The organism is Noviherbaspirillum sp. (assembly GCF_035627455.1).
In the GTDB taxonomy this organism is placed as follows: domain Bacteria; phylum Pseudomonadota; class Gammaproteobacteria; order Burkholderiales; family Burkholderiaceae_D; genus Noviherbaspirillum.
This window is the reverse complement of record NZ_DASPLS010000054.1, coordinates 1-45628: the sequence shown is the minus strand read 5'-3', so window position 1 is coordinate 45628 and position 45628 is coordinate 1. Positions and strand designations below refer to the sequence as shown.

The 45628-nt window shown below is 65.8% G+C and carries 43 protein-coding genes and 2 riboswitches; of the genes, 28 read left to right on the top strand and 15 right to left on the bottom strand.

Annotated features, from left to right (window positions below):
* The 3 genes from VEC01_RS09710 to VEC01_RS09700 form a co-directional block, all read left to right on the top strand.
* On the top strand, positions 1-1713 hold a 1713-nt coding region (locus VEC01_RS09710), incomplete at its 5' end, for a methyl-accepting chemotaxis protein (RefSeq protein WP_324900610.1).
* A 160-nt stretch (positions 1714-1873) separates the two neighbouring features.
* Positions 1874-2800: a histone deacetylase family protein gene (locus tag VEC01_RS09705; RefSeq protein ID WP_324900609.1), complete on the top strand. Its 927-nt coding sequence runs from the start codon at positions 1874-1876 to the stop codon at positions 2798-2800.
* A 114-nt stretch (positions 2801-2914) separates the two neighbouring features.
* Positions 2915-5596, top strand: a complete 2682-nt coding sequence (locus VEC01_RS09700; protein WP_324900608.1) for a bifunctional acetate--CoA ligase family protein/GNAT family N-acetyltransferase — start codon at positions 2915-2917, stop codon at positions 5594-5596.
* 207 nt (positions 5597-5803) lie between these two features.
* Here VEC01_RS09700 and VEC01_RS09695 read toward each other — a convergent pair whose 3' ends face one another.
* Positions 5804-6544: a helix-turn-helix domain-containing protein gene (locus VEC01_RS09695; RefSeq protein WP_324900607.1), complete on the bottom strand. Its 741-nt coding sequence runs from the start codon at positions 6542-6544 to the stop codon at positions 5804-5806.
* A 523-nt stretch (positions 6545-7067) separates the two neighbouring features.
* On the opposite strand from VEC01_RS09695, the gene VEC01_RS09690 reads away from it, so the two are divergent.
* The gene (locus tag VEC01_RS09690) at positions 7068-7568 is read left to right on the top strand and encodes a hypothetical protein (RefSeq protein WP_324900606.1); all 501 of its coding nucleotides are present in this window, start codon (positions 7068-7070) and stop codon (positions 7566-7568) included.
* Between the two features lie 415 nt (positions 7569-7983).
* Positions 7984-8454, top strand: coding sequence for a hypothetical protein (locus VEC01_RS09685; RefSeq protein WP_324900605.1), 471 nt, complete (start codon positions 7984-7986; stop codon positions 8452-8454).
* A gap of 260 nt (positions 8455-8714) precedes the next feature.
* Here VEC01_RS09685 and VEC01_RS09680 read toward each other — a convergent pair whose 3' ends face one another.
* Positions 8715-8921 (bottom strand): hypothetical protein, encoded by a 207-nt coding sequence (locus VEC01_RS09680; RefSeq protein ID WP_324900604.1) that lies wholly within the window; start codon positions 8919-8921, stop codon positions 8715-8717.
* Between the two features lie 253 nt (positions 8922-9174).
* Between VEC01_RS09680 and VEC01_RS09675 the strand changes: the two genes are divergently transcribed.
* The 4 genes from VEC01_RS09675 (at position 9175) to VEC01_RS09660 (ending at position 13512) form a co-directional block, all read left to right on the top strand.
* Positions 9175-10857, top strand: a complete 1683-nt coding sequence (locus VEC01_RS09675) for a carbamoyltransferase family protein (protein WP_324900603.1) — start codon at positions 9175-9177, stop codon at positions 10855-10857.
* A 141-nt stretch (positions 10858-10998) separates the two neighbouring features.
* On the top strand, positions 10999-12357 hold the full coding sequence (locus tag VEC01_RS09670; RefSeq protein ID WP_324900602.1) for a N,N-dimethylformamidase beta subunit family domain-containing protein: 1359 nt from the start codon (positions 10999-11001) through the stop codon (positions 12355-12357).
* Between the two features lie 301 nt (positions 12358-12658).
* Entirely contained in the window at positions 12659-12985 is a 327-nt protein-coding gene (locus VEC01_RS09665; protein ID WP_324900601.1) for a hypothetical protein, read from the top strand.
* A 176-nt stretch (positions 12986-13161) separates the two neighbouring features.
* Positions 13162-13512, top strand: a complete 351-nt coding sequence (locus tag VEC01_RS09660) for a carboxymuconolactone decarboxylase family protein (RefSeq protein WP_324900600.1) — start codon at positions 13162-13164, stop codon at positions 13510-13512.
* A 7-nt stretch (positions 13513-13519) separates the two neighbouring features.
* Here the strand turns inward: VEC01_RS09660 and VEC01_RS09655 are convergent, their stop codons facing one another.
* A complete protein-coding gene (locus VEC01_RS09655; RefSeq protein WP_324900599.1) occupies positions 13520-14344 on the bottom strand; it encodes a nucleotidyltransferase in 825 nt (274 codons plus the stop codon).
* Positions 14345-14451: 107 nt separating this feature from the next.
* Between VEC01_RS09655 and VEC01_RS09650 the strand changes: the two genes are divergently transcribed.
* The 7 genes from VEC01_RS09650 to VEC01_RS09620 all read left to right on the top strand — a co-directional run bounded on the left by VEC01_RS09650 (position 14452) and on the right by VEC01_RS09620 (position 22676).
* Positions 14452-15204, top strand: a complete 753-nt coding sequence (locus tag VEC01_RS09650; protein ID WP_324900598.1) for a metallophosphoesterase family protein — start codon at positions 14452-14454, stop codon at positions 15202-15204.
* A gap of 113 nt (positions 15205-15317) precedes the next feature.
* On the top strand, positions 15318-17321 hold the full coding sequence (locus tag VEC01_RS09645; protein ID WP_324900597.1) for a hypothetical protein: 2004 nt from the start codon (positions 15318-15320) through the stop codon (positions 17319-17321).
* A 182-nt stretch (positions 17322-17503) separates the two neighbouring features.
* Complete coding sequence (locus tag VEC01_RS09640; RefSeq protein ID WP_324900596.1) at positions 17504-19183, top strand: choline dehydrogenase; 1680 nt, start codon at positions 17504-17506, stop codon at positions 19181-19183.
* A gap of 192 nt (positions 19184-19375) precedes the next feature.
* Positions 19376-19540, top strand: coding sequence for a hypothetical protein (locus VEC01_RS09635; protein ID WP_324900595.1), 165 nt, complete (start codon positions 19376-19378; stop codon positions 19538-19540).
* A 201-nt stretch (positions 19541-19741) separates the two neighbouring features.
* Positions 19742-20401, top strand: coding sequence for a response regulator transcription factor (locus VEC01_RS09630; RefSeq protein ID WP_324900594.1), 660 nt, complete (start codon positions 19742-19744; stop codon positions 20399-20401).
* Complete coding sequence (locus VEC01_RS09625) at positions 20401-21777, top strand: ATP-binding protein (protein ID WP_324900593.1); 1377 nt, start codon at positions 20401-20403, stop codon at positions 21775-21777. The genes VEC01_RS09630 and VEC01_RS09625 overlap by 1 nt, the downstream gene beginning before the upstream one ends.
* Before the next feature lie 254 nt (positions 21778-22031).
* Positions 22032-22676 carry an MBL fold metallo-hydrolase gene (locus tag VEC01_RS09620; RefSeq protein ID WP_324900592.1) on the top strand — a complete coding sequence of 215 codons (645 nt, stop codon included), beginning with the start codon at positions 22032-22034 and terminating at the stop codon, positions 22674-22676.
* Positions 22677-22715: 39 nt separating this feature from the next.
* On the opposite strand, the gene VEC01_RS09615 is transcribed toward VEC01_RS09620, so the two are convergent.
* Entirely contained in the window at positions 22716-22922 is a 207-nt protein-coding gene (locus VEC01_RS09615) for a hypothetical protein (RefSeq protein WP_324900591.1), read from the bottom strand.
* 271 nt (positions 22923-23193) lie between these two features.
* Positions 23194-23279, top strand: a riboswitch (cyclic di-GMP riboswitch).
* Between the two features lie 53 nt (positions 23280-23332).
* Here VEC01_RS09615 and VEC01_RS09610 point away from each other — a divergent pair.
* On the top strand, positions 23333-23641 hold the full coding sequence (locus tag VEC01_RS09610; RefSeq protein WP_324900590.1) for a hypothetical protein: 309 nt from the start codon (positions 23333-23335) through the stop codon (positions 23639-23641).
* A 12-nt stretch (positions 23642-23653) separates the two neighbouring features.
* Here the strand turns inward: VEC01_RS09610 and VEC01_RS09605 are convergent, their stop codons facing one another.
* A complete protein-coding gene (locus VEC01_RS09605) occupies positions 23654-24475 on the bottom strand; it encodes a thioesterase family protein (protein WP_324900589.1) in 822 nt (273 codons plus the stop codon).
* Between the two features lie 160 nt (positions 24476-24635).
* Positions 24636-24725, top strand: a riboswitch (cyclic di-GMP riboswitch).
* Between the two features lie 142 nt (positions 24726-24867).
* Here VEC01_RS09605 and VEC01_RS09600 point away from each other — a divergent pair.
* Positions 24868-25092, top strand: a complete 225-nt coding sequence (locus tag VEC01_RS09600) for a hypothetical protein (protein ID WP_324900588.1) — start codon at positions 24868-24870, stop codon at positions 25090-25092.
* A 26-nt stretch (positions 25093-25118) separates the two neighbouring features.
* Here VEC01_RS09600 and VEC01_RS09595 read toward each other — a convergent pair whose 3' ends face one another.
* The 3 genes from VEC01_RS09595 to VEC01_RS09585 form a co-directional block, all read right to left on the bottom strand.
* Positions 25119-25568: a hypothetical protein gene (locus VEC01_RS09595; RefSeq protein ID WP_324900587.1), complete on the bottom strand. Its 450-nt coding sequence runs from the start codon at positions 25566-25568 to the stop codon at positions 25119-25121.
* A gap of 103 nt (positions 25569-25671) precedes the next feature.
* Positions 25672-26055: a hypothetical protein gene (locus VEC01_RS09590; protein ID WP_324900586.1), complete on the bottom strand. Its 384-nt coding sequence runs from the start codon at positions 26053-26055 to the stop codon at positions 25672-25674.
* A 9-nt stretch (positions 26056-26064) separates the two neighbouring features.
* Positions 26065-26262 carry a hypothetical protein gene (locus tag VEC01_RS09585; RefSeq protein ID WP_324900585.1) on the bottom strand — a complete coding sequence of 66 codons (198 nt, stop codon included), beginning with the start codon at positions 26260-26262 and terminating at the stop codon, positions 26065-26067.
* A gap of 265 nt (positions 26263-26527) precedes the next feature.
* On the opposite strand from VEC01_RS09585, the gene VEC01_RS09580 reads away from it, so the two are divergent.
* Entirely contained in the window at positions 26528-27658 is a 1131-nt protein-coding gene (locus VEC01_RS09580; RefSeq protein WP_324900584.1) for a class I SAM-dependent methyltransferase, read from the top strand.
* A gap of 20 nt (positions 27659-27678) precedes the next feature.
* Here VEC01_RS09580 and VEC01_RS09575 read toward each other — a convergent pair whose 3' ends face one another.
* Positions 27679-29304 carry a diguanylate cyclase gene (locus tag VEC01_RS09575; RefSeq protein WP_324900583.1) on the bottom strand — a complete coding sequence of 542 codons (1626 nt, stop codon included), beginning with the start codon at positions 29302-29304 and terminating at the stop codon, positions 27679-27681.
* A gap of 138 nt (positions 29305-29442) precedes the next feature.
* Between VEC01_RS09575 and VEC01_RS09570 the strand changes: the two genes are divergently transcribed.
* Entirely contained in the window at positions 29443-29835 is a 393-nt protein-coding gene (locus VEC01_RS09570) for an aminoacyl-tRNA synthetase (protein WP_324900582.1), read from the top strand.
* A gap of 16 nt (positions 29836-29851) precedes the next feature.
* On the opposite strand, the gene mdoH is transcribed toward VEC01_RS09570, so the two are convergent.
* The gene (gene mdoH / locus VEC01_RS09565; RefSeq protein WP_324900581.1) at positions 29852-32398 is read right to left on the bottom strand and encodes a glucans biosynthesis glucosyltransferase MdoH; all 2547 of its coding nucleotides are present in this window, start codon (positions 32396-32398) and stop codon (positions 29852-29854) included.
* Positions 32371-33900 carry a glucan biosynthesis protein G gene (locus VEC01_RS09560; protein WP_414691436.1) on the bottom strand — a complete coding sequence of 510 codons (1530 nt, stop codon included), beginning with the start codon at positions 33898-33900 and terminating at the stop codon, positions 32371-32373. Before VEC01_RS09560 ends, mdoH begins: the two co-directional genes overlap by 28 nt.
* Before the next feature lie 235 nt (positions 33901-34135).
* On the opposite strand from VEC01_RS09560, the gene VEC01_RS09555 reads away from it, so the two are divergent.
* The 5 genes from VEC01_RS09555 to VEC01_RS09535 all read left to right on the top strand — a co-directional run bounded on the left by VEC01_RS09555 (position 34136) and on the right by VEC01_RS09535 (position 37618).
* Entirely contained in the window at positions 34136-35215 is a 1080-nt protein-coding gene (locus tag VEC01_RS09555; RefSeq protein WP_324900580.1) for a HAMP domain-containing sensor histidine kinase, read from the top strand.
* A 113-nt stretch (positions 35216-35328) separates the two neighbouring features.
* Positions 35329-35730, top strand: coding sequence for a DUF3391 domain-containing protein (locus VEC01_RS09550; RefSeq protein WP_324900579.1), 402 nt, complete (start codon positions 35329-35331; stop codon positions 35728-35730).
* A gap of 84 nt (positions 35731-35814) precedes the next feature.
* Positions 35815-36966, top strand: coding sequence for a radical SAM/SPASM domain-containing protein (locus tag VEC01_RS09545; protein ID WP_324900578.1), 1152 nt, complete (start codon positions 35815-35817; stop codon positions 36964-36966).
* Between the two features lie 130 nt (positions 36967-37096).
* Positions 37097-37300 carry a hypothetical protein gene (locus VEC01_RS09540; protein ID WP_324900577.1) on the top strand — a complete coding sequence of 68 codons (204 nt, stop codon included), beginning with the start codon at positions 37097-37099 and terminating at the stop codon, positions 37298-37300.
* A gap of 117 nt (positions 37301-37417) precedes the next feature.
* Positions 37418-37618 (top strand): hypothetical protein, encoded by a 201-nt coding sequence (locus tag VEC01_RS09535; RefSeq protein ID WP_324900576.1) that lies wholly within the window; start codon positions 37418-37420, stop codon positions 37616-37618.
* Here VEC01_RS09535 and VEC01_RS09530 read toward each other — a convergent pair whose 3' ends face one another.
* Both VEC01_RS09530 and VEC01_RS09525 read right to left on the bottom strand, forming a co-directional pair.
* Entirely contained in the window at positions 37619-38428 is an 810-nt protein-coding gene (locus VEC01_RS09530; RefSeq protein ID WP_324900575.1) for an alpha/beta hydrolase family protein, read from the bottom strand.
* Positions 38415-39542, bottom strand: a complete 1128-nt coding sequence (locus VEC01_RS09525) for a DUF3182 family protein (protein ID WP_324900574.1) — start codon at positions 39540-39542, stop codon at positions 38415-38417. The genes VEC01_RS09530 and VEC01_RS09525 overlap by 14 nt, the downstream gene beginning before the upstream one ends.
* Positions 39543-39763: 221 nt before the next feature.
* On the opposite strand from VEC01_RS09525, the gene VEC01_RS09520 reads away from it, so the two are divergent.
* Positions 39764-42112, top strand: coding sequence for a response regulator (locus tag VEC01_RS09520; RefSeq protein WP_324900573.1), 2349 nt, complete (start codon positions 39764-39766; stop codon positions 42110-42112).
* 224 nt (positions 42113-42336) lie between these two features.
* Here VEC01_RS09520 and VEC01_RS09515 read toward each other — a convergent pair whose 3' ends face one another.
* Positions 42337-43023 carry a Crp/Fnr family transcriptional regulator gene (locus VEC01_RS09515; protein WP_324900572.1) on the bottom strand — a complete coding sequence of 229 codons (687 nt, stop codon included), beginning with the start codon at positions 43021-43023 and terminating at the stop codon, positions 42337-42339.
* Positions 43024-43164: 141 nt separating this feature from the next.
* Here VEC01_RS09515 and rarD point away from each other — a divergent pair, with 141 nt between their 5' ends.
* The gene (rarD, locus tag VEC01_RS09510) at positions 43165-44049 is read left to right on the top strand and encodes an EamA family transporter RarD (protein ID WP_324900571.1); all 885 of its coding nucleotides are present in this window, start codon (positions 43165-43167) and stop codon (positions 44047-44049) included.
* A 118-nt stretch (positions 44050-44167) separates the two neighbouring features.
* Here rarD and VEC01_RS09505 read toward each other — a convergent pair whose 3' ends face one another.
* Positions 44168-44776 carry an OmpW/AlkL family protein gene (locus tag VEC01_RS09505; RefSeq protein WP_324900570.1) on the bottom strand — a complete coding sequence of 203 codons (609 nt, stop codon included), beginning with the start codon at positions 44774-44776 and terminating at the stop codon, positions 44168-44170.
* A 242-nt stretch (positions 44777-45018) separates the two neighbouring features.
* Here VEC01_RS09505 and VEC01_RS09500 point away from each other — a divergent pair.
* Positions 45019-45628, top strand: a 610-nt coding sequence (locus VEC01_RS09500) for an ATP-binding cassette domain-containing protein (RefSeq protein WP_324900569.1), incomplete at its 3' end; no start/stop codon positions are given.

Here is a 45628-nt window from a genome sequence, read left to right as displayed (position 1 = left end):
GGCAGGAATTTCGACAACCGTTCGAAGGAAAAGAAGAACATGATGAAAGCGTTTGCCCAACTCCGCGTCGGATCCCGCCTGGCCATCGGCATGGCGGTGATCCTGGTCCTCTCCTTTCTCGCCACGGGCATGGCGCTCTGGCGGCTGCATGAAGTGGCCACCGAAGTGCGCACCATGATGCAGGAACCGCTGACCAAGGAGCGATACGTCGCCGACTGGTATCGCATGATCTACACCGGCATCCGCCGCACCGCCGCGATCGCCAGAAGCAGCGATCCCTCGCTGGGCAGCTTCTTCGCCGAGGAAGCGGCTGCGTCCACCAAGTTCACCACCGAAATGCAGAAGAAGGTGGAGGGCTTGCTTTCCACGGACCAGGAAAAACGGCTGTTTGCCGACATCGGCGACAAGCGCAAGGCGTATCTGGAAGCGCGCGACGGCGTGGTCAAGCTCAAAGCCGACGGCAAGCTCGAGGAAGCCAATCGCCAGCTCGATGCCGCGTTCATGCCGGCCGCGACTGCCTACCAGGCGCTGGTGGAGCAGCTGCTCGAGGACCAGCGCAAGAGCATCGACCGGATGGCAGCCGAGATCGAAGCGTCCTATGCGGCCGCCAAGCTCACCCTGATCGGCCTGAGCCTGGCCTCCCTGCTGGCCGGCATCGCTGCCGCCTTCCTGCTGGCGCGCAGCATCCTTGGCCAGCTCGGCGGCGAGCCGACCGATGCGGCTGGCGTCGCCAATGCGATCGCCTCCGGCGAGCTCGCGGTGCCGGTGCCGGTGGCGCCGGGCGACGAGACCAGCCTGATGCATGCGATGCTGCTCATGCGCGACAAGCTGGCCGACATCGTCGGCCACGTGCGCCACGGCACGGAAACCATCGCCACGGCATCGGCGCAGATCGCCGCCGGCACGCTCGACCTGTCCTCGCGCACCGAGCAGCAGGCCGCGTCGCTGGAAGAAACCGCGTCCTCGATGGAAGAACTGACCTCCACCGTCAAGCAGAACGCCGACCATGCGCGCGACGCGAACCGGCTGGCTGACTCTGCTTCGCAGGTCGCGCAGCGCGGCGGCGAGGTGGTGGCGCAGGTGGTGCACACGATGGAGTCGATCCATGCTTCGGCGCGCAAGATGTCCGACATAATCGGCGTGATCGACGGCATCGCGTTCCAGACCAACATCCTCGCGCTGAACGCCGCGGTAGAGGCGGCGCGCGCCGGCGAGCAGGGCCGAGGCTTTGCGGTGGTGGCCTCCGAGGTGCGCAACCTCGCGCAGCGCAGCGCGTCCGCAGCCAAGGAGATCAAGGCGCTGATCGACGATTCCGTGGACCGGGTCGAAGCCGGCAGCTCGCTGGTGGAGCAGGCCGGCGCGACGATGGAGGAAATCGTGGCCAGCGTCGGCAAGGTGACTGCGATCATGACGGAGATCACCTCGGCCAGCCAGGAACAGAGCACCGGCATCGAACAGGTCAACGTCGCGATCGCGCAGATGGACCAGGTCACGCAGCAGAATGCGGCGCTGGTCGAGGAAACCGCATCGGCATCCGAGGCGCTCAAGGAACAGGCGTCGGAACTGGCCAGGATGGTCACCGCGTTCCATCTCGCCGGCACCCCGTCAGACGCGCCTGCGCAGGCGGCCAAGGTGATCACGATGACGCCGCCGGTGCCCACCCGTCCGGGCCGCCCCACCCTCGGCGGCAGGAATGTGAAAAGGCTTGCATAATTGATCTGGAGCAAGGAAATGGTTGCAAAATTGCATCACCGTGCGGGAAAGGCAGGCGGCCGACCGTAACTTCTTGCGTATTCGGCAATCCTGCTCAGTAAGCGCATGCGCGGGCAGCGTCGCCTGCGGTGCGATGTCACGAGAGAGATGTCGAATACGCATGCTACCTGCCTACATATCCCATCCCGACTGCATGAAGCACGAGATGGGCGCGCTGCACCCCGAATGCCCGGAACGCATCGCCGCGATCCGCGACCATCTGCTGATGAAAGGGCTGCTGGAGTTCATGCAGCTGTACGACGCGCCGGTCGCGACCGAGGAGCAGCTCGGCCGCGCGCATGCGCTGCGCCACGTCCGTGAAGTGGCGGACAAGTCGCCGCCGTCCGGCTATTCCCAGATCGATCCCGACACCTGGATGAATCCGCATTCCTACCAGGCGGCGCTGCGGTCGGCGGGAGCGGCGGTGCTGGCGACCGATCTCGTGCTCAGCGGCGAGGCGCCGGTGGCGTTCTGCAACGTGCGTCCGCCCGGGCATCACGCCGAGCATGCGGCCAGCGGCGGCTTCTGCTTCTTCAACAACGTCGCCGTCGGCATCCGCCATGCGCTCGACGTGCACGGGCTGGAGCGGGTCGCGCTGGTGGATTTCGATGTCCATCATGGCAATGGCAGCGAAGACATTCTTTGCAACGATGCGCGCGTGCTGATGTGCTCGACCTACGAGCTGAATCTCTATCCGTTCTGCGGCGATGAACCGCGCGGGCTGAACATGGTCAACATTGGGCTGGCGCCGCGTTCCGGCGGCGACGCATTCCGGGAAGCGGTGGACTGGGGGTGGATTCCGGCGCTGGACGCGTTCCGGCCGCAGATGATCTTCATATCGGCCGGATTCGACGCGCACCGCGAGGATGACATGGGCAACCTCGGGCTGGTCGAAGCGGATTATGAATGGGTGACCCGGCGGGTGATGGAGGTCGCGCAGCGCCATGCGCAGGGAAGGGTGGTCTCCTGCCTCGAGGGCGGCTATGTGCTGTCGCCGCTTGCGCGCAGCGTCGCCGCCCATGTGAAGGTGCTGATCGGCGCGGATTGACATACAGGCAGTACAGGCGGCATATGCAGCAAGACGGCAGGCGTCATCCTCGCGACAGACGGGGAGGCGCCCGGCGAAGCAGCAAAAATAACTTTTTGACGATTAGACACAAGCATGGACAGGCATTACCTCACCCCTCTTTTCTCGCCAGGTTCGATCGTGGTGTTCGCCGGCGACCCGGACCTGCCGGGCAGCCAGAATGCGCACGGCCGCCAGATCGTGGAGCAGCTGCGCAACGGCGGCTACGCCGGACCGGTCACCTTCCTCGACATCGGCATGAGCGGCACGCTCTCCGAGCTGGCGCAGTCGAAGTCCGACCTCGCGATCATCGCGCTGCCGCATGAACAGCTGACCGCGGCGCTGGAAGTCGCGGTGCGCATCCAGAGCAAGACTGCACTGATTCTGTCTTCCGGCGTCGATGCGAAGCTGGCTGCCCAGCTGCATGCGATCGCCAAGCAGCACGGCATCCACCTGCTCGGGCCAAATTGCATGGGATTCCAGCGGCCGAAGCTGTCGCTCAACGCCAGCGCGCTCGGACCGATCGCGCAGCCAGGCTCGCTCGCGCTGGTGTCGCAGTCCGGCGCGCTGTCGTCCTCCATCCTCGACTGGGCGGTGAAGAACGGCGTCGGCTTCTCCGCCGTGGTGTCGCTGGGCGCCAACACCGCCGTCGACATCGCGCAGGTGCTCGACTTCCTCGCCGAAGACCGCAGCACGCAAAGCATCGTGGTCTACCTCGAAGGCATCCGCAACGCGCGCCGCTTCATGAGCGCGCTGCGCGCCGCCGCCAACGCCAAGCCGGTGTTCGTGCTCAAGGCGGGACGCAAGCCGGCCGGTTCCACCGCCGCCCTCACGCACTCCGGCGCGATCGTCGGCAGCGACGACGTGTTCGACGCCGCACTGCAGCGCGCCGGCGCGGTGCGGGTACGCAGCTTCGTGCAGTTGTTCACCGCGGCCAAGGGCCTTTCGGCACGCAATCTCCCGGTCGGGAAAAGACTGGCGGTGATCACCAACGGCGGCGGTCCCGGCGTGCTCGCGGCAGACTGGGCCAATGACCTCGGACTGGAGCTGGCCACGCTGGCGCCGGAAGCCGCCGCCGCGCTTGCGCCCCAGCTGTCGCCGCTGGCCACCATGCATTCGCTGATCGACCTCGCCGAGGAAGCCGACGCCTCGCACTACCGCGCCGCGGTCAAGGCCTGCGCCTCCAGCGGCGGCATCGACGGCATCCTGGTGATCCTGTCGCCCAAACCGGAGCTCGACACCGCCGCCGTCGCGCAGGCGCTGGCAGACCTGTATCCCGACCTCGGCAAGCCGCTGTTGACCTGCTGGATGGGCGACGAGCGCGCCGCGCTCGCGCGCCAGGTATTGTCGCGCGCCGCGATCCCGACCTACCGCACGCCGGAAGCGGCGGTGGACGCGTTCCACAACATCGCCTCCTTCCACCAGAACCAGCAGCTGCTGCACCAGACGCCGCCGCCGCTGTCGGCGCTGGCCAAGCCGGATATCGAAGGCGCCCGCATCCTGGTCGAAAGCGTGTTGACCGAGCGCCGCAAGGTGCTGACCGAGATGGAATCCAAGGCGCTGCTGTCGGCCTTCCACATCCCGGTGACCAAGACCATCCTCGCGCGCTCGGCCAGCGAAGCGATCCTGGTGGCCAACCAGCTCGGCTACCCGGTCGCGCTGAAGATCGATTCGCCCGACATTCCGCACAAGTCCGACGTGCACGGCGTCGCGCTGAACCTGCAGAACGCCGCGGCGGTGCGCGACACCTGGCAGGACATGATGGCCACCGTCGGGCGCCTGCGGCCGGATGCGCGCATCAACGGCGTGACGATCCAGAACATGTCGGGCAAGCCGCTCGGCAGGGAGCTGTATATCGGCGTCACCACCGACGAGCCGTTCGGCCCGGTGATTTCCTTCGGCGCCGGCGGCACCATGATCGAGCTGATCGCCGACCGCGCGATCGAACTGCCGCCGCTCAACCAGTTTCTCGCGCAACGCCTGATCGACCGTGCGCGCTGCGCCGAGACCCTTAACGCCTGGCGCGGCGCGCCGGCGGCGCACCGCGAATCGCTGGAGCAGATCCTGCTGCGGGTATCGGAAATGGTGTGCGCGCTGCCGCAGCTGCGCGAGATGGACATCAATCCCGTCATCGTCGACGCCAGCGGCTCGCTGGTGGTCGATGCCCGCATCGTGATCGATCAGGCGCCGCACGGCGCGGACAACTTCCCGCACCTGGCGATCCTGCCATATCCCGCCGAGCGCGAACAGGAGTGGCCGATGCGCGGCGGCGGCTGCTACCGCGTGCGTCCGATCCACCCGGACGATGCGCAGATGCTGCAGGATTTCGTGCGCCGCATGTCGCCAGAGAGCCGTTACTTCCGCTTCGTGTCGACCATGCGCGAGCTGTCGGTGAAGATGCTCGCCAAGTTCACGCTGATCGACTACGACCGCGAGATGGCGCTGGTGGCGATCCACCGCGATCGCAAGCCCGACGGGAATGGCGGCTTCACCGAGACCGAGCGCATCATCGCCGTATCGCGCTACGTGACCAATCCGGACATGAACACCTGCGAATTCTCGCTGGCGGTCGCCGACGAGTTCAACGGCCAGGGCCTGGGTTCGCGCATGATGAACTCCATCATGGATGTGGCGCGCAGCAAGGGTTTGTCGCAGATCGAGGGGCTGGTGCTGACCAATAATGCGCCGATGCTCAAGCTGATGCGCACGCTGGAGTTCGACGTCAGGAAGTACGACGAGGATCCGGATTTCCGGCTGTGCGTGCGGTCGCTGCAGTAGCGGCGGTACGGTTTACGCACATCGGTAACGCTGGAGTTCAGGTAAATGGGTAACAGCGTGGTGCTTGGCGGGGCGATGCTTTTCCGTTCTCTCTCCGGTGCTTCAACGCTGTAGGCGCTCCGTGGATGCTGGCCGGGGCCAGTCCCGGCAAGGCTCTACGGAGAGCCGAAAGAATTGAATCACCGGAGAGAGAACGTAATAACCTCCCTACGGAGCTCCACGCAACCCCACCCGCGCCCGCACCACCTTCACCACACTATCCGCAAACGCATCCACCGAAATATCCGCCGTCCGATACTTCCACCGCTTCAGGTGCCAGTCCTGCACCAGCGCCATGCAATGCGCCGCGAGCAGGTGCGCGTCGTCCAGCGCCAGCGCCCCGGTGTCCTTCAGCAGCAGGGCCAGATGCGCCTGCACCCGCAGTTCGGCATCCTTGGCGATATTGCGCTGCTCCTGGTCGAGCGCGCGCGATTCGAGGAACACGAAATAGAACCAGGGCTGCAGCAGCTCAGAAAAATAGATATAGCCGCGCAGGCAGCCCTCCAGCTGGTCGAGCGGATCAGGAATGTGGGAAAACCACTGGTGCGAGATCTCGCTGATGTGGCGGATGACGTCCTCGATCATCGCCGCCAGCTGATCCTTGCTTTCGATGTAGCCGTACAGCCCGCCCATCGACAGGCCGGTTTCCCGGCACAGGTCGCGCAGCGTCATTGCGCGAAAGCCGATGGTATTGGCCAGGCGGAACGTCGCGACGAAGATCTTTTCCAGGTTGTCGAGCGCGGTGTGCTTGCGCTTGACCCCGATCTTGCCGATGTTCCTTTCATACACGAATTCCCAGATGTTCCTGTCGTCCAGCGGTGTCAGCTTGCGAAAGGCGGCGAAGCCGAAGCTGACCGGCAGCGGCTGGAATTCGGCAAAGGTGAAACCCGGAAATCTCGGCTCGTCCATGTAACTCGCGGTTAATAGGAAACCGGGATGACTCTACCAGAGCGGCGCAAAGCGCGTATTGAGCAGCCGAAAAAGTCCGGCCTGCCGCAAGCGCGGAATTCGGGCGAGGGACGAGCGGGATGTACGGCGACGCATCTGCCTGCCCGCGATCACGCGGGAGCAATCGGTACGAGTGCCGCAGCAGACGGCGACGATGCAACGCGATCCGACGTTCACCTCTCCCTGGGCGTCGAATCCCGCTGCAGAACACGGTTGAAACGTCGCAGTGACGCAAGTGTGCGCCACTGCGCGCATGGCGGCACGGGCTGCATCGGCAGCCCGGCCATTGCCGCCGCTCGGTTCTTATCGGCCGCTGCCGCCGCCACCCGAGCCACCGCCTGAACCGCCGCCGGGGCCGCCCGAGCCACTACCGGATCCGGAACCACCGGAGCCGGAGCCACCGGAGCCTGAACCACCGGAGCCGGAGCCACCGGAGCCGGAGCCACCGGAGCCGGAACCGCCCGAGCCGCTGGTCGAGTCAGTCATGCCGGAGCTGCCCGAGCCGCTTCCGGTCGAGCCCCCTGCGGAAGAGCCACCTCCGGTCGAGCCACCTCCGGTCGAGCCGCCTGCGGAAGAGCCACCTGCGGAAGAGCCACCGCCGGAAGAGCCACCGCCGGAAGAGTCGCTAGCGGAAGAGCCGCCTCCGGACGATCCGCTTCCTTTCGAGCCGCTTGCGGATGAGCCGCTGGTGTCCGAACGCGAGGACTTCTTTTTCGACTTGCTCGTGTCGGTCGAGCTGTCGGAACTGCCGGACGTATCCGATGCGCTGGTCGAGCCGCCGGAAGAACCGCCGGAAGAACTGGTACCGCCGCCCGAAGAGCTGCCGCCAGAAGAGCTGCCGCCGGAAGAGCTGCCACCGGAAGAGCTGCCACCGGAAGTGGTGCCGGATCCGCTCTGGGCGAATGCGACACCGCTGCCGAGTGCCGAGACGAGAACTGCGATCAAGAGTTTTTTCATGACTGCCTCCATCTTTAATGCTGAATGATGAACTTGGCCGGAATGCAGGCAAGACACGCACCCCGGGACGCCCAGGCTTTCGCTGGAAGATGGTTAGAAATGCACGCCTGCGGAAGTTCGGCGGTAAGTTGTATCGAGTTGTGACGGTAGTCTTTACGTCGTGTGCACGATGGGTTTCCTAACGAAGACATTGCCGTTACGACGTACGCTCTTGGCGCCTCTCCATCGCTAAGCTCTCACGCGATGCTGTGCGAAATCCTTTGCGCTCCGCAATAAGGGGCAGAGGAATCTCCGTGTGGCGCAGGCAGGAAATGCATGCAAGTCTGCGCTGGATCAGAAAGCTACGGGTGAGGATTTCCAGGGTCGCATTGCGATTTGTGATGTGCTCGTCATACTGAAACGACGTCTAACCGTCTGAACTCATCTTCATGCAGGAGTAGCCAATGAAATCACTTCCTCTCGTCATCGCGACGCTCGCGATTCCGTCTTCGGTCGCGTTTGCACAAACGCCGCCGGCAACAACCCCAAGCGCGAGCGCGGTGCCCTATATTCCGCTGTTCGGCAATAACGCCAACACCGGCACCGGCACCGGCACCAGCGGCACAGCCGGCGCCAGCACATGGTTCATCGATGTCACCAACAGGCTGGTCGTGCTGTGCACGCAGCCGGCGAACGGCACGGGCGGAGCGGCGGCAGGCACCCAGAACTTTACGTGCACCGCGCAACCGATACCCACGGCGGCAACCCCCGGTGCAGCACCAGGTGCAACGCCGGGTGCGGCAACCGGTGCAACACCCGGCGCGACCGCCGGGGCCACGCCGGGCGCGACGACACCCACCCCGACGCCGCCTGCCGGAACGGATGCGGCTGGCACCGGCGCTACCGGTGCGCCGGGCGCGATGCCAGCGTCGTAAAGCGAGAGGTTTGATGCGCTCTTCCTTGCGGCTGATTCGTACGACGCGGGAAATCATTCCGATTGGTTAGGCGTCCGAGATATTCCCGCGGCGTACGATGGTCTGTAGGAAGAGCGACGTCAGATGCGTCAGGGAGGAGTGCCGGCCGGGCCATCCGGGCCGGCGAGATGGGACGGGAAAACCGTCCGCGCAGTCAGTGATGGTGGCGAGGCCGCGCACGCAAGGTGCGCGGCACTACGCTTTTCGTGCAAGGCGGCGATTCAGTGCGCGCCCTTGGCCTTGCCTTCCGTGGTCGTGGCGCCGGCCTGCTTGTCGAGCCGTTGCTGCAGGCTTGATGCCATCTTGTTCAGGACACGCAAGCGCGAGTGGCTGGTGTAATCGTCCTTCAAGCGCACGCGGGTCGCTTCTTCCAGCGCCGAGATTTCTGCGCGGACCTTGCTCAACCGCCATTCATAAAACCACTTCATTGCATCCACCCCTTGTTAACGAAAAATATGCAAAAGATTGCATTGCCGATAGACCGGCCAGACAGGAATTTGTTCCCGTAAGGAAATGTAAGTTCTCAGTCTGCAAGCCAATTCCTTGATTTCAGTGGCAAGACATTCTTCAAGCCATCGAACTTATTGCCGAACGTGCTTCTCAAATTTTTCATACCGGCCGGTGCCTGACCAGACAGGCAGCGCGCCATGCTGCATCCATAACAAGGACAAGGAGAAGACGATGGGCAAGGCACCGAGGATACTTGGCGTGAACCGGACGCAGGACGCAAGCATCTGCCTGATGGAAGGATCGCGCATGGTATTCGCGATTCAGAAGGAAAGGCTGACACGGTACAAGCACCACTGGGGCAAGGTCGACGATTTCCGCAAGGTCTACGTGCCGCAGCTGCCGGCGCTCGACGGCGCGATCGATGTGCTGGTCGAGTGCTATTCCTCCGACAGCGAGATCGGCAACCTTGCCGCCTACGAACAGGAGCTGGCCGAAACGATACGGCTGGCGCCGGACTGCCGCCGCGTGCGCATCTCGCACCATCTCGCACATGTCTATAGCGTGTTCCATCCGTCGCCGTTCGAGGAGGCGGCGGTGATGATCATCGACGGCCAGGGCAGCCCGGTGGCCGAGCTGACCGAAAGCTGGGACGGCGCCGCGCAGGTACCGGGGCACTGGCGCGAAGTGTCGTCCTTCTACCGCGCCGACCGCGGCCGCATCGACTGCATCGGCAAGCAGGTCTGGGACCGCGACGAGCAGCGCCTGGTCGGCCTGGGCATGTTCTACTTCCTGCTGACGCAGGCGATCTTTCCCGGCGAGGGCAATGAAGGCAAGGTGATGGGCATGGCGCCGCACGGCGATCCGGATGCGCTCGGCCTGCCGCGGCTGGAGGTCGACGGCGCGCAGGTGACGATCCCGGCGCGCTGGTTAGAGATCCTGCGCGAGCGCGGCCGCTTCCGCTATGCCGCCGGCGACACCGCGCGCTTTGCCGACGTCGCCAATCTCGCCGCCGCCGGCCAGCGCGCCTTCGAGGAAGCGGTGCTGGAGGTGGCGCACTGGCTGCACCGCCAGACAGGCGCGGAAAACCTGTGCTTCGCCGGCGGCACCGGCCTCAACTGCTCCACCAACGACCGGCTGCTGCGCGAGACGCCGTTTAAGCGCGTGTTCATTCCGCCGGCGCCAAGCGATGCCGGCACCTCGATCGGATGCGCGGTGTACGGATTGACCGAACTGGCTGGCCTGCGCTGCGACTGGCGCTGGGAACGCGATTACCTCGGCCCGCCGCCGCGCCAGGATGACATCGAAGCGGCCCTGCGCGGCGCCGAGGACCTGGTCGTCGAGCGCATCGACAGCGCGGAAGACATGTGCGAGCGCATGGTCGACCTGCTGGCCGCCACCAAGGTGGTCGCGCTCTACCAGGGCGGCAGCGAATTCGGCCCGCGCGCGCTCGGCCACCGCAGCATCCTCGGCGATCCGCGCCACGGCCATGTGCGCGACTGGATCAACGCGCGCGTCAAGGAGCGCGAATGGTTCCGCCCGCTCGCGCCGATCGTGCTGCTCGAGCGCGCGCAGGAGTTCTTCGACATCCGCCGTCCATCGCCCTTCATGCAGTTCGCCGCGCCGGTGCACCCGCAGGCGGCGCAGATCATCCCGGCGGTCACGCATGTCGACTGCACCGCGCGGCTGCAGACGGTAGGCGAGAACGACGATCCTTTCCTGCGCATGCTGCTCAAGGCGTTCGAAGCGCGCACCGGCGTGCCGGTGCTGCTCAATACCTCGTACAACCGCAAGGAAGAGCCGATCGTCGAAACGCCGGCGCAGGCGCTCGAGTCGTTCCGGAAAACGCCGATGCACGCGCTCGCAATGCCGCCGTTCCTGATCCGCAAGCGGGTCGAACCGGACGCGGTGACGTAGCATGCGGATTGCGGCTGCCGTGTTCGTGTGCGCTGCTCTCTCCCCGCGTCTGCCGCACGGGACGGGGCCGACAACCGGTTTGCCCGGGCCGCCGGCGCGGGCGCCGTATCCGCACGACCTCACGCCCCCCGGAGCGTTCGCATGATCCAGGGCTATCCTGCCCGCGCCAGCGTCGCCCCCGGGGAGCGCCTGACCCTGCACATCGCCACCGATGCGGCGCGCTTCCGGGTGGTGTTCTACCGCTGGCACGGCGGCATGCAGCCGATGCACGAGTCGCGCTGGCTGACGGGGCGCCAGGCAGCGCCAAAGGGCGCGGCCGAGGACTGGGAATGGCCGGCCTATGAATTCGCCATCCCGCCCGACTGGCCTTCGTCGGTCTACATCGCCCATCTCGAAGAGCCGGGCGCCGCCGCGCCTTCGGTGGCAATGACCAGCGCGGCCGCACTGTTCGTGGTGCGCGGCGCCGGCCGCAGCAGGCTGCTCTACAAGATCCCGCTTGCGACCTACCACGCGTACAACTTCACCGGCGGCGGCTGCTTCTACGTCAACCAGCCGCGGTCGGAGACGCCGCCCGGCACCCGGGTATCGCTGCGCCGGCCCGGCGGCGGCATCGGCGGCGAAACCTGGGGCGCGCTGGACCATTACGACTCGAGTTCGCCGCGCCAGACCTTCGCGCACTGGGATGCGCGTTTCATCGGCTGGCTCGCACAGAACGGCTACGACGCCGAGTTCTGCACCGACATCGACCTGCATGAGGATCCGGACCTGTGCAGCCGCTACCGGCTGATGCTCAGCGTCGGCCACGACGAATACTGGAGCGAGGCGGTGCGCGACTGCGTCGAAGCCTTCGTGCGGCGCGGGGGCAACGTCGCCTTCTTTGGCGCCAACCTCTGCTGGTGGCGCATCCATATCGTCGACAACGGAGGCGCAATGGTCTGCCACCAGGGCAGTCCGCGCGGCGCCTTCGATCACTGGTGGCCGCCCACCGGCGCCAATCGGCCGGAGGATGCGCTGACCGGCGCCAGCTACCGGCATGGCGGCGGCTGGTGGGACGGGCCGCGCGAGACCGGCGGCTTCATCGTGCAGGCGCCGGAGCACTGGGTATTCGCCGGCACCGGCCTGACGCGCGGCGCATCCTTCGGCCGCGATACGGTGCCGCCGCTGGTGGGATACGAATGCGACGGCGCCCCGCTGGCCGCCTTCGACACCGCAAGTGGTATCGTGCAGCTGTCGCCCGATGCGGCGCGCTGCGGTACGCCGCCCGGCTTTTGCGTGCTGGCCGCCGGTCTGCTCGGCGAGGGCTGGCAGGAACGTCCGCCGCGCGAAGGGATGCGCGCGGGCGAAGGGGTGCATGCGGCAACCATCGGCATCTTCTCGCGTGGCGGCACGGTCTTTACCGCCGGCACCACCGACTGGGCGCAGGTGCTGGCAAGCGGCACGGACGCCCGCGTGGACCGTATTACGCGCAATGTGCTGGACGGCTTGCTTCGCCCAAGTTGAACCCGATTTGCAGAGGATGGTTGTAAAAAAAGACATGAATGGGCGAATATTCGGCGTTGCAAAAGACAAATCGAATCGACCCATCCGATTATCCCTGTCCGGCGCGCAGGTCGGCCTCACAGCGCGGCTCGCCGCCAAGTCAACTGAGGGCAGACCGCATGGCAACCTGCGTTGCGGGGCTGTCGCCGGAGCCCCCGTCCGATAGCATTCAGGAATCTGCGCCTGGCGGCAACATTCGCGTGCCCGGCGCGCCAGCGAGGAATACAATAGGCGTATCGCCAACACACAAGGATCTCCCGCCATGGCCACGAACGAGCAGAACGATCAGCCAATGTCGACCGCCGCACCGCACGCATTCAGCATGGAACGCGTCAGCCAGCTGGTTGCCGCACTGGAGCAGGAACTGGCATCCGCACCGGCGGACTTACCCAAGGCGCAGGCATTGCGGCAGGAAATCGACGCGCTCAAGCAACTGCTTGCGGCGCCGGGCGACCAGCACGGCGAGGTGAGGGAAAAACTGCATACGGTGCGCAACACGCTGCAGGACATGACCGCGCGCGTCGAGAGCGAGGTGCTGCAGGACAGCCGGTATGTGGCCGAGATCGGGCGCATTCTTGGCCTCGTGTAACGGCTGCTGCCGGTTGGCCTGCTGGCACAGTTTTCCGCACGACGCATGCGCTAAGCACGTCAACCGAACCCGTTCCGGGGATACGCCTCCCGCACAGCGTCTGTAACCCCGGTTACAGACGTCCCTTGCTTGCGGGCATAGCATCCGGGTACTTCAACCGACAAGGAGAACGTCCCGTGAGCCTGCCCGACTATTTCGAACTGACACAATCGGTATCCGCCAGCCTTGGCGTGCTACGCAAGGACCAGCCGGACCTCATGGCCGCCTTCGGCGATATGGCGCGCGCCGCGACCCGCGACGGCGCGCTCGACAAGAAGGCCAAGGAGTTGATCGCGCTCGCGCTCGGTGTGGCCGCGCGCTGCGACGGCTGCATCGGATTCCATGCGCAGGCCCTGGTCAAGCTCGGCGCGACCAAGGCCGAGGTGGAGGAAGCGCTGGCAATGGCCGTCTACATGGGCAGCGGGCCGTCGCTGATGTATTCGGCCAGCGCGCTCGCCGCCTTCGACCAGTTCGGGCAGCGCGGCTGAGCGAGCCTCAGTGCAGTTTCTTGTCCTCTATCGCACGGGTCCAGGTCTCGGTATCCTCCGGCGTCATGTTTCCGTGCGGCGCGACCCTGGCATCCTGCCAGCCCTCGTCGCCGATATCCTTCAGGTATTGCTCGCGCGAGAGCAGGGTGCCGAGGCAGACATTGTGCTCGGGCGGCGGCGCAAGGGTTTCCTGACGCAACTGCTCGATCAGGCCGGCCATGACCGCGGGCGGGACCAGGTCGCGATAGGCCGGATAGGCGAAGCCGAACAGCACCAGGTGGCTCAACAGCACCCGCCAGTGCTCCCCGAAGCGCCATAGCAGGCGCGGCCAGTCGAGCTTGTCGCCGCGCGCGCGCAGCAGGTGGATGATGTCGGCGCCGTCGTAGCGCTCGCGCTCCATGATGAAAGCCTTGGACCAGATCATTTCCTCGGCCGGGCTGATTTTCACCGGCACGCCCAGTACCTGCGCATCGCCGGCATGCTTGAACCACAAGTCATCCACTTCGGCGATGCCGTTGCCGGAACTAAAGATCAGGTCGATGTACACCCCGTTGAAGTGGACCTTTCCCAGCCAGTGCGGGAAAGTCAGCTCCGCTTCGTGTCCGGCCGCCCGCAGCGCCGCGCTGATGGCGTCAAAGTCGGTGCGCCGGATGAAGACGTCGAGGTCCTTGGTATGCCGGTTGATGCCGGTGTAGCGGTTGAACGCGTACGCGCCGCCGACCAGGAAGGGGACGCCGGATGCGTTCAGGGTATCGAGCACCTGCCGGTAGAACGCGGCGGTCTCGGGTTCGGGTTCCGGGCTCGTGGCAGCGAGCGGAGTATCTGCCTGCATGTTGCCTCCCCATCGGGTGATGCCAGCAATAATGACAACAAGAATCAGCAAAACTTATGCCACGAAGTCACGGTCTTTAACAGGAGTACGTCGACAAGGAGGGCCCAGTGATCTCGAAGGAAATTATCCGGTTTGCCGCCGTGGGCGACATTCATTGCAAGAAGGAATCGGCGGGCAGCCTGCGCAATTTCTTTGCACAGGCCGCCGAATCGGCGGACGCGCTGCTGCTGTGCGGCGACCTGACCGACTACGGGCTGCCCGAAGAGGCACGGGTGCTGGCGGACGAACTGTCCGCGGCACGCATCCCGATCGTCGCGGTGCTGGGCAACCATGATTACGAAGCGGGGCAGCCTGACCAGGTGCAGCGCATCCTGTCCGACGCCGGGGTGCGCGTGCTCGACGGCGAACCCTGCGAGATCCATGGCGTTGGCATTGCCGGCACCAAGGGCTTTTGCGGCGGATTCGGCCGCGGCTCGCTCGGGCCGTGGGGCGAGGTCGCGATCAAGCAGTTCGTCAATGAAGCGATCCAGGAAGCGCTCAAGCTGGAAGCGGCGCTGGCGAAACTGCGCACCGCGCAGCGCATCGCGCTGCTGCACTATTCGCCGATCGTCGCCACCGTGCAGGGCGAGCCGGTCGAGATCTTTCCCTTCCTGGGATCGAGCCGCCTGGAAGATCCGCTGCTGCGCTATCCGGTCAATGCCGTCCTGCACGGCCACGCGCATCGCGGCAGTCTGGAAGGAAAAACGGCAAACAACGTTCCCGTCTACAATGTCGCCAAGCCCTTGCTGCAGCGGTCCTTTTCCGATCGCCCGCCGTTCCGGATTATAGAAATTCCAAAATCCGAACCGGTGAGCATGTAAAGTTGACAGAGGCGCGGCGGGGCAGAGTTCGTTCAACTATTGCCCCCAAATCGCCCCCGGCGTCATGTCCGGCCGGGCGAGCAGGCGGCGCTCTCTTGTACCGGGGCTTTTTCATGCGCATGGTTCCGTTCGTCCTTGCATTCGTGTTGCCGCTGCTGGCGCTGTCCGGCTGCGGCGGTGGTTCTTCCGCTGCGGACACGACCACGCCGCCAGGCACCGACGTTCCGGCACAGCCGCAGCCGCAGCCGATTACGCCACGTCTTACCGAGCTGACATCGGCACCGGTGAGCAGCATCGCCCATGGCAACGGCATCTATGTCGCGGCCGCAAACGGCGGCGTGGCGACGAGCCCGGATGCGGTGACATGGACCTTGCAGAAACGCTTCAGCGATTCGCTGGTGGACAAGGTGATGCACAACGGCGCGCAATTCATCGCGCTGGCTGGCGGCAGGATCTTCACCAGCAGCGACGGCGCCGCGTGGAGCCGGCGTGACCTCGGTGCGGAGAGCGTGGCCGGCATGGTGCAGGGCGGCAGCGTGCTGGTCGCGCTCACCTCGGCCGGCAAGATCTTTTCCAGCGCGGATGGAAGCGTGTGGACGGAGCGCGCATCCGATCCCGGCATGGCGCGCGACCTCACCTCGATCGGTGGGCGGATGGCGGCCGGCGGCGGCCGTTTCGTGCTTCTCGGGAGTCGCGGACGGCTGGCCGCCAGCGCCGACGGCATCCAGTGGACCTTCCGCGACCTGCCGCTGACACGAGGCGTCTGGGGGCTGGAGTACGGCAACGGTCAGTTCGTGCTGCTGTCCTCCGCGCCGCCGCAGTTCATGGGCAGCGGGCCGTTGCCGGGAACGGAACTCCTGTCCAGCGCGGACGGCGTGACCTGGACGCTGCGTTACAGCGAAGCGCCGGGCTGGTACCGCACGATGGTGTTCGGCAACGGCAGATTCGTGGCCGCCGGTGAAAACGGCGTGGTGCTGACGAGCACGGACGGCATCGCATGGACACGGCACACGCCGAATTTCACCGAAGCGATCGACACCGTCTCCTTCGGCAATGGCCGCTTCGTCGCCATCGGCTTCGCCGGCGACGTCAGCACCAGCGCGGACGGCATCGCCTGGACCGCGAGCCCCGCCGGCCTAAAAGGCAACGCCGGGGTCAAGAACCTCGGCTACAGCGGCAACCGGTACTTCGCGGTGGTCTATACGGATCGCGCCAACTCAGGGGATTACTGGCCGGAGCGGCTGGCGAGCAGCACGGACGGACTTGCCTGGACCCTGGTCGATGTAGTTGCGAAAGACGGTATGTTCCTGCGCGACGTCGCCTATGGCAACGGCATGTTCGTCAGCGCCGGCTGGAGCGTGCTCTCCAGCAGCGACGCGGAGGCATGGACCTTGAACGTACCCGAAGACCGGACCACCTGGACCACCTGGGAAAGCGTGGCCTACATTGGCGGCCGCTTCATCGTGGTCGGCGGCAACGCCGGCACCACCGAAGCCCCGATCCTGACCAGCACGGATGGCAGGGCCTGGACCAAGGTGATGACCGACACGAGGAACAACCTGCGCGCTTCCGCCTACGGCAACGGCCAGTACATCGCGGTCGGCTACAACCCGGGCGCCGGCACCGTCGTCGGCAGCAGCGACGGCCTGAACTGGTCGACGCGGGCCAGCGGCCTGCCGTACCTGACCGGTGTCGCGTTCGGCGGCGGACGCTTCGTCGCGGTCGGTTTCGACGCCAGCGGGAAAGGCCGGGTCGTCACCAGCACCGACGGCTTCAACTGGTCGGAGCTTGCGGCGCAAGTCCCGCACCTGAACGCGGTGACTTACGCGAACGGCATGTTCGTCGCCGTTGGGGCGAACGTCATCCTGTCCAGCGCCGACGGCCTGCGATGGACCACCCGCTCGACCATGCCCAACTGGTTCGAACGGGTGACCTGGGGTGGCGGGCAGTTTGTCGCCGCAGGCATCGGCACCGGCGGCGGAAAGTACGTCACCAGCGCCAACGGCATCGACTGGACGGAACACGTGTACCCGCCCGGCGCAATTTCCGCCACCGCCTGGGGCAACGGATCCTGGGTGCTGCTCAACCGCGACAAGGGCATCCTGCTGTCGCCGTGACTGCCGTCGCGCCCGCCTGCGCGGTGATGGAAATCTTGCATCCCGCGGCGGCTTTTTAACTATCGCAAGAGCGCTGCGATTCAACGCGCTTTCGCCGGCATCTTCCGCCTACAATCAACACAGCCGGTTCCCGCCTGCCCATGCCGGCCGATCGCGTTCTCCACCCGCCCCAAGGAGTGTTGATGCAGGACTACGATTACGTCATCGTGGGCGGCGGCTCGGCCGGTTGCGTGCTGGCCAACCGCCTGTCCGCCGATCCCGCCGTCTCGGTCTGCCTGCTGGAAGCGGGCCCGCCCGACAAGAGTCCGTTCATCCGCATCCCGATCGGCATCATCGCCATGATGATGAGCAAGACTCTGAACTGGCGCTATTTCACCGAGCCGCAGCGCCACCTGAACAATCGCCGGCTGTTCTGGCCGCGCGGCAAGACCCTCGGCGGCTCCAGTTCGAGCAATGCGATGATCTATACCCGCGGCCACGCCAGCGATTACGACCTGTGGGCGGCGCTGGGCAATCGCGGCTGGGGCTATGCGCAGGTGCTGCCGCTGTTCCGTCGCGCCGAGCACCACGAGCGCGGCGAGTCGCTTTACCACGGCGTCGGCGGGCCGCTGAATGTCGCGCCGCTGCGCTCGCCGAATCCGCTGGCGGAAGTCTTCAGGAATGCCGCGCTCGAAGCCGGTTACTTCGCCAACGATGACTTCAACGGCGCCCTCCAGGAAGGCGTCGGCCAGTACGAAGTGACGCAGAAGAACGGCGAACGCTGGAGTGTGGCGCGCGCCTACCTGCATCCGGCGCTGCAGCGTCCCAACCTGACAGTCATCACCGGCGCGCGCGCCACCCGGATCCTGCTTGAAGGCAAGCGCGCGGTCGGCGTCGCTTACCTGAAGGACGGCGCGCGTACCGAGGTCGGCGCAGTCCGCGAAGTGCTGCTGGCCGGCGGCGCGGTCAATTCGCCGCAGCTGCTGTTGCTGTCGGGGATAGGCCCCGAGGACGAATTGCGCCGGCACGGCATCCCGGTGCGCCACGCGCTGCCCGGGGTCGGCCGCAACCTGCAGGATCATCTCGACGTGCTGGTGGTGTTCAAGTGCGTGAAGCCGGTTTCGCACGGCATCTCGCTCGGCAACCTGCCGACGGTGCTGGCGGCGGGCATCCGCTACCTGCTGTTCCGCACCGGGCCGTTGACGACCAATGCGGCCGAGGCCGGGGGCTTCGTGCGCAGCGGGCCGGACCGCGCGCTGCCCGACCTGCAGTTCCATTTCACGCCGGCACACCTGGACGAACACGCGCGCACGCTGCGCCATGCGGCCGCGACCATGCTCGGTCACGGTTATGCGCTGCATGTGTGCGACCTGCGGCCGAAGAGCCGCGGCTACATTGCGTTGAAGAGCGCCGACCCGTGTGCCGACGCGCTGATCGAACCGAACTACCTGTCGCATCCGGACGACATGGAACAGCTGGTGCGCGGCGTGAAGATCGCGCGCCGCGTGCTGGCGGCGAAGGCCTTCGATCCCTATCGCGGCAAGGAAATGTATCCCGGCGAAGCGGTGCAGAGCGACGAACAGATCCGCGACTTCATCCGCCGCAGGGCCGGCACCATCTATCATCCGGTGGGCACCTGCAAGATGGGGCATGACGGGATGGCCGTGGTGGACGACACCCTGAAGGTGCACGGGATGCAGGGCCTGCGCGTGGTCGACGCGTCGATCATGCCGACGCTGGTTGGCGGCAACACCAATGCGCCGACGGTGATGATCGCGGAAAAGGCCGCCGCCATGATCGTTCAGGAGCGCGAGGAGGAACAGGCCGGGCTGGCAGCGGCGGTGCTGCTGCAATCCGGCGGCAGCGCGGCGGTTGCCGCCTAGTGCATTCCGGAAAAGAGATGTTGAGAATTCGCAAGAAGTGTCGTGAATTTGTCTGTTTCTGTAGCGAATTGTATCTATCGCACAAGTAGGGGTTTTTTTAAGTCTGGCCTAAGCTTTGTGTGGGAATATCTGCTCGCCACGTACCGCGCCGGCCACGAGCAGGCGGCGGGAAATCAATCAGGAGGAAACAGCATGTACGACAAATCCATTTCGCCGAACCGCCAGTCCGCCACCATGAGCGACAAGCCGCGCAGCGGCACCGACGCGCTGACCCGCATCGTCCGCGGCAGCCTTGCCAACCGTCAGCGCGCCGAGCGCGAGCGCCGCGACAGGTACGGACGCTTCGGCGGCCGCTAGTCCAGGCAGGGAGTGGAGGAGCAAGGCATCATTAATAAAGATACATCTCGGAAGAGGTGAGGAGACAAGCAACAAGGCCCGCATCGAAAGATGCGGGCTTTTTTGCTTTGGCCATTGCCGCAAGGATTGCCGCGCTGTCGCCGGCGCGCCTACAATCGAGCTTCGCGGTCGCGCCGCACCTGCCTCTTCCTGACACGGCCCATGAAGGTACTCCTCGTAGAAGACGACGCCATGATCGGCGAAAACATCCAGATCGCACTCGAAGGCGAAGGCGTGTCCACCGATTGGGTCAGGGACGGCGCCGCGGCGGAAGCGCGGCTGGCGGCGCACGGCTTTGACGCGATGCTGCTCGACCTCGGGCTGCCGCGTCGCGACGGCATCGACGTGCTGCGCAACCTGCGCGCGCGCGGCGACCAGCTGCCGGTGATGATCATCACCGCGCGCGATACCGTCGCCGAGCGGGTGCGGGGGCTGAACACCGGCGCCGACGACTACCTAGTCAAGCCGTTCGACCTGGAAGAACTGATCGCGCGGCTGCACGCGCTGGTGCGGCGGGCCAAGGGCGGCGCCGAACCGGTGTACCGCAAGGGCAATGTGGTGGTCAATACGGCAACCCGCCAGGTGCTCGCCGACGAGCACCAGGTGCTGCTGTCCTCACGCGAATGGGCGGTGCTCGAGGCGCTGGTCACCCGCCCCGGCGCGATCCTGTCGCGCGCCCAGCTGGAAGAGCGGCTGTACGGCTGGTCGGGCGACGTTGAAAGCAATGCCGTCGAGGTCTACATCCACGGCTTGCGCAAGAAGCTCGGGCCGCAGTTCATCGTGAACGTGCGCGGGCTCGGCTACATGGTCGAGAAAACCTGATGCGTTCGTTGCGCATACGCCTCTTGCTGATGCTCGGCGTGGCCATCGTGGTCGCGACCGCGGTGCAGTTCGCCTCCTCCTTCCGCGCCGCGATGCAGGAAGCGAACGACCTGTTCGACTACCACATGGAACAGATGGCGCTGGCGCTGCAGGACAGCGCGTACCAGCAGCCGTCCTGGTACAAGTCTTCTTCCGGCGGCGAGATGAGCGGCTTCGATTTCGTGATCCAGATCTGGACCGACGACGGCGTGCGCGTCTACCAGTCGCGCACTTTCCGCTCGCTGCCGGAGCGCGGCGCGCTCGGCTATTCGAATGTCACCCTCGACAACGGCGAATGGCGGCTGTACGGCGTGCAGAACGGCACGCGGGTGATCCAGGTCGCGCAGAAGCTCGACGTGCGGCGCGACCGCGCGATTTCCTTCGCGATCCGTTCGCTGTGGCAGGTGATCCCGGTCTCGCTGCTGCTGTTCGCCGCCGCCTGGTGGGTGGTGAGCGCCGCGCTCGCCCCACTCAACCGCATCGGCGGCGACCTCGCCAAGCGCAATGCCGACTCGCTCGACCCGGTCGATCCGACCGGCGTGCCGCAGGAAGTGTCGCCGCTGGTGGCGGAACTGAATTCGCTGCTGGCGCGCATGGCGCTCGCGCTGCAGTCGCAGCAGCGTTTCGTGGCGGACGCGGCGCATGAACTGCGTTCGCCGCTGACGGCCCTGAAGCTGCAGGTGCAGACGCTGGCCCGCGCCAGGGACGAGACCGCGCGCGGGCAGGCGGTGGCGCGCCTCCTGGGCGGGGTCGACCGCGCGTCGCGCCTGGTGGAGCAGCTGCTGGCGCTGGCGCGGCAGGATCCGCTGGCCGACCCGCCGGAGATGCAGCCGATCGCTCTGACCGCCTGCATCGAGCAGGCGGCGGGCGATGTCGCGCCGGTCGCGTCGGCCCGTCAGATCCGCCTGGAGTATGGCGAATACAGCCACACCGACATCCTGGGCGATGCGGAAGGCATCCGCATCCTGGTACGCAACCTGCTCGACAACGCGGTGCGCTACGCGCCCGAACATGGCCTGGTGCGCATCGACCTGACCAGGGACGCATCGTGTGCGAGGTTGACCGTGCAGGATTCCGGCAGCGGCATTCCGGAGGAAAACCGGGCGCGGATTTTTGACCGCTTCTACCGGGTGCCGGGCACCAGCCCGAGCGGCAGCGGACTGGGGCTGGCGATCGTGAAGGCAATCGCGGATCGCCATGACGCCCAGCTTGCACTTGGCCAGTCCCGGCTCGGCGGCCTCGCGGTCACCGTGTCCTTTCCGTTGCCCCAACAAGGGCAGTCCGGCGTGGAGCAGGGCGTGATGACGATCGGGCAACGAGCCGGCGCGGCACGGTGAGCCTGGCTTCCCGGGACAAGACTGTTTTCGGGTTTTTTCCGGCTTCTTAAGTTTCGCCTAAGCGAAGTCGGGCAAGATGTACCCATCTTTGCCGCATGCAGCACGCGAGCCGTGCCGGTGCAGCCGAGACAGAGTCTGATTTCCCTATTCGGCCTGTTTGCCTGACCGCAGACGGGCCGTTTTTTTGTCGGCGCCGGCCCCCTCCCGCATCCTCGTGGCATACTCATGGCCTTTCTTCCTCCCAGGTTCCGGCCATGAAATGCGCGATCGTTCCCGTCACTGCCTACCAGCAGAATTGCAGCATCCTGGTCTGTGAGGAGACCGGGCGCGCGGCGCTGGTCGATCCGGGTGGCGAGGTGCCGCGCCTGCGCGACGCGCTGGCGCAACTCGGGGTGACGCTGGAAAAGGTCTTCCTCACGCATGGCCATATGGATCATTGCGCCGCGGCCGACGTGGTGCGCCAGGAATTCGGCGTGCCGGTGGAAGGTCCTCACGTCGAGGACAGGTTCTGGATCGGCCAGCTGGCCGAATCCTGCCGCCGGGTCGGCTTTCCGCCGGCCGAGGCCTTCGAGCCCGACCGCTGGCTCAATGACGGCGACCGCGTCCGCTTCGGCGCGCAGACGCTGGAAGTGCTGCACTGCCCCGGTCATACCCCGGGCCATGTGGTGTTCTTCCATCGCGGCGTGAAGCTCGCGCTGGTGGGCGACGTGCTGTTCCAGGGCTCGATCGGGCGCACCGATTTCCCGCGCGGCGACCACGACACGCTCATCGCTTCCATCCGCAACAAGCTCTGGCCGCTGGGCGACGACGTGACCTTCGTGCCCGGTCATGGCCCGGCATCGACCTTCGGCGATGAAAGGAAAAGCAACCCCTTCGTCGCGGACCGCCGTTTCGGTTAAGGATGATCCGGGCGGGGAAGCCGGCCGGCGGAAGGCTGTCTATCCGCTGTGGCAGGCGCCGCAGCACCAGGAACACCCGTTGACCTTCTCGAAGTGCGCCCTGGCAGCCTCGAGTGCCTCCTTGCAGGTGACGAAGGCGCCAAGGTAGATGCCGTCGTCGCCTTCGGGAAGGTAGGTGCAGCGCGGGGTATGCACCTCATGTTCGCCGTTCTTCTGGGCCTGCTTGTTGACGTAGTAATGCTGCACTGCGCACCTCCTACCGGTTGTGAAACCTGATCGCACCGCATGCTAAAGAATGAGGCCGGGCTTTTCCTGCACCGGGATTACCTGTCCGGAAAGCCGCGGGCGGTCGTCGCCGACGCTGGCGCTATTGTAGCCGCGAAAAAACGTCTGTGACAGCGCGGCCGCCGGTTGCAAGGGGCGCGGAAAATGGTGATGCATATCAAGGGATCGCCAGGAGGCGGGATGGGCGCGCAAGCGGATGTTGCAACGCATTGGTATACTTCGCAAAACGATAACCCATGCAGGGCAAACCGGTCGAAAGGCCGGGACGCAAAGCTTCCGGCCTAAAAGAGAGACTCTCACGGCAGCGGAGCCGCCTCGGGAAGCGGAGTGCGCTTCATTGACGGTGTGTCCTGCCTGACTGCAGTACGCCCATGTTGAAGCAAGCCGTCATTGCCGTCCTCCTCCTGCCCGCCTTCGCATTTGCAGAATGCGGGTTCGCCAGTTCCGGCAGTGAAATGACCATCGTGGTCAGCAAGAAGTCGAACGACCGTTGTTTCCAGTCCGAGGCCTTCCGCGAATCCTTCCGCGCCAGCCTGCTCGCGTCCGTCAAGTCGATGGATGAAAGGGCGGAGGCGTCCGGCCAACGACGCGGGCCGCCGCCGCGCCGCAGGATCGTGCCCGCGGCCGAGCTGCCGGTGCAGCAGGCGGTGCTGTATTACGGGCAGAATCCGAAGCGCTGAGCGCGCCCCTTCCTAGAGTTCCTGGTCCCGGTACCACACCATCTGCTGCGTCGTCGCCAGCAGGGTGCCATCCTCCGCCCAAACCTGTCCCTCCTGGTCATAATAGCCGCCGCAAAAGGCGTTCGCCTTCGCCTGCATGAAGACATGATGCGTGCCGGCGCGTTCCAGCGCCGCGCCGTCGGCGTGGAAGTTGATACCGAGCGTGACGGTGGAGATCGGCGTCGGCGCCCCCTTGCGCACGAACAGGCGCGGCACGAAGGTGTCGCAGTACGCCGCGAGCGACGGGAAGTCGAGCTTGCGCGGCGGGACGTCGGACAGCCAGCATTGGGTCGCGCTGTCGTTGCCGCCGGCCAGCGGATTGCCGCCGGCATAGCGCATCGCGTAGCGCTGCAGGAAAGGCACCGCGGCCGGCGCCGGCGCACGGGGAAACGACGCCGGCCCCGCGACCTCGGGCATGCGTGCCTCGGTATCCGACCACGCATCGCGCCGTACCGCGAAGACCGCGGTGCCGGTGATGGCCGGCTCGGGATCGCCGCCCTGGCGGATCTCCATCTGCCAATGCTGGGTCGAGCGGCCGGTGCGCACCGCATGCACGCGCACCATGAAGCTGCCTTTGCGGATCGGGCCGGCGAAGTTGACGGTCAGCGCCAGCGGATCGCCGAGCCGCTGCGGATGCTTCAGGATCGCCTGCAGCAGCGTCGCGACCGTGGTGCCGCCGAACGGCGAGATCGCATTCCAGTAATCGTCCGAGGTATGGCCGGAAAAGACGTCGCCTTCCTCTGGCGTGAGGGCGATGGCGCGGTCGAAGGGATGAAGGTCGGCAATGGCGGTCATGGCGGGTGTGATTGAATTAGAACAGTCGTGCTTTTTCAATGGTAAACAAAAACGGCGCAGCGCGCTGGGCCGGTCGCGACACTTGACCTGGATCAGGAAAAGTATGAAAGTTGCCATGCGGACACAAAACCTCGGATTGCCTGCTATACTTCTGGTTACAACTCACGCAGGGCAAACCGGTCGAAAGACCGGGACGCAAAGCTTCCGGCCTAAAAGGAACCTGGTTCCTCATGGTAGCGGGGCCGCCTTCTGAAGCGAAGTCACGCTTCACGCTTTGGCATGCCTTGCACTTTTGGAAGGTGACGATGCCAAAACGACTTGCCATCATTCTCTTGCTGTTGCTGCCCGCTTTTGCATTTGCAGAATGCGGTTTTACGCGTGACGGAAATGCGATGACGATCGTGGTTGGCAAGGATCCCAAGTGCCTGTCTTCAAGCCCGTTCCGGGAAGCGTTCAAGTCCAATGTCGCCGACGCAATGGCCGAAGCGGACGAGGTGCGGCTGCAGAAACGGGCATACGACGACCGCGCCGCGCGCGCCGCGAAGCTGTGGGCGATCGCCGAGCGCCAGTACCAGGCAACCACGCCGGGCGGCCGCTACTTCGGTCAGGGACGGTAAGTCAGGGACGGTAGTCCGGCCGGGAATCAGGGCCTTCGCAGCTGCCGCCGCAATTCCCTGGTCCACTGGTCAAAATACACCTGCTCGCCGTTGAGATCGACCGCGATTTCATTGCGCAGCTGCGCGCAGGTTTCGTCATGCTCCTGCGGCGTGCGCGTCTCGTACTCGCGCACCGTCTGCAGATTCGGACGGTTGGCCTCATCGAACAGCGGCGAGGATTCCGCCAGCCGCACCAGCTCCGGAAAACGCGCGCGGAAGCGCTGCACCACGGCGGCGACCTCGGCACGCACTGGCGCCGACGCGGACGCACAGAGCTTTTCGGGCAGGAAGGTGCGGATCGCGACGTAGTGCACGATGGTCCGGTGGACGACGCGGTCTTCGGCTTCCCCTGCCGTGCCGGCGGCGGCCGGGTGGAGCGGCAGCACGGCTGCCGCCACGCATGCGCCAGCCACGCCCTGTCTGAAGAAATTTCCCATATGCCCGTGCTTGTTGTTGTATGCGGCATGCCAAGCCGGGCATGATGGTAAAGCGCGCGTGCGCCGCGCGCCATCCCGAGAATATGGGAGTCTGGCAGCTGCGTCACGCAACGAGGACGGCGTACGCCGCGCCCGGCGCCTGCCCCAGTTCCGGAATTGCGCACAGGCCGCCGCGCAGCGCCACCACCCGCACCGCCCGGGCCGGGCCGCCGTCGGCCGGGTATAGCCGCCATTGTTCGCCGGACATGCCCCCGGCGGCGGTCTCCAGCAGCACTTCGGTGCGCAGCAGGCCAGCCAGCCGGCGCGCCGCCGCATCGGGGTCGACACCGGCGGCACAGGCGGCGCCAATGCCGGTGGCAAAGCCTTCGGCATAGTCGACCACCGTCAATTCCTCGTCCGGGTCCGCGTCGAACACCTCCGCCAGCGCCGGCAGCAGCACCGCGTCCGGTACCGGCTCGCGCAGGAACAGCGCGATCTCGGCAGCCATCGAAGCCTCCTAGCCGGCCCGGCGGCGCAGGCGCGTCGCCAGCAGCGTCACGCCGAACGCGATGGGCAGGAACGGCAGCATTTGCCAGATCATGTCGCGCTCGACCAGGCCGCTGCGCGCCAGCAGCAGCACGGTGCCGACCAGAATCAGGATGGCCGGGGCAGACAAGCCCTTGCGGCGCGGCTGCTGTACTTGGGCGGTTTCCATTGCATTCCTCCTTGAAAGATGGGCAAACGATACCGCGCGCCTGCGGCGCAGGCGAGCCGGATGCGACGAAACAGCGTTATCGGGGAGCGAAATGCATGAAACCGTCCGGATCCGGAGCATGTGGCGGGGCCGTCCGCGCGCTCTTGCATGCGGGAATGGCCGCAAAAGGCGGGCGCGCGATGCGGCCGGTTGCGCGCGCTTTCGATAGAATGGGCGTTTTCCGGCGCTCCGGCTGCCGGTTGCCTTTCTTTACCACGACCCCACGATGAGCGCATACCCTGTCATCAGCTGGACCGAGGCAGGCGAGCCACGCTCTGCCCGCTGGCGTTCCGAATCCGCCGTGCCGCCTCCCAAACGGGTAGCGATCGCCGACGATCGCATCAGCGCCGATGCCGCCTACAAGCTTGCCTGCGAAGGAACGGCGCTGCTGTGGCGCGGCGATTTCCACAATGCGCGCCAGCTGCTGCAGGCGCTCGCGCGCCGCATCGACCGCAGGCCGAAGAAGGCGCCGCCGCCGGCGACTTCCGCGCAAGCCTTCCACCTGCACCGTCAGGCGCAGGCGCAGCGCGCCCGCATCCTCGGCATGCTGCTGGTGCCGTTCGAGCCCGGCCATGTCATTCCGCTGCGCCGCGCGCCCGACGTGCGCCTCGCCTGCGAGGAAGTGTACGGCGCGGCCGGCGAGGCCTATGTCGCGTCCCTGCGTGAACTGCAGGGACTGATCGGCGCGCATGAATGGCGCAAGAAGGGCGTCGAGATTCCTGCGCTCGGCGCGCGCATCCATCCATGGTACGGCGTGTTTTCGCCGGTGCGCGGCGAGTACATCGAGCTGGTCGCGCAAGCGCCGTTGCCGTCGACCGCGCTGGCTTTCGACATCGGTGCCGGCACCGGCGTGCTGTCGGCGGTGCTGGCCAGGCGCGGCGTCCGGCGTGTGGTGGCAACCGACCAGGACGAGCGGGCGCTGGCTTGCGCGGCAGACAACCTGCAGCGGCTGGCGTTGCAGCCGCAGGTGGAACTGGTGCGCGCGGACATGTTCCCGCAGGAACGCGCGCCGCTGATCGTCTGTAACCCGCCCTGGGTGCCGGCGCGTCCGAGCTCGCCGATCGAGCATGCGGTCTACGACCCCGACAGCCGCATGCTGCGTGCCTTCCTCGACGGACTGGCCGCCCATCTGGAGCCGGGCGGCGAGGGCTGGCTGATCCTGTCGGATTTCGCGGAGCATCTCGGGTTGCGCACGCGCGACGAGCTGCTGGGCTGGATCGCGCAGGCGGGCCTGAAAGTCGCCGGCAAGCTGGATGTGCGGCCGCGCCATCCGAAGGCGAGCGATGCGGAGGATGTCCTGCATGCGGCCCGGGCGGCCGAGCTGACGTCGTTGTGGCGGCTGGCGCCGGCTGGCTGAAACACCCGCCGCGAAGGGCGCTACGGAGCGCCCGGGCGTGATGAATGCGCGGTTTCGACCCTGTTGCGTCCGAGCCGCTTCGCCTGCAGCAGCGCCTGGTCGGCGGCTTCGGTCAATCCCGCTGCGGAGTGATGCATGGCCGGGAAGGCAGCCAGGCCGGCGCTGAAGGTGGCATGCAGCGCGCCGTCGGGATGCGCATGCGGCAGTGCGGAAAAGTCGCGCCGGATGCGGTCGATCACCGCGCTGGCGCGCCCCAGGTCCACGTCCGGCAGCGCGACCATGAACTCCTCGCCGCCGTAGCGACCGATCAGGTCCACCGAGCGCAGCCGGCCCTTCAATAGCCAAGCCAGCCCGCGGATCACCTGGTCGCCCACCGGATGGCCGTAGGTATCGTTGATCGACTTGAAATGGTCGATGTCGATCATCGCCACCGTCAGCGCGCCACCGGCGGCCTCCTCGACCATCGCCTGCAGGCGTGATTTCGCAGCGGTATGGTTGAACAATCCGGTCAGGCCGTCGAGCCGGGTCGAGCGGCGGGTTTCGCGGAAGCGCTCGATGCGCGTCTTGACCACGGCGGCCAGCAGCACCGGATTGAACGGCTTCATCAGGAACTGGTCGCCGCCCAGGCGCAGCGCCTCCACCTGCATGCCGACATCCGATTCCCCGGAAAGATAGACGATCGGCAGCGCGCCGTACGCCGGCGTCTGGCGCAGCACCCGGGTCGCTTCGACGCCGTTGAAGCGAGGCATGTGCATGTCCATCAGCACCAGGTCGGGCTTGTAGGCTTCGAGCGCTTCCAGCAGGTCGGCGGGATCGTTGATCGCATGGGTGTCGATGTCGTGCTGCGCCAGCGTGCGCTGGATCAGGGCCACCGCAACCCGCGAATCCTCCACCACCAGTACCCGGTACTGTTCCTGCTCGTTGCTCTGCACCAGGTCGAGCACGCAGTTGAGCACCATTGCCGGCTGGTCCTCGGCGGGGATGGTGACGTCGATGCCGGCGCGCATCAGCTCGACGATTGGTTCAATCGCCGCCTGCACCCCGAGATAGAACAGCTGGCTGGCGGGGCAGCTGCGCCGGATTGTTGCGATACAAGAAAATTCATCCTTGCCGGCGTGCGGATGGGCGGGAACGAACAGCACCGCAAGCGGCATGTCCTCCGGCAGGCGCTGCTCCTGCCAGTCGAGCGGAAAGATCTTGAAACCGAAGAATTTCAGCTGGTGCGCGAGCGCGTCGGCCATGTCCCGCTTTTCCGGCGCCGCCACCATCCAGATCGCGCGCGGCTTGATCCAGTCCACGTCCGGCGCGGCAGGCGGCTCCTCGTTGCGCCGTCCGGACGGCGGCGGACGCGACGTCGCCACCGACCCGAGCAGGGTATCCACCTGGCGCTGCAGCGACAGGATATCCTGCTGCGGCAGCGGATGCGTGGACTGGTCGCCCAGCCGGGTAAGCGCCGCGTTTTCCAGTCCTTCGCACAGGCGCACGAGGCCGGGCAGGCGCAGCCGGTTGAAGTATTCCGCGAGACTGTTGAGGGCGACCGCGAATTCAATGAACTGCTCGAAGCGGCCCTCGGCGACGTAACGCTCCCAGCGTGTACGCAACACGTAGAGGCGGTCTTCGATCGGATCGGGGGTGGGTGTGGTCATGGCTTGACGAGCAGCAACTCTTGCACATTATCACGGAAGCCCCGGGCAAAGGAAAGGCAGATGCAGCGCACGCATGACCGTGTTGTATTGAGTGCTATTCTGGAATCGTTGGCTGGTTTGCGGGAGCAGGCGATGCGCATGAGCGATGAAGAATATTTCCGCAGTTGCGTGGCGAAGGAACGCCACATTGCGCAACTGCTCGGGCATGAAGTCGAGGAATACGCGGACAGCGCGGGTACGCTGTGGATCAACAGGGAGAAGGTGCCGCAGTGGACCCGCGACTGGCAGGCTTGCGGCGCGCTGATGACGGCGTTCGCGGTACCTGTCAGTTTTCACAGGGAAGAGGGCGAGGCTTGCTGGTCCTGTGTGCACGCCGGGCCGGTCAGCGTGCGCGCGTCCGACCATCCGAACCGGGAGCGCGCGCTGATGGCGGCGGTGGCGAAGGCGGTGATCCACTTCCTCGAGCATGACAAGGCGCACCGGCACCTGGCGCATCCGGAGCGCTTGCCCGGTATGCGGCGCAGCGCCTGACGCGCCGCACTGTCCATCAGGCCGGCGGCGGTGGCGCTTCCCAGCGCGCGGCCACCGGCGGCACCACCCAAAGCTGGAAATGCAGCTGCGACAGCGCGGCCGGGTCGTCCAGCAGCGCGTTCTTCTCCGCCTCGCTTAGTATTGCCGGGCCGCTGTGCACCAGCGCCGCAGTCGCCGCTTCGACGGCTGTTGCCTGCGTCCTGATCCGGCCGGCTGCGCATGCAAGCGCGTTGACCACGGGGTCGGCGACGGCAGCGCCGAAACCGGGCATGCTGCCTGCCGCTTGCGCATGCGCGGCCGTGTCGCGCAGCTCGACCGGCGGCGCCGCCTCTTCCGGAATCAGGAACAGTTTTGCACGCCGGAACCAGCGACCGGGTGCTACCCGGCTCGACAAGACCGACAGCGGCGCCGACAGTGCCAGCCCGCCGGCGATCGGCAGCAGCCATGGCAGGAATGCCGGGTTGAGCAGATAGACACCGCCGGCCCACAGCAGGCCGAGCAGCATGTGCCAGCCGTGATTGCCCAGCGCTTCCGCCCAGCCGGTTTCGGAGTCGGCGCGCGGCGGCGACTTCCAGTGGATTGCCCAGCCGAGGAAGGCGGCGATCACGAAGCGCGTATGGAACAGCATGCGCACCGGCGCCGCCAGCATCGAGAACAGCACTTCGAGCAGCATGCCGGCAACCACCCGCAACCGGCCGCCATATTGCTGCGCATCCCTTGCGCACACAAGCAGAACGGCAAGGATCTTCGGCAGGAACAGCAAGGTCGCGGTCGCCGAAAACAGCGCGACCGCCTTTTCCGGATGCCATTGCGGCCAGATCGGAAACAGCTGGCGCGGCTGCACGAAATACTGGGGTTCGGTCAGGGTGTGCAGCGCCAGCATCGCGGTCGACAGCGCCAGGAACAGGCACCACAACGGCGCCGACAGGTAAGCCATCACGCCGGTGACGAACACCGCGCGGTGCACCGGGTGCATGCCGCGCGCGGCGACGAGGCGGAAGTTCATCAGGTTGCCGTGGCACCAGCGGCGGTCGCGCTTGAGTTCGTCGAGCAGGTTGGGCGGCATTTCCTCATAGCTGCCGTCGAGGTCGTACGCGATCCACACCGCCCAGCCGGCGCGCCGCATCAGCGCCGCCTCGACGAAATCATGCGACAGGATGTCGCCGGCCAGCGAGCCGCGGCCGGGCAGGGGCGCAAGCGCGCAATGACGCATGAAGGGCGCCATGCGGATGATCGCATTGTGGCCCCAGTAATGCGACTCGCCGAGTTGCCAGTAGTGCAGGCCGGCGGTAAACAGCGGGCCGTAGACACGCGTGGCGAACTGCTGGATGCGCGCATAGAGGGTGTCGCGGCCCGCGGCGACCGGCGCGCTCTGGATGATGCCGGCGCCCTGATTGGCTTCCATCAGCCGCACCAGCTGCGTGATGCAGGCGCCGCTCATCACGCTGTCGGCGTCGAGCACGATCATGTAGCGGTAATTTTTTCCCCAGCGCCGGCAAAAGTCGTCGATGTTGCCGCTCTTGCGCTTGACCCGCCGCTTGCGGTGCCGGTAAAAGATGCGGCCGAAACCGTTCACCGCACGGCACAGTCCGGCCCAGGCGGCCAGTTCGGCGGCGCGGATGTCGCTGTTGCTGCTGTCGCTGAGCACGAAAAAATCGAAATGCCGCAATTCCCCGCTGCGCGCGAGGGACTCGAAGGTCGCGCGCAGGCCGGCCATCACGCGCGCGACGTCTTCATTGCACACCGGCATGACGATCGCGGTGCGGGCGTCGTCGGGAATCGGGTTTTCCTGGCCGGCACGACGCGTAATCGCATAGGGGTCATTCCCGCGCAACAGCACGAGGAAGCCGGCCATCGCGGTCCAGAAGCCGGCGGAGATCCAGCAGAACAACAGCGTGAACAGGACCAGCAAAATGATTTCCAGCGGCGCCGTGCCCTGGTAAGGCAGCACCTTGCGCATGAACCAGGCGGCGCACGCGGTTTGCGCGAGCATCAGCACCAGCAGGACGAGGCGGCGCAGGTTGCCGCGGGTTTGCCAGCTGCCGCGCGGGTCAGGCGCGTCCACCACGTCAGCTTGCGCAGCCTGCGCCCCACCCGGCATGTCCGACGGCCACGCGCGTCGCGCGCCGTCGTCGTCCTTGCGTGCCACCCATTGGCGCCGGCGCCGCGCTTCGAACCAGCGCACCAGCGGATTGAGCGTGCCCCATGGATGCGGCGCCATCGGCGAGCGCTGCGGCAGCGGCGCGAACTGCATGCGCACATGCTTGCGCCTTTCCGCCTCCAGGCTGCGGATGTTGCCGTCCGCCTGATCCAGCCGACGATCATAAGCGAGGCGCAGGCGCGCTTCGATCGAGCCGAACGCCGGATTGCCGGGGTCGGCCTGCCTGCCGGCGAGCGCCGCATGCAGGCCGGCCAGCGCGTCGTGCGTGCTCGCCGCGCCGGCAACGCGCGCCGCCAGTGCCTGGCGCTGCTGGGGCGTGAGCGGCAGGCGCTCCAGGTAGGCGCCGTGCAGGGGCCCGGCGGCGGGCGCGCGCTTCAGTCCGGGGGCAGGATGTAGCTCCACGTTTCCGAAAGGGTGTTGTTGTTGCTGTTAAGATAAGCGCGCAGTTCGACCGGCTTCTTCACGTCGTTGCGGCGCAGCTTGACGGTCATGCGCCAGCCGCCGGTGGCGTCGTTGCGCATCGTGTTGGTTTCGAGGATCCTGCCGTTGTCGTTTGCGCTGACAACGGCGTCGACCTTGTCTTCCGCCGACAGCTTCTTCAGCCCCGGCCCTTCGAAGTCGACCGACAGCGCGATGCTGTCGTCGGCCTTGCGCACCCAGCCATGTCCGCGGCGCGTCTGCACTGCCCAGGCCGACGGCGGGCGCTTCTCCGCATCCTTCTGCCACAGCAGGCGGTATTCGATGTCGAACGGCACGCCGGGTTTCGGCGCCTTGTCCGGCACCCAGAACGCGACGATGTTGTCGTTGGTTTCGTCGGGCGTCGGGATCTGGATCAGCTCGATGCGGCCGGAACCCCATTGTCCCTTCGGTTCCACCCAGGCGCTGGGCCGCTTTTCATAGCGCGCTTCGAGATCCTCGTAGCTTGTGAACTGGCGGTCGCGCTGCATCAGGCCGAAACCGGACGGATTGGTCAGCGCGAAGGATGTGACCAGCAGGCGGCGCGGATTCACCAGCGGGCGCCAGATCCATTCGCCGGTGCCGGCTTGGATCGCGAGGCCGTCGGAATCATGCACTTCCGGCCGGTAATCCTCGGTCGCCGGCCGCTGGTTCTCGCCGAAGAAATACATGCTGGTCAATGGCGCGATCCCGAGCGTGGTGACGTTTTCACGGAGGTAGAGCTGCGCCTTCACGTCGAGCACGGTGTCGATGCCGGGCCGCAGCGTGAAGCGGTAGGCGCCGGTCGCGCGCGGCGAATTGAGCAGCGCATAAATGGTCAGGTCCTTGCCGTTCTGGCCCGGGCGCTCGATCCAGAATTCCGTAAATTGCGGGAATTCCTCACCCGAGCTAAGCGCGGTGTCGATCGCCAGCCCGCGCGCCGACAGGCCGTACAACTGGCCCTTGCCGACCGCGCGGAAATAACTCGCTCCGAGAAACACCAGCACTTCGTCCTTGTACTTCGGCGTGTTCAGCGGATGGTGCACCCGGAAGCCGGCAAAGCCGAGACCGGCGAGGTCTTTCTGATGAAGTTCGTTCGCGCCATAGTGGAACAGCTTCGGATCGAAGCGGATCTCCTGCACCGATTTCCCGTTGATCTCATGCACCCTGACCGGCGTGTCGAAGCTGCCGCCCTGGTGGAAGAACGCCAGTTCGAACGGCAGCCTCGCATTGCGCCAGTGCGCGCGGGCGGGATCGAAGCGGATGTCGCGGTACTGGTCGTAGTCGAGACTGGCGAGCGACTTCGACACCGTCCGGACCGGCTTGCTGTAGGCGGTGGCGGCCAGGCGCTTCGCCCTGGCGGCGACATCGTCGAATCCGAACGCGCCGGCGGTCGCGGGCAGCAGACAGAGCAGCATGCCGAGCGGGGCGGCAGCTTTTGCGATGCGGGCAAAATTGATTGCAGGCATTGTCCTCTCGTTGATGCATTAACAGCACGTATGGTGCAGTGCATCGCGGCGATTGCTTTGAGGGTGTGCAATGAATGTCGCTTCCGCGCGACTGCGGAATGTAACAGAACGATACGGACGTCCGGCAGCCCTTGTACAATGCCCGAGTAGCTTTGCGTCAATTTTTCCACACAGGATGTGACTTGGGCACGGTAGCCCGGTGCAGGAATACCGATATTTTTCCGAAAGGAGAGGAATGAGGCTGGCGGATTTCATTTCCGCAAACGAGGCGCGCATTGCTTCCGCATGGGAGGAGGCGGTCGCTGCATTTCTTCCCGCGAGGCAGGTGGCCGGGCATCCGGTGCTGCTGCGTTTCGCGCCGCAGATCCTCGCCGCGCTTGCCGCCGATGTCGGCCGTGCCGGCACCAGGCATACCGCTGCCGCGACCTGCGCCGCCGCGCTGGACGCACTGCGCCAGTCCTCGGGTTTCGACGTGGCGCAACTGAGCGCGGAATTTCTCGCGCTGCGCGCGGGCCTCATGCGGCTGTGGCTGCCTGCCGGCGATGCCGCCCAGCTGTGCGCGCTGAACGAGGCCATCGACCACGCGCTGGCCGCATCGATCGCCCACCATTCCGAGCGCATCGAGCGCGCGCGTTCGCTTTTCCTGGCGATGCTCGGCCACGACCTGCGCACGCCGCTGGGCGCCATCGATCTCGCCTGCCAGTACCTGGAGCGCACCGACGTGGCGCAGGAACGCAGGAACGAAGCGGTGGCGCGCATCAGCCGCTGCGCCGGCGCGATGAATGCGATGATCAAGGACATGCTGGAGTTCACCCGCTCGCGGCTGGGCAAGAGCATTCCCGTCGCGCCCAAGCCGGCGCATTGCGGCGCCATCTGCCACGGCGTGATGGAGGACGTGCGGGCAGCGCATCCGCGGCGCGAATTCGTGTATGAAGAATCGGGCGACCTGGCGTGCCGGGTGGATGCCGGCCGCCTGCACCAGGTGTTGTGGAACCTGTTGAACAATGCGGTGCAGAACTGCACCCCGGAAGCGCCGGTGACGCTGGCCGCGCACGGCGGCGCGGACGCGGTGCTGCTGCGCGTTACCCATCGCGGCGCCGCGGTCCCGGCCGACATCCTGGCGTCGATTTTTGATCCGGTCGCGCTGCTGGCGACGGCGGATGCCGATCACAGTCCGCCGGCAAACCTCAGCCTGGGCCTGTACATCGCGCGCGAAATCGTGCGCGCCCACGGCGGCGAGATCGGGGTAGCCCCCTCAGGCGCGGACCGTACCGTGTTTACCGTGCGCCTGCCGAAACCGGCGCGCGCGGACTGACGGCAGCGCCGTCCTGCGGCAAGTCCTTTTTACTTGTATTGGATCAAGGCCGCGCAATTTGCTTTCCGGCATCATTCGGCTTCCTTGCATCATCCTCCAACCGGCGCTGCGCCATGATCAAGAAAATCCGACTGGACCAGCTCAAGGTCGGCATGTACATCCAGGATTCCAATCGCGCATGGATGAGCCATCCATTTCCTGGAAAGCGGATGGCAGTCACCAGTGACCGGCAGCTTGAAAAGCTGGTGGCTGCCGGTATCCGCGAACTGTACATCGACACCGTCCGCCGCCTCGACCTGACGGCTGCGCCGACGGCCGGGCAGGCGCACGCCTTCGGTGCCCGCTCCACTAACTATATCCGGGCGCAGCAGGTCGACCTGTCGCGCCCGCCCGGCATGGGCCGCGGCGGCCGGATCCTGAGCCACGAATCGCCGGCGAAAATGGCGCGTGGCCCCGGCGCGTTTCATGAGCCTGCGTTGAACCCGACTTCGGGCCATCCTCCCGGCCACCCCTGAAGCGCCACCAGACACCATCCGGTGCCGGCTCGCCGCCGGTGCTTCCTGCGCATCCTGCGCCTCTCTTACTTGCACAACAAGAACATGCATACCAATCCGTCCCATTCCATCGCCGCGCCCTGCACGCCGCATCCGATCGTCGGCAGGCGCGTCGAGCTGCAACTCTTCACCACCCTGCGCTGCAATCTCAAGTGCACCTATTGCTCGGAAAGCGCGGTCGTCAATTCCCAGGGCAAGGTCAGCTATTCGCTCGATGCCCTCGACAACTTCATCCGCACCCACCTGAGCGAGCATGAAATCTACGTCACCTTCTACGGCGGCGAGCCGACGCTCAATGTGCAATACATGGAGCAGGTGATGCAGCGCTATCCGCATTTCCGCTACCAGCTGCAGACCAACGGCACGCTGCTGCACCGCCTGCCCGACCAGGTGCTGGCGAAGCTGTCGAACGTGCTGGTGTCGGTCGACGGCGGCGAGCGGATCACCGACGGTTTCCGCGGCAAGGGCGTGTACCGGCGCGTGCTTGGCCGCGTCGACGGCATCCGCGGCCGCCTGGGCGGTTCGCTTACCGCGCGCGTGACCTGGGGCAGCGAGGACACCAGCTTCGAGGAGCTCGACGAGCTGCTGCAATCCTTCGATTATGTGTACTGGCAGTTCGTGCAGAGCGACAGTGCCTATTCGGCGCAGGCGATGGAAAGGAAGCGCCGGGTGCTGGTGCGGCTGGTCGACCGTTTCTTTGCGAGCAAGGATGCCGTCTATCCCTTCATCCCGATCATGGGCATCGTGCGCAACAAGGTGCTGCCGTCGCGCGCGCTCGAGCTGTACGGCGGCCACAGCCAGTGCCGTGCGTCGACCCACATCCTGAACGTGCTGCCGGACGGTTCGATCTATCCCTGCCCGGACATGACCGACGACCCGGAAATGCAGCACGGCAGCGTGGTCGACAACTGGCTCAAGCGCAGCCCGCTGCAGCCGCATCCCGACATGCCCTGTCAGACCTGTACGGCCTACGCGTTCTGCCGTGGCAATTGCATGAAGAACCTGCATGTGGCCTACGTCAGGAAGGACGAGGCCTACCGCCGCCTGGTGGTGGAGCCGGTATGCGAGCTGGTGAAATTCCTCGGCGAGGAAATCGACCGGCGCGATCCGAAAGCATGGTTTGCGCAGGCGCCGCTGGCGGTGCGCAAGGAAGTCGCCGATTGCGAGGTGTACGAGTATGTGGAGGTGATGCCGTAGCATGCACCGGCGCATCGGGATTGATCCCTTTCATGCGCGCGCGCCGAAGCTGGATTAGACTGGAAAACATGCGGGGAGCAATCTGCATGTTTTCCAGGAAATACTGCACAGAGACACGAAAGGAGCGAGCATGCGTGCCTATATCGTCAAGACGCCCGACGGTTACCTGTACCCCTTCGCCGGCGATGTATCCCTTACCGACGACCAGGCGCTGGCGGGCCATTTCCTGAGCATCGAGGAAGCGCGCGAAATCGCCGAGAGCCGCGGCTACTACAACGGCGGCTTCAACATCATCCGCGTCGACGTGGAGCAGGACCAGCTCAACCGCCAGTAAAAAAACCGAACTCGCGCTCCTGACCGGTCTCTAAACGACTTGCGCCGACCTTGTCCCCGGCGCGCCGCCGATTCCTCATCGGCATCGTTTATGTCATGCGAAGGAAAGGAGCTCGCGATGAGAAGCACCAAGCCGAACCGCACAGCTGTGCAGTCTTCCGACCGCTTCGAAATGCAGCAGAAGCAGTCCGGCGACCAGCATATCCTGCCGGAAGACGAACCCATGGAAGATCCGCACCGTCCGCACCGCGTCAGCCGCGAGGACATGCAGAAGCTGCGTCCGGCCCAGCCCGAACCGGACGATCCCGCCACGCCGTAATCATCCCGCCTGCGGCGGCGCCTCCGGGACGGCGCTGCCCGGCATCGTTGCGGCCTGGGTCGGCTCGCTGCCCTGGCGCGCGCCCAGCACCATTTCCGTCATCCAGCCCATCAGGAGCGCGGTGTAGGAGCGCTGCCAGCGTTGCTCCGACAGCCCGTGGTCAGCGCCTTCGATCACCCGGTAGGTCAGGGAATGCGCCTGAACGCAGGCGTCTCGGTAGCTGCAGATCGCTTCATGCGGCACGGTGTCGTCGTTTTCCGATTCGATCAGCAGCACATCGCCCTTGAACGCGGCGCAGGCGCGCAATGCGCGGTTGGTTTCGGCCGGCACCAGGTTGCGGCGGTAGGATTCCAGGTCCTGTTCCTTGTGCAGCTGCCGCTTCGGCAGTTCCCAGCCATTGTCCATGTACAGCGCCGGCACCCGCAGCGCCAGCCACTTCACCGGGCGCAAGGTGGTAAGGATGGCCGCCAGGTAGCCGCCGTAGCTGCTGCCCACCACCGCGATCGCCGACGCATCCACCTCGCGGTGGCGCGCCAGCACGTCATAGGCGGCAAGCACGTCGTGCAGGTTGTTTTCGCGTGTGACGGTTTCCTGCTGCGGCCTGGTCTGCGCATGGCCGCGCAGGTCGAAAGTGAGGCAGACGCAGCCGAGCGCCGCCACTTCCCTTGCGCGTGCCAGGTACTGCTCCTGGCTGCCGCCCCAGCCGTGCACGAACAGCACGCCGGGCATGCGCGTGTCCGGCGTGACGATGGTGCCGGCGATGCGCTCGCCGTCCACCGCGATGTCGATACTGTCGTCATAGGTCGCCATAGTCTTCCAATCTCGCATATTTGGTGAGCGGTCCGATCCGTTCGTCGTTGCCCTGGAAATACACATCCGCATCCGGCGGCAGCGCGGGGTTCTCGCCGTAGATTTCCGCGGTCGACGCGCGCACCACCTGCAGCGCCGGATCGGCGCGGAAGGCGGCGAGTGCGGCCAGTTCCGCGCCGGTTGCGCCGCCGACGCGCCACGACTGCTCCAGCACGCCGGAGTGCCAGCGTCCGCTGTCGTCCGCGCCCTGCGCGATGTCATAGTTGCTGCGCGAAGCGATCATCCCGGAAAAGCAGGCCATGGCGGCCTCGTGATAGCGGCGCGCCTGAGCAATCGCGGTATGCACCCGGTCTTCCAGCGGCAGCTGCAGCAGGCGGTCGAACCCGCCGCGCACCACCACCAGGTCCGAGCCGCCGTACACCTCGGCTCCCTGGTTGTTGACCGTCAGGTGCTGCGTGCCGCAATAGGTCGCAAACAGTTCGCCGATACGAACCTGACCCACGCTGCGGGTCTCCGGTTCCACGAGATTGCACTCGAGCACAATTCCTTCACGCGCGAGCTGTTCATCGTCCAGAGCATCGAGTTCGTCGTCGAGCTGCGCCTGGTCGCGTACCACCGACTGGCCGAGCCCGCCGATCCCGCTCGGCTTTTTCACGCGGACGGCGCCGCGCTCGAGCAGCCGGATCCCGGCCCCGCGCGCGTCTGTCCGGGAAAATGCGGTAAAGCCGGGCAGCACCACGTTGCGCACGCACTGCGCGAAGTCCTCGGACCAGCCCGGCGGCGCGCTCGCGTCCGAATCAGGCAAGCCATGCGTGATGGTCTTGGTGGCGACGAACGGATACGGCACGACGCCGCCGAACAAATCCTGCTCGCCGCCGATGCCGAGGTCGCGCGCCTCCGGTTCCGACACCAGCGTGTCGTTCGGGACAAAATACAAAGGACGGTCATAGCGGCACGCGGGATCGAAATTCCCGCCGAACTCGTCGCTCCGCAGCCGGGCAATTCTTTTTGCCAGTTCCTGATGGGACGCCGTTTCATGAAGACAGCCGCCGGTCTTTTGCATGTAGACAACGACAATTGCAGAGGAAAACACATTTTGGAATGCGATACTCATGAGGGGCCTCCATGCAGCGCGCCGGGGGAATCACGGCTTCCGCGTGGCAAGCAAGAAGCACGCCTTGTCCCGGATATCAAGGTGTTTTGCGGAAAAATTTACTTGTTACATTGCCGCCACGCTTGCGCATTCCCGTTACGCGGCCTGCCGGATTTCCGCAAAAACGTTTAGGATGGTAATGCGTTTCTTTTACGAGACAGACGCAGCGCATCCTGTCGCCCATGAAGACCAGTTCCAATCTCACCGCCGCCCAGCTGAACGGCATTCTCGCGATTGCCGACGACGCGATCATTTCCGTCGACAGCATGCAGAGGATCATCCTGTTCAACCAGGGTGCCGAGCGCGTGTTCGGCTGGAAGGCGGAAGAAGTCCTCGGCAAGGAACTCACGAAGCTGCTGCCACCGCGCTATCACGCGGGGCATGACAAGCACATCGAGGAATTCGACCGATCCGGCAAGACGTCGCGCAAGATGGCGGAACGCCGGGCGATCTTCGCGATGCGCAAGGACGGCAGCGAATTCCCCGCGGAAGCGTCGATCTCCAAGCTCGAGGTCGACGGCACGACCATCCACACCGTGATCCTGCGCGACATTTCCGTGCGCAAGGCCTACGAGCGCGAACTGGAAATCGCCAAGGAAAGGGCGGAGTCGGCGATGCAGGCCAAGAGCATGTTCCTGGCCAACATGAGCCACGAAATCCGCACGCCGCTCAACGCGGTGATCGGCATGACCAGCCTGCTGCTCAACACCCGCGTCGATGACGAACAGCGCGATTACGCACAGACCATCCGCGCCAGCAGCGAAGTGCTGCTGACCATCATCAACGACATCCTCGACTACTCGAAGATCGAGGTCGGCAAGCTCGACATCGAACGCCAGCCTTTCGACCTGCGGCGCTGCATCGAGGAGTCGCTCGACCTGCTGTCGTCGAACGCGGGCGAGAAGAACATCAATCTCGCCTATTTCATCGACGACAGCGTGCCGGCGGCGCTGGTGGGCGACGTGACCCGACTGCGTCAGATCCTGGTCAACCTGCTGTCGAACTCGATCAAGTTCACCCACCGCGGCGAAGTGGTGGTGTCGGTCTCCGCCGAGCATATCGACGAGCAGCACTATGAGGTGCAGTTTTCGGTCAAGGACACCGGCATCGGCATTCCTGAAGACCGCCAGGCCGAACTGTTCCAGGTGTTTACCCAGGTCGATGCGTCCACCACGCGCAAGTACGGCGGCACCGGCCTCGGGCTGGCGATCAGCAAGCGGCTGGCCGAGGTCATGGGCGGGCGCATGTGGCTGGAAAGCGCCGTGGGTGAAGGATCGACCTTTCATTTCGCCATCGTGGCCGAAGCGTCGGGCTCGCAGCTGGCGCATACTTTCCTGCAGGAGCGTTCGTCCACGCTCGCCGGGCGCCGGGTCCTGATCGTCGACGACAACAGCACCAACCGCCGCATTCTGGTCAAGCAGGCGCTGCTGTGGGGCATGGTGCCGTCGGCGGCCGCTTCCGCGATCGAGGCGCTCGACCTGGTGCGGCACGGGCATGCGTTCGACGTCGGCATCCTCGACATGAGCATGCCGGAAATGGACGGCCTCGGACTCGCGCTGGAGATCCGCAAATACCGCGACGAGCATTCCCTGCCGCTGATCATGCTGACCTCGGTCGCGCACCGGCCGCGCGACGGGACGATGGCCATCATCAAGTTCGCCGCCTACCTGAACAAGCCGATCAAGCCGACCGCATTGTTCGACGCACTGCTGCATGCGATGCGCATCGAACCCTTGCAGGGGATTCCGCAGCGCCCGCGCGCGCACGGCGGCAAGCTGGCGGAAGCGCTGCCGCTGAAGATCCTGGTGGCGGAAGACAACACCGTCAACCAGAAAGTGGTGCAGCAGCTGCTCGCGCATCTCGGTTACCGCGCTGACGTCGTCGCCAACGGCGTCGAGGTGCTCGATGCGCTGGAACGGCAGAATTACGACGTCGTCCTGATGGATGTGCAGATGCCGGAGATGGACGGCCTGGAAGCGACGCGCCGGCTGCGCGCCCGCTTCGCCGAGCGCGGCCCGCGGGTGATTGCGATGACCGCCAACGCGATGCCGGGCGATCGCGAAAAATGCATCGATGCCGGCATGGACTCCTATGTCTCCAAGCCGGTGGAACTGGAAGACATCCGGATGGTGCTGACCGCGGTGGCCGGCATCAACCGGCCGGACCCGGAAGACGCGGCACCCGTCATCGACCGGCGCCGCATCGACCAGCTGCTCGAACTGCAGGACGAGAACAACCCGACGCTCGCGTCGGACATCATCCAGCTGTTCGTCAACGACTCGCCCAAGCATCTGCAGAATATCGGCGAGGCGCTCGCCTCCGGCAGCGCGGAAGACCTGGTGTCGGCGGCGCACCGCTTCCTGTCGAGCATCGAAAACCTCGGCGCGCAGCGCATGCGCAAGCATTGCATGGAGCTGGAACGGCTCGGGCGCGAACGATCGCTTGAGGGTGCGACGGCGCTGCTGGAGGCACTGCGCCGCGAATTCGACATCGCGCGCCAGCACCTGCTGTCGATCGTGCAGTCGGCATGACGCGCGCGGCATGCGGACCTGCTCCATGCCGCCGGCGGCCCGCGAGCGTGCCGACCCGGTCAGCACCGGACTAGCGCGGCTGTTCCAGAAGCCGCGGCCGGTTCTCCGAACTTTATTCCCGGCGGATCCCGATCACGTCGAAGCGCCACGCCGGATCCGGCGGCGTCACGCCTGCGCGTGACGGAAGCGCGCTTGCTGGGAAAACAGATTCCGCCCCTGCGCGCTCATCCCTGGAAATGCCGCAGGCCGTCGAGGTCGAGCACCGTGATGCCGCCGTATTCCAGCCGCACCAGGCCGGCCTCTTCCAGCACCCGCAGCGCGCCGTTGACGCGCTGGCGGGAGGCGCCCGCGAGGTAGCCGATCTCTTCCTGCGAGATCTTCAGTTGCGGACTGATGCCGGGATTGAGGTGCGGGTTGAACAGCGCCGCCAGGCAGCGCGCCAGGCGCGCGGTGGTGTCGAGCATGCGGTCGTATTCGACCAGCGAGATGAACATGCCGAGGCGCTCGTTGAGCAGGGTCATCACGAAGCGGTTGAAGCCGATGCTGTTGTCCAGCAGCCAGTGGAAGGTCGCGCGCGGCATCAGCGCCAGGCGCGTGTCGCGCAGCGCGATCACGTCGTACTGGCGCGGCGTGTCCTTGAGCAGCGAACCCTCGCCGAACCAGGCGCCGCCGAGCACGCCGGTGAAGGTGATGATCTTGCCCTGCGGGGACACGCTGCTCATCTTCAGCAGGCCGTCGATCGCGCCGACCCAGTATTCGACCGGCTCGCCCTTGCGGCAGGCATAGCCGCCGGCGGGAACGAGGCGTTCGGCGACATCGGCTTCGACGCGCGCCATCTGTTCGGCGCTGAGCGACTGGGCCCAGGCGGCCTTGCGTAGTGCGTCGAGGAGGGGAGGCGATTGCGTTGTCATGGCATGTTAGGGCAGATCGGTGCACGCCGATCATAAACGCTTCGCGCAAAGCTTGCCAGCGCGCGCGGCGCCCCCGCCCGCGCGGCTGCGGAATTGCTGGGATAATACCGGCGCAATCACGCATGCCTGACACCACCCGCCATGAATACCGGAGTTCTCTACGCCGCCACCGCCTATGCGATATGGGGCATCTTCCCGCTGTACTTCAAGTCGCTGCAGGCGGTCCCGCCGCTGGACATCCTGCTGCACCGCATGGTGTGGTCGCTGGTGTTCGTGGTGATCGTGCTGGCGGTGCGGCGGCAGTGGGCGTGGCTCGGCGAGGTGCTGCGCAAGCCGAAGGTGCTGGCCGGCTTTGCCGCCAGCGCGGTCCTTTTGTCGAGCAACTGGTTCATCTATATCTGGGCAGTGAACAACGGCCATGTGGTGGACTCCAGCCTCGGCTATTTCATCAATCCGCTGTTCAACGTGCTGCTGGGCTACCTGATCCTGCGCGAACGTCTGCGGCCGCTGCAGTGGGCCGCGGTTGCGCTGGCTGCGGCCGGCGTCTTGTGGCTCACATGGCAGGGCGGCAGCCTGCCCTGGATCGCGCTGCTGCTGGCGACGACCTTCGGCCTGTACGGCCTGCTGCGCAAGACCGCCGCGCTGGGCGCGCTGGAAGGCCTGGCGCTGGAGACCCTGCTGCTGTTTCCGCTGGCGTTCGGCTATCTGCTGGTGCAGACGCTGGACGGGCACAACGCCTTCCTTGATGCATCCCCCGGCACCCAGGCGCTGCTGGCTGCGGCCGGCCCGATCACCGCCATTCCGCTGCTGCTGTTCGCTTCCGGTGCGCGCCGCATCCCGCTGTCGCTGCTCGGCCTGCTGCAGTACATCGGGCCGTCGCTGCAACTCTTGCTCGGCGTGTGGCTGTACCATGAACCGTTCGGCGGCGCCCGGCTGGCCGGATTCGCGCTGATCTGGAGCGCGCTCGCGGTGTATTCGATGGAAGGCTTGTGGCGGAACTGGAAGGCGAGGCAGGGGGCGGCGTAGCGGAATCCGCTACCGGGCCGGCAGCCGCGCGCGATCAGACGCTTATCGGCCCTCCAGCGCCGTTCCAATAAAAAAGCCGGTCCGAAGACCGGCTTTTCCGTATGGAGCGTAACGGCGATCAGAAGCGATAGCCGAGGCCGACGCCGACCAGCACCGGGTCCACCTTGACCGTGCTGACCTTCGCGCCGCTGACGAACACGTCGCTGCGGATCTGCACTTTCTTGACGTCGAGGTTGATCGACCAGTTCTTGTCGAGCTTGAAGTCCACGCCGGCTTGCAGCGCGAAGCCGAAGCTGTTGTTCTCCAGGTCGCCCAGGCCGTTGAGCAGCTTCACGCTGCCGATACGGGTGAAGTTCACGCCGGCGCCGACGTACGGGCTGATCTGCGCGGCCGGGGTGAAGTGGTACTGCAGCGTCAGCGTCGGCGGCAGGTGCTTGAAGGTGCCGATGTTGGTGCCGGACAGGTAGACCTTGTGCTTTTGCGGGTAGGTCAGGATCAGTTCCGCGGCCAGGTTCGGCGTGAAGAAGTAGGAAATGTCGACTTCCGGGATGGTCTTGTTGCTGACCGTGATCTGGTTTGCCGCGCCGACGCCGCCGACCGGGTCGGACTTGTCAGCCGGGTCGATGTTCACGATGCGGGCACGGACTTGCCACGGGCTTTGCTGGGCCATTGCCTGGGAGGCGAGGCCGAGGGCGGCGAGGGCGAGGATCATAGCGGTTTTTTTCATGTTTTCCCCTTGAAGGTTGGCTTGTGTAAGTACCGTGGGGCACTGTATTCCTGCAGAGCAGCAAAAACGTTGATGCAGATCAATAAAAACCATTTCATAAGTAGGGCGATTATATTGCCTCTATGTTAACTCCCGGAGGGCTATGCCAGGACCGCGTGGATGGCCCGGCGGACGCCCACGTGCGGGCCCGATCGGGTATCCTTGCACACTCTCCTTTTCATCCGCTTCATTTCAGTATTCCTATGGCTCAATACGTGTACACCATGAACCGCGTGGGCAAGATCGTCCCGCCCAAGCGCCAGATCCTCAAAGACATCTCGCTGTCCTTCTTCCCCGGCGCCAAGATCGGCGTGCTCGGCCTGAACGGCTCGGGCAAGTCCACGCTGCTCAAGATCATGGCGGGGATCGACAAGGACATTGAAGGCGAAGCGGTTCCGATGCCGGGGCTGAACATCGGCTACCTGCCGCAGGAGCCGCAGCTCGATCCGGCCAAGGACGTGCTGGGCAACATCATGGAGGCGGTGGGCGAGACCAAGGCGCTGCTCGACCGCTTCGACGAGGTCTCGGCCAAGTTCGCCGAGGAGCTGTCCGACGACGAGATGAACGACCTGATCGCCGAACAGGGCGAGCTGCAGGAAAAGATCGACCATCTCGACGCCTGGGACCTGCAGCGCAAGGTCGAGATCGCCATGGACGCGCTGCGCTGCCCGGCGGCCGATGCCGACGTGACCACCCTGTCGGGCGGCGAGCGCCGCCGCGTCGCCCTGTGCCGCCTGCTGCTGTCGCGCCCCGACATGCTGCTGCTGGACGAGCCCACCAACCACCTGGACGCCGAATCGGTGGCCTGGCTCG

Bases quoted from the DNA above. Each gene is read 5' to 3' on its own strand.
- VEC01_RS09705 (WP_324900609.1), top strand. From the start codon at position 1,874: ATGCTACCTGCCTACATATCCCATCCCGACTGCATGAAGCACGAGATG.
- VEC01_RS09700 (WP_324900608.1), top strand. From the start codon at position 2,915: ATGGACAGGCATTACCTCACCCCTCTTTTCTCGCCAGGTTCGATCGTG.
- VEC01_RS09695 (WP_324900607.1), bottom strand. From the start codon at position 6,544: ATGGACGAGCCGAGATTTCCGGGTTTCACCTTTGCCGAATTCCAGCCG.
- VEC01_RS09690 (WP_324900606.1), top strand. From the start codon at position 7,068: ATGCCGGAGCTGCCCGAGCCGCTTCCGGTCGAGCCCCCTGCGGAAGAG.
- VEC01_RS09685 (WP_324900605.1), top strand. From the start codon at position 7,984: ATGAAATCACTTCCTCTCGTCATCGCGACGCTCGCGATTCCGTCTTCG.
- VEC01_RS09680 (WP_324900604.1), bottom strand. From the start codon at position 8,921: ATGAAGTGGTTTTATGAATGGCGGTTGAGCAAGGTCCGCGCAGAAATC.
- VEC01_RS09675 (WP_324900603.1), top strand. From the start codon at position 9,175: ATGGGCAAGGCACCGAGGATACTTGGCGTGAACCGGACGCAGGACGCA.
- VEC01_RS09670 (WP_324900602.1), top strand. From the start codon at position 10,999: ATGATCCAGGGCTATCCTGCCCGCGCCAGCGTCGCCCCCGGGGAGCGC.
- VEC01_RS09665 (WP_324900601.1), top strand. From the start codon at position 12,659: ATGGCCACGAACGAGCAGAACGATCAGCCAATGTCGACCGCCGCACCG.
- VEC01_RS09655 (WP_324900599.1), bottom strand. From the start codon at position 14,344: ATGCAGGCAGATACTCCGCTCGCTGCCACGAGCCCGGAACCCGAACCC.
- VEC01_RS09645 (WP_324900597.1), top strand. From the start codon at position 15,318: ATGCGCATGGTTCCGTTCGTCCTTGCATTCGTGTTGCCGCTGCTGGCG.
- VEC01_RS09640 (WP_324900596.1), top strand. From the start codon at position 17,504: ATGCAGGACTACGATTACGTCATCGTGGGCGGCGGCTCGGCCGGTTGC.
- VEC01_RS09635 (WP_324900595.1), top strand. From the start codon at position 19,376: ATGTACGACAAATCCATTTCGCCGAACCGCCAGTCCGCCACCATGAGC.
- VEC01_RS09630 (WP_324900594.1), top strand. From the start codon at position 19,742: ATGAAGGTACTCCTCGTAGAAGACGACGCCATGATCGGCGAAAACATC.
- VEC01_RS09625 (WP_324900593.1), top strand. From the start codon at position 20,401: ATGCGTTCGTTGCGCATACGCCTCTTGCTGATGCTCGGCGTGGCCATC.
- VEC01_RS09620 (WP_324900592.1), top strand. From the start codon at position 22,032: ATGAAATGCGCGATCGTTCCCGTCACTGCCTACCAGCAGAATTGCAGC.
- VEC01_RS09610 (WP_324900590.1), top strand. From the start codon at position 23,333: ATGTTGAAGCAAGCCGTCATTGCCGTCCTCCTCCTGCCCGCCTTCGCA.
- VEC01_RS09605 (WP_324900589.1), bottom strand. From the start codon at position 24,475: ATGACCGCCATTGCCGACCTTCATCCCTTCGACCGCGCCATCGCCCTC.
- VEC01_RS09600 (WP_324900588.1), top strand. From the start codon at position 24,868: ATGACGATCGTGGTTGGCAAGGATCCCAAGTGCCTGTCTTCAAGCCCG.
- VEC01_RS09595 (WP_324900587.1), bottom strand. From the start codon at position 25,568: ATGGGAAATTTCTTCAGACAGGGCGTGGCTGGCGCATGCGTGGCGGCA.
- VEC01_RS09590 (WP_324900586.1), bottom strand. From the start codon at position 26,055: ATGGCTGCCGAGATCGCGCTGTTCCTGCGCGAGCCGGTACCGGACGCG.
- VEC01_RS09585 (WP_324900585.1), bottom strand. From the start codon at position 26,262: ATGGAAACCGCCCAAGTACAGCAGCCGCGCCGCAAGGGCTTGTCTGCC.
- VEC01_RS09580 (WP_324900584.1), top strand. From the start codon at position 26,528: ATGAGCGCATACCCTGTCATCAGCTGGACCGAGGCAGGCGAGCCACGC.
- VEC01_RS09575 (WP_324900583.1), bottom strand. From the start codon at position 29,304: ATGACCACACCCACCCCCGATCCGATCGAAGACCGCCTCTACGTGTTG.
- VEC01_RS09570 (WP_324900582.1), top strand. From the start codon at position 29,443: ATGAGCGATGAAGAATATTTCCGCAGTTGCGTGGCGAAGGAACGCCAC.
- VEC01_RS09560 (WP_414691436.1), bottom strand. From the start codon at position 33,900: ATGCCTGCAATCAATTTTGCCCGCATCGCAAAAGCTGCCGCCCCGCTC.
- VEC01_RS09555 (WP_324900580.1), top strand. From the start codon at position 34,136: ATGAGGCTGGCGGATTTCATTTCCGCAAACGAGGCGCGCATTGCTTCC.
- VEC01_RS09550 (WP_324900579.1), top strand. From the start codon at position 35,329: ATGATCAAGAAAATCCGACTGGACCAGCTCAAGGTCGGCATGTACATC.
- VEC01_RS09545 (WP_324900578.1), top strand. From the start codon at position 35,815: ATGCATACCAATCCGTCCCATTCCATCGCCGCGCCCTGCACGCCGCAT.
- VEC01_RS09540 (WP_324900577.1), top strand. From the start codon at position 37,097: ATGCGTGCCTATATCGTCAAGACGCCCGACGGTTACCTGTACCCCTTC.
- VEC01_RS09535 (WP_324900576.1), top strand. From the start codon at position 37,418: ATGAGAAGCACCAAGCCGAACCGCACAGCTGTGCAGTCTTCCGACCGC.
- VEC01_RS09530 (WP_324900575.1), bottom strand. From the start codon at position 38,428: ATGGCGACCTATGACGACAGTATCGACATCGCGGTGGACGGCGAGCGC.
- VEC01_RS09525 (WP_324900574.1), bottom strand. From the start codon at position 39,542: ATGAGTATCGCATTCCAAAATGTGTTTTCCTCTGCAATTGTCGTTGTC.
- VEC01_RS09520 (WP_324900573.1), top strand. From the start codon at position 39,764: ATGAAGACCAGTTCCAATCTCACCGCCGCCCAGCTGAACGGCATTCTC.
- VEC01_RS09515 (WP_324900572.1), bottom strand. From the start codon at position 43,023: ATGACAACGCAATCGCCTCCCCTCCTCGACGCACTACGCAAGGCCGCC.
- rarD (WP_324900571.1), top strand. From the start codon at position 43,165: ATGAATACCGGAGTTCTCTACGCCGCCACCGCCTATGCGATATGGGGC.
- VEC01_RS09505 (WP_324900570.1), bottom strand. From the start codon at position 44,776: ATGAAAAAAACCGCTATGATCCTCGCCCTCGCCGCCCTCGGCCTCGCC.